Source organism: Nocardia elegans NBRC 108235, from assembly GCF_001612845.1.
Taxonomy (GTDB): Bacteria; Actinomycetota; Actinomycetes; order Mycobacteriales; family Mycobacteriaceae; genus Nocardia; species Nocardia nova.
In genome coordinates this window covers 1-56,451 of sequence record NZ_BDBF01000029.1, presented here as the reverse complement: position 1 = coordinate 56,451, position 56,451 = coordinate 1, and the positions used below count along the sequence as shown (strand labels likewise).

General features: G+C 69.2%; 54 protein-coding genes (1 of these 54 only partly in view). 27 read left to right on the top strand and 27 right to left on the bottom strand.

Going from position 1 to position 56,451, the window contains the following annotated elements; genetic code table 11:
* Positions 1-356, top strand: the 3' portion of a protein-coding gene (locus NE2_RS20865; protein WP_063028628.1) for an ankyrin repeat domain-containing protein. It extends 40 nt beyond the left edge of the window; the window shows 356 of its 396 coding nt (coding positions 41-396); its start codon lies off the left edge, out of view; the stop codon is at positions 354-356.
* Between the two features lie 22 nt (positions 357-378).
* On the opposite strand, the gene NE2_RS20860 is transcribed toward NE2_RS20865, so the two are convergent.
* The 4 genes from NE2_RS20860 to NE2_RS20845 form a co-directional block, all read right to left on the bottom strand.
* Positions 379-1,839: an MFS transporter gene (locus NE2_RS20860; RefSeq protein ID WP_063028626.1), complete on the bottom strand. Its 1,461-nt coding sequence runs from the start codon at positions 1,837-1,839 to the stop codon at positions 379-381.
* A 132-nt stretch (positions 1,840-1,971) separates the two neighbouring features.
* Complete coding sequence (gene cobA, locus NE2_RS20855) at positions 1,972-3,231, bottom strand: uroporphyrinogen-III C-methyltransferase (RefSeq protein ID WP_063014885.1); 1,260 nt, start codon at positions 3,229-3,231, stop codon at positions 1,972-1,974.
* Between the two features lie 70 nt (positions 3,232-3,301).
* On the bottom strand, positions 3,302-3,856 hold the full coding sequence (locus tag NE2_RS20850) for an LGFP repeat-containing protein (RefSeq protein ID WP_063028624.1): 555 nt from the start codon (positions 3,854-3,856) through the stop codon (positions 3,302-3,304).
* 194 nt (positions 3,857-4,050) lie between these two features.
* A complete protein-coding gene (locus tag NE2_RS20845) occupies positions 4,051-4,458 on the bottom strand; it encodes a PPOX class F420-dependent oxidoreductase (protein ID WP_063014887.1) in 408 nt (135 codons plus the stop codon).
* 88 nt (positions 4,459-4,546) lie between these two features.
* On the opposite strand from NE2_RS20845, the gene NE2_RS20840 reads away from it, so the two are divergent.
* Entirely contained in the window at positions 4,547-5,515 is a 969-nt protein-coding gene (locus tag NE2_RS20840) for a poly(ethylene terephthalate) hydrolase family protein (RefSeq protein ID WP_063909448.1), read from the top strand.
* Positions 5,516-5,517: 2 nt separating this feature from the next.
* Here the strand turns inward: NE2_RS20840 and NE2_RS20835 are convergent, their stop codons facing one another.
* Positions 5,518-6,858 carry a DoxX family protein gene (locus NE2_RS20835; protein ID WP_084494205.1) on the bottom strand — a complete coding sequence of 447 codons (1,341 nt, stop codon included), beginning with the start codon at positions 6,856-6,858 and terminating at the stop codon, positions 5,518-5,520.
* Between the two features lie 392 nt (positions 6,859-7,250).
* Here NE2_RS20835 and NE2_RS20830 point away from each other — a divergent pair, with 392 nt between their 5' ends.
* The 3 genes from NE2_RS20830 to NE2_RS20820 all read left to right on the top strand — a co-directional run bounded on the left by NE2_RS20830 (position 7,251) and on the right by NE2_RS20820 (position 10,171).
* Positions 7,251-8,399 (top strand): phosphotransferase family protein, encoded by a 1,149-nt coding sequence (locus NE2_RS20830; RefSeq protein WP_063028620.1) that lies wholly within the window; start codon positions 7,251-7,253, stop codon positions 8,397-8,399.
* Complete coding sequence (locus tag NE2_RS20825; RefSeq protein ID WP_063028618.1) at positions 8,396-9,526, top strand: Rv3169 family protein; 1,131 nt, start codon at positions 8,396-8,398, stop codon at positions 9,524-9,526. The genes NE2_RS20830 and NE2_RS20825 overlap by 4 nt, the downstream gene beginning before the upstream one ends.
* A 135-nt stretch (positions 9,527-9,661) precedes the next feature.
* Positions 9,662-10,171 carry a hypothetical protein gene (locus NE2_RS20820; RefSeq protein WP_146165265.1) on the top strand — a complete coding sequence of 170 codons (510 nt, stop codon included), beginning with the start codon at positions 9,662-9,664 and terminating at the stop codon, positions 10,169-10,171.
* Positions 10,172-10,206: 35 nt separating this feature from the next.
* Here NE2_RS20820 and NE2_RS20815 read toward each other — a convergent pair whose 3' ends face one another.
* The 5 genes from NE2_RS20815 to purN form a co-directional block, all read right to left on the bottom strand.
* On the bottom strand, positions 10,207-10,689 hold the full coding sequence (locus tag NE2_RS20815) for a cobalamin biosynthesis protein (protein ID WP_228817815.1): 483 nt from the start codon (positions 10,687-10,689) through the stop codon (positions 10,207-10,209).
* A 5-nt stretch (positions 10,690-10,694) separates the two neighbouring features.
* Entirely contained in the window at positions 10,695-12,323 is a 1,629-nt protein-coding gene (locus NE2_RS20810; protein ID WP_063028613.1) for a cobyrinic acid a,c-diamide synthase CobB, read from the bottom strand.
* 13 nt (positions 12,324-12,336) lie between these two features.
* Entirely contained in the window at positions 12,337-12,951 is a 615-nt protein-coding gene (gene cobO, locus NE2_RS20805; RefSeq protein WP_063028611.1) for a cob(I)yrinic acid a,c-diamide adenosyltransferase, read from the bottom strand.
* Positions 12,952-13,068: 117 nt separating this feature from the next.
* A complete protein-coding gene (locus tag NE2_RS20800) occupies positions 13,069-15,105 on the bottom strand; it encodes a magnesium chelatase subunit D family protein (RefSeq protein ID WP_233429842.1) in 2,037 nt (678 codons plus the stop codon).
* 54 nt (positions 15,106-15,159) lie between these two features.
* Positions 15,160-15,756, bottom strand: coding sequence for a phosphoribosylglycinamide formyltransferase (gene purN / locus NE2_RS20795; RefSeq protein ID WP_063028607.1), 597 nt, complete (start codon positions 15,754-15,756; stop codon positions 15,160-15,162).
* 69 nt (positions 15,757-15,825) lie between these two features.
* Between purN and NE2_RS20790 the strand changes: the two genes are divergently transcribed.
* Positions 15,826-16,602, top strand: coding sequence for an EI24 domain-containing protein (locus tag NE2_RS20790; RefSeq protein WP_063028605.1), 777 nt, complete (start codon positions 15,826-15,828; stop codon positions 16,600-16,602).
* Positions 16,603-16,678: 76 nt separating this feature from the next.
* On the opposite strand, the gene NE2_RS20785 is transcribed toward NE2_RS20790, so the two are convergent.
* Both NE2_RS20785 and mqo read right to left on the bottom strand, forming a co-directional pair.
* Complete coding sequence (locus NE2_RS20785) at positions 16,679-17,128, bottom strand: GNAT family N-acetyltransferase (protein ID WP_030513138.1); 450 nt, start codon at positions 17,126-17,128, stop codon at positions 16,679-16,681.
* Positions 17,129-17,149: 21 nt separating this feature from the next.
* Positions 17,150-18,667: a malate dehydrogenase (quinone) gene (gene mqo / locus NE2_RS20780; RefSeq protein WP_084494209.1), complete on the bottom strand. Its 1,518-nt coding sequence runs from the start codon at positions 18,665-18,667 to the stop codon at positions 17,150-17,152.
* Positions 18,668-18,858: 191 nt separating this feature from the next.
* Between mqo and NE2_RS20775 the strand changes: the two genes are divergently transcribed.
* A complete protein-coding gene (locus NE2_RS20775) occupies positions 18,859-19,872 on the top strand; it encodes an alpha/beta hydrolase (protein ID WP_063028603.1) in 1,014 nt (337 codons plus the stop codon).
* An 80-nt stretch (positions 19,873-19,952) separates the two neighbouring features.
* Here NE2_RS20775 and NE2_RS20770 read toward each other — a convergent pair whose 3' ends face one another.
* The 5 genes from NE2_RS20770 to NE2_RS20750 all read right to left on the bottom strand — a co-directional run bounded on the left by NE2_RS20770 (position 19,953) and on the right by NE2_RS20750 (position 24,500).
* Positions 19,953-20,513 carry a hypothetical protein gene (locus NE2_RS20770; protein ID WP_063014910.1) on the bottom strand — a complete coding sequence of 187 codons (561 nt, stop codon included), beginning with the start codon at positions 20,511-20,513 and terminating at the stop codon, positions 19,953-19,955.
* Between the two features lie 143 nt (positions 20,514-20,656).
* Positions 20,657-22,249: a cobyric acid synthase gene (locus NE2_RS20765; protein WP_063028601.1), complete on the bottom strand. Its 1,593-nt coding sequence runs from the start codon at positions 22,247-22,249 to the stop codon at positions 20,657-20,659.
* Between the two features lies 1 nt (position 22,250).
* On the bottom strand, positions 22,251-23,114 hold the full coding sequence (gene map, locus NE2_RS20760) for a type I methionyl aminopeptidase (protein WP_063028599.1): 864 nt from the start codon (positions 23,112-23,114) through the stop codon (positions 22,251-22,253).
* A 60-nt stretch (positions 23,115-23,174) separates the two neighbouring features.
* On the bottom strand, positions 23,175-23,606 hold the full coding sequence (locus NE2_RS20755; protein WP_030513131.1) for a hypothetical protein: 432 nt from the start codon (positions 23,604-23,606) through the stop codon (positions 23,175-23,177).
* Between the two features lie 279 nt (positions 23,607-23,885).
* Positions 23,886-24,500 (bottom strand): TetR/AcrR family transcriptional regulator, encoded by a 615-nt coding sequence (locus NE2_RS20750; protein WP_063028597.1) that lies wholly within the window; start codon positions 24,498-24,500, stop codon positions 23,886-23,888.
* 74 nt (positions 24,501-24,574) lie between these two features.
* Here NE2_RS20750 and NE2_RS20745 point away from each other — a divergent pair, with 74 nt between their 5' ends.
* Positions 24,575-25,129, top strand: a complete 555-nt coding sequence (locus tag NE2_RS20745) for a peroxiredoxin-like family protein (RefSeq protein WP_063028595.1) — start codon at positions 24,575-24,577, stop codon at positions 25,127-25,129.
* Positions 25,126-25,746, top strand: a complete 621-nt coding sequence (locus tag NE2_RS20740; RefSeq protein ID WP_063028593.1) for a YHS domain-containing protein — start codon at positions 25,126-25,128, stop codon at positions 25,744-25,746. Before NE2_RS20745 ends, NE2_RS20740 begins: the two co-directional genes overlap by 4 nt.
* 15 nt (positions 25,747-25,761) lie before the next feature.
* Here NE2_RS20740 and NE2_RS20735 read toward each other — a convergent pair whose 3' ends face one another.
* A complete protein-coding gene (locus NE2_RS20735) occupies positions 25,762-26,520 on the bottom strand; it encodes a pirin family protein (protein WP_063028591.1) in 759 nt (252 codons plus the stop codon).
* 178 nt (positions 26,521-26,698) lie between these two features.
* Here NE2_RS20735 and NE2_RS20730 point away from each other — a divergent pair, with 178 nt between their 5' ends.
* Positions 26,699-27,562: a helix-turn-helix domain-containing protein gene (locus tag NE2_RS20730; RefSeq protein ID WP_062962471.1), complete on the top strand. Its 864-nt coding sequence runs from the start codon at positions 26,699-26,701 to the stop codon at positions 27,560-27,562.
* Positions 27,563-27,583: 21 nt separating this feature from the next.
* Here the strand turns inward: NE2_RS20730 and NE2_RS20725 are convergent, their stop codons facing one another.
* Complete coding sequence (locus tag NE2_RS20725) at positions 27,584-28,405, bottom strand: ABC transporter permease (RefSeq protein ID WP_084494202.1); 822 nt, start codon at positions 28,403-28,405, stop codon at positions 27,584-27,586.
* Positions 28,402-29,235, bottom strand: coding sequence for an ABC transporter permease (locus NE2_RS20720; protein ID WP_084494201.1), 834 nt, complete (start codon positions 29,233-29,235; stop codon positions 28,402-28,404). The genes NE2_RS20725 and NE2_RS20720 overlap by 4 nt, the downstream gene beginning before the upstream one ends.
* Before the next feature lie 180 nt (positions 29,236-29,415).
* Between NE2_RS20720 and NE2_RS20715 the strand changes: the two genes are divergently transcribed.
* The gene (locus NE2_RS20715; RefSeq protein ID WP_063028589.1) at positions 29,416-29,934 is read left to right on the top strand and encodes a peroxynitrite isomerase; all 519 of its coding nucleotides are present in this window, start codon (positions 29,416-29,418) and stop codon (positions 29,932-29,934) included.
* A 166-nt stretch (positions 29,935-30,100) separates the two neighbouring features.
* On the top strand, positions 30,101-30,256 hold the full coding sequence (locus NE2_RS35825; protein ID WP_157110953.1) for a hypothetical protein: 156 nt from the start codon (positions 30,101-30,103) through the stop codon (positions 30,254-30,256).
* Positions 30,257-30,373: 117 nt separating this feature from the next.
* On the opposite strand, the gene NE2_RS20710 is transcribed toward NE2_RS35825, so the two are convergent.
* The 3 genes from NE2_RS20710 to ispG all read right to left on the bottom strand — a co-directional run bounded on the left by NE2_RS20710 (position 30,374) and on the right by ispG (position 34,363).
* The gene (locus NE2_RS20710) at positions 30,374-32,179 is read right to left on the bottom strand and encodes a penicillin-binding transpeptidase domain-containing protein (RefSeq protein WP_063028587.1); all 1,806 of its coding nucleotides are present in this window, start codon (positions 32,177-32,179) and stop codon (positions 30,374-30,376) included.
* Between the two features lie 81 nt (positions 32,180-32,260).
* On the bottom strand, positions 32,261-33,121 hold the full coding sequence (locus tag NE2_RS20705; RefSeq protein WP_084494200.1) for a GNAT family N-acetyltransferase: 861 nt from the start codon (positions 33,119-33,121) through the stop codon (positions 32,261-32,263).
* A 108-nt stretch (positions 33,122-33,229) separates the two neighbouring features.
* Positions 33,230-34,363 carry a flavodoxin-dependent (E)-4-hydroxy-3-methylbut-2-enyl-diphosphate synthase gene (gene ispG, locus NE2_RS20700; RefSeq protein ID WP_193615572.1) on the bottom strand — a complete coding sequence of 378 codons (1,134 nt, stop codon included), beginning with the start codon at positions 34,361-34,363 and terminating at the stop codon, positions 33,230-33,232.
* 263 nt (positions 34,364-34,626) lie between these two features.
* Here ispG and nfi point away from each other — a divergent pair, with 263 nt between their 5' ends.
* From nfi to NE2_RS20670, 6 genes are all read left to right on the top strand, one after another.
* Positions 34,627-35,400: a deoxyribonuclease V gene (gene nfi / locus NE2_RS20695; RefSeq protein ID WP_233429841.1), complete on the top strand. Its 774-nt coding sequence runs from the start codon at positions 34,627-34,629 to the stop codon at positions 35,398-35,400.
* A gap of 515 nt (positions 35,401-35,915) precedes the next feature.
* On the top strand, positions 35,916-36,176 hold the full coding sequence (locus NE2_RS35105; protein WP_084494199.1) for a three-helix bundle dimerization domain-containing protein: 261 nt from the start codon (positions 35,916-35,918) through the stop codon (positions 36,174-36,176).
* A 12-nt stretch (positions 36,177-36,188) separates the two neighbouring features.
* Positions 36,189-37,091, top strand: a complete 903-nt coding sequence (gene ppk2 / locus NE2_RS20685; RefSeq protein WP_174553962.1) for a polyphosphate kinase 2 — start codon at positions 36,189-36,191, stop codon at positions 37,089-37,091.
* Positions 37,092-37,122: 31 nt separating this feature from the next.
* A complete protein-coding gene (locus tag NE2_RS20680) occupies positions 37,123-39,918 on the top strand; it encodes a cation-translocating P-type ATPase (RefSeq protein WP_084494198.1) in 2,796 nt (931 codons plus the stop codon).
* Between the two features lie 9 nt (positions 39,919-39,927).
* Positions 39,928-41,634 (top strand): SulP family inorganic anion transporter, encoded by a 1,707-nt coding sequence (locus NE2_RS20675; protein ID WP_063028583.1) that lies wholly within the window; start codon positions 39,928-39,930, stop codon positions 41,632-41,634.
* A gap of 21 nt (positions 41,635-41,655) precedes the next feature.
* On the top strand, positions 41,656-43,044 hold the full coding sequence (locus NE2_RS20670) for a diacylglycerol/lipid kinase family protein (RefSeq protein WP_084494197.1): 1,389 nt from the start codon (positions 41,656-41,658) through the stop codon (positions 43,042-43,044).
* Here the strand turns inward: NE2_RS20670 and NE2_RS20665 are convergent.
* The gene (locus tag NE2_RS20665) at positions 43,028-44,251 is read right to left on the bottom strand and encodes a M50 family metallopeptidase (protein WP_063028581.1); all 1,224 of its coding nucleotides are present in this window, start codon (positions 44,249-44,251) and stop codon (positions 43,028-43,030) included. The two genes, NE2_RS20670 and NE2_RS20665, sit on opposite strands and share 17 nt — an antisense overlap.
* Positions 44,252-44,272: 21 nt before the next feature.
* Positions 44,273-45,412: a 1-deoxy-D-xylulose-5-phosphate reductoisomerase gene (dxr, locus tag NE2_RS20660; protein WP_063028705.1), complete on the bottom strand. Its 1,140-nt coding sequence runs from the start codon at positions 45,410-45,412 to the stop codon at positions 44,273-44,275.
* A gap of 162 nt (positions 45,413-45,574) precedes the next feature.
* Here dxr and NE2_RS20655 point away from each other — a divergent pair, with 162 nt between their 5' ends.
* Entirely contained in the window at positions 45,575-45,859 is a 285-nt protein-coding gene (locus NE2_RS20655) for a DUF2631 domain-containing protein (RefSeq protein WP_106958570.1), read from the top strand.
* A 48-nt stretch (positions 45,860-45,907) separates the two neighbouring features.
* Here the strand turns inward: NE2_RS20655 and NE2_RS20650 are convergent, their stop codons facing one another.
* Positions 45,908-46,642 (bottom strand): LysR substrate-binding domain-containing protein, encoded by a 735-nt coding sequence (locus NE2_RS20650; protein WP_063028701.1) that lies wholly within the window; start codon positions 46,640-46,642, stop codon positions 45,908-45,910.
* Between the two features lie 184 nt (positions 46,643-46,826).
* Between NE2_RS20650 and NE2_RS20645 the strand changes: the two genes are divergently transcribed.
* From NE2_RS20645 to crcB (NE2_RS20635), 3 genes are all read left to right on the top strand, one after another.
* Complete coding sequence (locus tag NE2_RS20645) at positions 46,827-47,474, top strand: phosphatase PAP2 family protein (protein WP_063028579.1); 648 nt, start codon at positions 46,827-46,829, stop codon at positions 47,472-47,474.
* 191 nt (positions 47,475-47,665) lie between these two features.
* Positions 47,666-48,184 carry a fluoride efflux transporter CrcB gene (gene crcB / locus NE2_RS20640; RefSeq protein WP_063028577.1) on the top strand — a complete coding sequence of 173 codons (519 nt, stop codon included), beginning with the start codon at positions 47,666-47,668 and terminating at the stop codon, positions 48,182-48,184.
* The gene (gene crcB, locus NE2_RS20635; RefSeq protein ID WP_063028575.1) at positions 48,181-48,543 is read left to right on the top strand and encodes a fluoride efflux transporter CrcB; all 363 of its coding nucleotides are present in this window, start codon (positions 48,181-48,183) and stop codon (positions 48,541-48,543) included. The genes crcB (NE2_RS20640) and crcB (NE2_RS20635) overlap by 4 nt, the downstream gene beginning before the upstream one ends.
* A 30-nt stretch (positions 48,544-48,573) precedes the next feature.
* Here crcB (NE2_RS20635) and NE2_RS20630 read toward each other — a convergent pair whose 3' ends face one another.
* On the bottom strand, positions 48,574-49,791 hold the full coding sequence (locus NE2_RS20630; RefSeq protein ID WP_063909444.1) for a PucR family transcriptional regulator: 1,218 nt from the start codon (positions 49,789-49,791) through the stop codon (positions 48,574-48,576).
* Positions 49,792-49,895: 104 nt separating this feature from the next.
* Here NE2_RS20630 and hpnC point away from each other — a divergent pair, with 104 nt between their 5' ends.
* Genes hpnC through shc form a run of 5 tightly spaced genes read left to right on the top strand, consistent with a single transcriptional unit; the run spans position 49,896 to position 56,338 of the window.
* Complete coding sequence (hpnC, locus tag NE2_RS37215; protein ID WP_063028571.1) at positions 49,896-50,750, top strand: squalene synthase HpnC; 855 nt, start codon at positions 49,896-49,898, stop codon at positions 50,748-50,750.
* Between the two features lie 2 nt (positions 50,751-50,752).
* Positions 50,753-51,655 (top strand): presqualene diphosphate synthase HpnD, encoded by a 903-nt coding sequence (hpnD, locus tag NE2_RS20620; protein WP_307617865.1) that lies wholly within the window; start codon positions 50,753-50,755, stop codon positions 51,653-51,655.
* Positions 51,652-53,163 (top strand): hydroxysqualene dehydroxylase HpnE, encoded by a 1,512-nt coding sequence (gene hpnE, locus NE2_RS20615; RefSeq protein ID WP_063028697.1) that lies wholly within the window; start codon positions 51,652-51,654, stop codon positions 53,161-53,163. The genes hpnD and hpnE overlap by 4 nt, the downstream gene beginning before the upstream one ends.
* Positions 53,160-54,176, top strand: a complete 1,017-nt coding sequence (locus tag NE2_RS20610) for a polyprenyl synthetase family protein (protein ID WP_063028569.1) — start codon at positions 53,160-53,162, stop codon at positions 54,174-54,176. The genes hpnE and NE2_RS20610 overlap by 4 nt, the downstream gene beginning before the upstream one ends.
* Positions 54,177-54,178: 2 nt before the next feature.
* Positions 54,179-56,338 (top strand): squalene--hopene cyclase, encoded by a 2,160-nt coding sequence (gene shc, locus NE2_RS20605; RefSeq protein WP_084494195.1) that lies wholly within the window; start codon positions 54,179-54,181, stop codon positions 56,336-56,338.
* Positions 56,339-56,451: the final 113 nt, after the last annotated feature.

The following is a 56,451-nucleotide window of genomic DNA, read 5'->3' as shown; positions in this document are numbered from 1 at the left end:
CGACCAAGCTCTTCGAGCTGGCCCGCACGGGCGAAGCCGCGACGCTCGCGGCGTATATCGACGCGGGCGTCCCGGTGAATCTGTGCAACGACAAGGGCGACACCTTGCTGATGCTGGCCGCCTACCACGGGCAGCAGACGGCCGTGACCGCACTGCTCGAACGCGGCGCGGATCCCGATCGCGCCAACGACCGCGGCCAGACCCCGGCCGCGGGAGCGGTGTTCAAAGGCGAGGACGACATCCTGAAGGCCCTGCTGGCGGCCGGAGCCGATCCGGATGCGGGCACACCGTCGGCTCGGGAATCGGCGACCGTCTTCGGCAGGACCGAATTACTGGAACTGTTCGATCGCCGCTGAGACGCGCGCGCCGCCGAGACGGCTATACCTGCTGCGCTTCCTCCTGCGCGTGCTGGGCTTGGGCGAGTTGCTGCGGGGTGTAACGCAGAGTGAGCACCAGCAGCCCGATGATCACGGCGCCGATAGCGCAGATGAGCAACACGAAGGTGTAACCGCTGGACAGCGCCGCCACCTCGGTGGGCGTCAGATTCGAGGTTCGATCGGTCCGGCCGCCGAGTGAGAGCGTGCGCGAGGCCGCCAGCGGCGTCAGCAGGCCGACCGCGAACGGGGTGCCGAGGGTGAGGATCATCTGGCCGATCGCCGACAGCGGGCCGACCTCGTTCACCGGTACGCCTACCAGCAGGCACAGCGGCCCGACCACGATCACGAAACCGATCGCCATACCGACCACCGCCAGCAGCACCAGCAGCGTCGGCAGATATTCGACGTAGCGATCCAGGGTGGAGCCGAAGAACAGGGCCCCGGCCAGCACGGCCGCCGCACCGGCGAGCAGCCACCGCGGCCGGATCATCAACGCGGCCTTGGACGCCACGCCGGTGCCGATGCCGGCGCCGATCGTGAACGGGATCGAGGCCAGACCGGCGACGAGCGGGCTGTAGCCGACGACGTTCTGCAGGAACTGCGCGACGAAATAGGTCATCGCGCCGAGGACGCCGGAGCCCAGCAGCAGGGCGATGAACGTGATCGAGCGGTCACGATCGCGGAAGAGAGTGAGCGGCAGCAGCGGATTGACGGCGGACCGTTCGGCCAGCACGAACGCCACCAGCAGCAGCAATCCGGCGATCAGCGCGCCGATGACATACGGGCTGGTCCAGCCGAGATCGGGCCCCTCGGTCGCGCCGAACACCACACCGACGCAGCCCAGGGTGCCGAGGAAGGCGCCGCGCACGTCCAGGGGCAGTCGATGGTGGGCCGAATCGTGCAGCTGGAACGCCGCGCCCAGGATGATCAACAGTCCGATCGGCACGTTGATCAGGAAGATCAGCCGCCAGTTCCATTCGGCGAGGGCGCCACCGACGACGAGACCGCCGACCGAACCCACGCCCATCATCGACCCGAAGATGGCGATCGCCTGATTGCGCGGCGGTCCGGGCGCGAAGGTACTGACCACCAGCGCCATCGCCACGGGTGCGGCGATCGCGGCGCCGGTGCCCTGCAGGGCCCGCGCGCCGATCAACATGGCCTCGTTCTGCGCCAGCCCACACAGCAGTGAGGCGAGGGTGAAGAACGACACACCGAGCAGCAGCATCTTTTTGCGACCGAACGAGTCGCCGAGGCGCCCGCCGAGCAGCATCAGCCCGCCGTAGGTGAGGCCGTAGGCGGTCACCGTCCACGCACTGCCCGAACTGGTCAGGCCCAGATGGCGTTGCAGGGCCGGCAGCGCCAGGATCACGACCGTGCCGTCCAGCACGACCATCAACTGCAGGCCGGACAGGACCAGGATCGGCAGCCCGAAGGCCCGCTTCGTCACCGGATATTGCATCGTCGCAGCGGGGTTATCGAGCACAGTGACTCACTGTAACGGATATCGGCACCGGCCAGCCCAACGCGTACTCGCGCTTTCCGCGGGTCGCTCGAGCGGGCTGTGCCCCTGTCCCGGGCACGCACCGCGGGCCTAACCGGCCTGCTCGACGGCATCCGGCGCGCCCGCGGTGAAGCCCGCGGTCGGGCCGACGACGATGATCGCCGGCGGCCGGATGCCCTCGGCGCGGACGCGTTCGGCGACCGTGGACAGATCCGCGCGCACGATCCGCTGCGTGCGCAGGCTGCCCTCCTGCACGACGGTGACGGGCGTATCGGCGGCGCGGCCACCGTCGACGAGTGCGGCGGCGAACTTCTCGATGCGTTCCACCCCCATCAGCAGCACGAGAGTGCCGCGCAACCGGGCCAGGGCCGGCCAGTCCACCAGCGAATCCGGGTGATCGGGCGGAATGTGCCCGCTCACCACCACGAATTCGTGGGTGACACCGCGGTGGGTCACCGGAATGCCGGCCAGCGCCGGCACCGAGATCGCGGAGGTGACACCGGGAACCACGGTCACCGGGACCCCGGCGTCCACGCACGCCTCGAGTTCCTCGTAGCCGCGGCCGAATACGTACGGGTCGCCGCCCTTGAGCCGGACGACGAATTTGCCCGCCTTGGCGCCCTCGACGAGGGCGGTGTTGATCGCCTCCTGCGCCATCGCCCGGCCGTACGGGATCTTCGCCGCGTCGACGACCTCCACATGCGGTCCGAGTTCGGCCAGCAGTTCCGGCGGCGCCAGCCGGTCCGCGACGACCAGATCGGCGCGGGCCAGCAGCCGACGGCCGCGCACGGTGATCAGATCGGGGTCGCCCGGACCGCCACCGACCAGCGCGACACCGGGCGCCACGGGCTCGGAGTCGTCGATGACCACGCCCGATTGCAGGGCTTCCAGCAGCGCGGTCCGCACCGCGGCCGAACGACGGTGCCGTCCACTGGCCAGCACCGCGAGCGTCAGCCCGTCGTAACGGGCGCTGGCCGGAGTCACGGCGGTGCCGAGCCGGGCATTGTCGGCGCGCACGCAGAAGATGCGGCGGCGGGTGGCTTCCTCGACCACGGCAGCGTTGGTCTCGGGCTCGTCGGTGCAGGCGATCGCGTACCAGGCGCCGTCGAGATCGCCATCGGCGTAGGCCCGCTGGGAGATGCGCAATTGACCGGAGGTGGCCATCGCCTCCACCGCGGGAGTGACCGTCCGGCTGATCACCTCGATATCGGCTCCGCTCGCGATGAGCAGTCCGAGCCGGCGCTGGGCTACCGAGCCGCCACCCACGACGACGACGCGGCGGCCGGCCAGATCGAGCCCGACGACATAGTTCGGGTCACCGGATTGCTGGTCGTCTGTCGTATTCGGCACAAGGTTTCAGCCTACGGCGTGGCCGGGGGAACTCCGCAATCACCCGTCGCGACGCCGCATGCCCGGAAGATCAGGGCTTCCAGGTGATCCGGCCGCCCTGGAAATCCTGGGCCTTGCCGCCGTTGTAGTCGTATTCGTCGCTGGTGGGCAGGCCGTATCGGCCGCGGTCGGCGTTGTTGCCGTTCCAGATGCCGAGGATCGAACCCCAGACCGGGTGCGCGCCGGTACTCGCCGACCAGAAGATCACGCCGCCGGGGAACTGGTTGAAGCGGGCCTTGCCGTCCTTGCCGGCCTGGGCCTCGTCGGTGAGCGGGAAGCCGAGGGCGCTGTTCTCCCAGCCCATCGAACCCCATTTGTCGCGGATCAGACCGCAGATCGCATGGGCGTCGGTACCCACGGACCAGTAGATCGAGCAGCCGCGGTCGAAGACCTGGAATTTGCCGCCGTTCGCGTCGGATTCCGGTCCGGTCGGGTTGCCGAAGAAGGCGCCGCCGCCGGCGCGGTCGTATTCCTTCTCGATCGCCCCGCCGACGTCGAACGCGCCGACCGGCCGGGCGGCGGCGACACCGGTACCCGTGCCGGTGAGCAACGCCAGTGCGGCGGCACCCGCGGCTGCCGCGCGCATCCCGGACCGGCGCGTCGTGCGTCTACTCTGTCTGCGACCTGACGAAGCCAAGAGAAACTCCCTCTACCTGCGAAGTTGGCGCGACGGAAGCTGCCGCTCCCGCCATCCTGCAGGGGTTACACCGGCTCTGCAACGCTCGCCGTATCACAGTCGAGACTCATCTCACAAAATCACACGAGGTGAATTCGGTCGCATCAGAGCCGGCCGTTGATCCGTTCCGGGGTCACCCGCACGACCACTCGCTCGGCGTCGTCGACGGAGGCGGGATTGAATTCGATATAGGGCAGGCCGGTGTATTTCACCGACAGCCGATCGGGCAGAGCCTTCTCCGGATCGGGGACGACGGTGGCGGTGCCGCGGATCTCGGCGTAGACGTACGGATTGTCCGGCGGGTTGATCATGATCGTCACCCGCGGGTCGCGCACCACGTTCTTGTACTGCTGACGCGACACGGTGGTGGAGTACACCAACTCCTCCCCCTCCCGCAGCAGCCAGGTGACGGTCAGGTGCGGCTGCCCGTCGCGGCCGATCGTCGCGAGCGTGGCGAAAACCTTTGTGTCGTCGAGGATCTTCTTCAGGTCGTCGGAGAGTTCTACACCCATGCCACGGCACAACCCGCTGCCACGCACACTCATTCCCACCGGCCGTCGTTCCGTCACGGTGTGTCCGGCCCGGTTCTATGCTGCGAACATGCGACGAGCCGTGCTGCAGGTTCTGACCGTGCTGGTGACGGTCGCGGTCGCCGCCGCGGTGGCCGCCACCGCGTACGCGGCCGACCCCTACCGCGCGAGCGGCCCGACCGAGGCCCGCTACCTGGAGCCCGGCCCGTGGCAGGTCACCGAGCACTACGAATTCGGCTGCTGCGACAGCACCGGCGCCGCCTACGACATCTGGTATCCCACCGATGTCGCCGCGCGCGGCCCCCGCCATCCGATCATCACCTGGGGTAACGGCACGGCCGCCCAACCTCGCCAATACGCCTATCTGCTGCGGCATCTGGCTTCGTGGGGATTCGTGGTGATCGCGACCGAGAATCGCAGTACCGGCACGGGCGTCGACATCGCCGGGGCGGCGCGATACCTCGTCGAGCGGGCCGCCGATCCGGCGAGCGTGTTCCACGATCGGCTCGACACCGCGGCGATCGGCGCCGTCGGTCATTCCCAAGGCGCCACCGGGGTGCTCAACGCGATGATCGATTCCGGCGGGCTGATTCGCACCGCCGTGCCGATCGAGTTGCCCGCCCAGTCGTTCTGCTCGAACAGATTGAGCTGCACCGACACTCGCCGCCTGGGCGGCGGTTCGGTGTTCTTCGTCAACGGCTCCGACGACGCGCTGATCTCCCCCTCGCAGAAGCTGTGGGCACTTCCGGGACTGCAGTCCAACCAGGACTACTACGAGGCCACCCCGGGATCGGTGACGAAGGTGTGGGGCACCTTGGTCGGCCCCAATCACAACGACGTTCAAGGGCAACCGGACTGCGCCCGGGCCTCGTCGCCGTGTACCGCGGGCGTGTACGGCTACCTCGGCTATCCGACCGCTTGGCTGGTGGCGCGGCTGTGGGGATGCGCCGGGGCGGCGGCCGCCTTCGCCCCCGGCACCGGGGAGTTCTACGCCCCGAATCCGCACTGGGCCAACCAGATCGGCGCGGCGGCCGGCTGACCTCACTCCCCGGGCGCGTCCTGGATCCAGTGGAAGCCGCGGCTGCGCTGTGGGAAGGCGTCCGGGTCCTGACGCCGGAAGGTCACCGTCACCGGATGTCCGTCCAGATCTCCGGTGAACCGCAGCCGGTCCGGGCCCTGCTGGTCGTACGCGAAGCCGCCGGCGGTCACGGAGTGTCCCGCGGTGGCGGGCACGGCATGCAGGTCCAGGCGATGTGCGCCGGTGTCTACTCGCACCTGCATGGGCACCAGCGTCCCGTCCATTCGCTGATACTGCATGACGCCGGCGACGTCGAATACCGCGCGCTGCCACCGGTCCGGGTCCGTGAGCAGCGGCGGAACCGGCTGCCCGTCGCGACTGAATTCGTCGACCTGCCAGATGCCGTACAGCGGCGGTTTCGTCCGGCCCGGACCCTCGTCCCACAACTGCAGGCTCACGTGGGTCAGAGCCACCGCCACCCAGACCCCGATGCCGACCTGCACCAGCGCCGCGATCCATCGTGCCCTCCGGGTGCGGAACGGGTACGGCGCCGTCGAGCTCGCAACCGGGCGATCGAGCACCAGCACATCCAGTAGCCGCCGCGCCTGCGGCGCGAGCAATACCATCGACATCAGCATCAGATGTCCGGACAGGATCTTGACCGGCACGTCGAAGGTCATGTTGAGCACGAAGACCTGCGCCATGCTCACCAGCGTCAGCATCGCGCCCACCGTCGCCGTGCGCGGAACGAACAGCAGTATCCCGGCCAGCAATTCCGCGGAGCCGAGCAGGATCTCGTAGGCCGGGCTCATCCCGACCTGATTCCACAGCACCCCCATCGGGGTCAGATTGCCGTACGGCTCGAGCAACGTCGACAGCATCGGTTCGGGCATCTGGGTGGGGATGACCTTGGCGAACCCGTAGTTGAGCATCTGACCGGCCACACACAACCGGAGGAACAGCAGGAACCACCCGGCCAGGCGCCGGTAATCGGTGCGACGGCGGTCCAGCAACGTCCAGATCAGCGTGCCCGCGAGGGCGACGACCAGGATGCAGAACACCAGCACCCACAGAATCGTCTGATCACCGCTGCCGTTGGGACTCAGCACCGGATGCACTCCGAAGACCGTGCGCCCCACCCACTCCAGCACCGGGCGCAGCAAGCGCGGTTGCCACAACACCGCGTCGGCGTCGAGCCAGCGGCCGAACCAGCCGGTGAAGGCGAAGACGATCTGCGGATAGATCAGACAGAACAACCCGAAGTACAGGAACGTGAACCGAAAGGCCACCCGGGTGAGCGGTTTCCAGCCCGCCGCCGTCTCGGATTCGTGCTCCAGCCGCGGCGGTTCGGCCTGCGCCACCATGACACTCACTACCCACTCCTCTCCCCGAATGCTCCGGCGCACAGGCAGTGCCGCCGGCGCCGAAGCGACCGGGGTGCGCGGATCGGTGCACGACGTTACGAGGGCCTGCGGCGAAAGTCCTCAGGGCCGGACCCCGATTCGCCGGTACTCCGCGCGGCGTACGTGGCAGCACGAATGTCAGGGTCGGTGGTCCCCGCACCGTTCGCGCGCACCGCCGGCAAACCGGATCCCGGTCAGTGGAACGGCGAAAAATTCGCCGCCGATTTCGCGCCACCGCGCATTAGAACGCGTTACATTTCATCCACACGCCGCCCCTCACCGGGCCGGATATCGCCGTGCCGGTGCGTAAAGAGTTGGCGCACAGACATTTTCATCCCATCAGGAGGTCCGCAATGTCGGGCGAATCCGATACCGACCCCGGGCAGCGGCGGCAACTGACCACCAGCGCTCGCGATCTCGACGAACTCGCCGAGCGACTCACCCGATGGCTGGCCGGCAAGCTCACCGGCGCCACGGCGCCGGTGCTCACGGGGCTGTCGCGGCCGCAGGCGGGCGGCATGTCCAGCTCCTCGGTGATGTTCGAGGCGAGCTGGGAGCGCGACGGCCGCACGGAGACCGGCTCCTACGTCGCACGGATGCCACCCGAGGAGGGCTCGTTCCCGGTCTTCGAGACCTACGACCTCGACACCCAGTACGCGGTGATGGCCGGTGTCGGCGCGCACAGCGATGTGCCGGTGCCGCGACTGTGCTGGTTCGAACCGGACGAATCCGTGCTCGGCACACCATTTTTCGTGATGGAGCGGATCAACGGGCGGATTCCGGAGGACAATCCGCCGTACGTGTTCGTCGGCTGGGTCTTCGACGCCACCCCACAGCAGCGGATGCGGATCACCCACGCCACGGTCGACATCATCGCGAGGGTCCACGCCATCGCCGACCCGGCCGCGACATTCCCCGCCCTGGCCGGCGCCGGCTCGTCGCTGCGCCGGCATTTCGACGCCCAGCGCCACTGGTACCGGTGGGCGCTCGCCGACGACGGCTATCGAATCCCGTTGCTGGAGCGCAGTTTCGACTGGCTCGAGCAGCACTGGCCCGCCGATCCGGGGCCCGACGTGCTGAACTGGGGCGATGCCCGGCCGGGCAACATCATCTTCGACGAATTCGACCCGGTCGCGGTCCTGGACTGGGAGATGGCCACGCTCGGCCCGCGGGAACTCGACGTGGCGTGGCTGATCTTCATCCATCGCTTCTTCCAGGACATCGCCACCCGCTTCGACCAGCCCGGCCTGCCGGACTATCTGCGCCGCGACGACGTGGTCGCGCGCTACGAGGGGCTCACCGGCCACCGCCTGCGGGATCTGGAGTGGTACCTGGTCTACGCCGCGCTGCGGCACGGCATCGTGATGGCGCGCATCAAACGGCGGATGATCCACTTCGGCGAGGACACCGACACCGACGACCGGGACGACTACGTGATGCACCGAGCGGCCCTCGAGGCCCTGCTCGACGGCACCTACCAGTGGGATCGAGGAGACCGATGACAGGCATCGACGGACATCCGGCTCAGCAGGCGCCGGTTCCGCTGGACGAATATCCGGTGCACCAGACGCCGCTGTCACTGGCGCGCGCGGCCACCACCGACCGAAACTTCTACGACCGCAGCTACTTCAACGCTCACGACCGCAGCGGCGGCACGATGCTGGTCACCGGCTTCGGCGTCTATCCGAACCTCGGCGTGATCGACGCGTACGCCGCGGTGCGCCGTGGCGATACCCTGCGGACGGTGCGGTTCTCGGACGCACTGCCGCCGCGGGACCTGAACATGAGCGTCGGCGGCTATCGCATCGAGGTGATCGAACCGCTGCGGCGCGTCCGGGTGATCTGCGAGCACGACGACCTGTCCCTCGACCTCACCTGGGAAGGTTCGTTCCCCGCCGTCCAGGAGCAGCCGCATCTCATCCACACCGGCAGCCGGCCGATCATCGACGCCTCCCGGTTCGCCCAGGTCGGCTCCTGGTCGGGGACACTGCACGTCGACGGCGACGACATCGCCGTGGACCCCGACGTCTGGATGGGGACCCGCGACCGGTCCTGGGGTATCCGGCCGGTCGGTGAGACCGAACCACCCGGGCGCGATGCGAGCGAACCGGCGGCCGGATTCTGGTGGCTGTATGTGCCGCTGCGCTTCGACGACTTCGCGATCGTGGTGATCGTGCAGGAGAATCCGGACGGCTTCCGCACCCTCAACGATGCCGTGCGGGTGTGGCCGGACGGGCGGGTCGAACAGCTCGGCTGGCCCCGCATGCACATCGAATACCGTTCCGGCACACGCATTCCGGTGTCCGCGCGGCTCGATATGACCGCCGGCGACGGCTCGCCGCTCACCGTGGAAGTGCGAGCCCACACCTGCATTCCGCTGCATATCGGCTGCGGCTACGGCGGCGATCCGGATTGGCTGCACGGCCAGTGGAAGGGCCGCGACTGGTCGTCGAGCAGCAGCTACGACCTGACGGATCCGGCGGTGGCCGGGCGCATCCCGTGGGGTGTGATCGACCACGTCGGACAGGCACGGTGCGGCGACGCCGAGGGCTGGGGACTGTTCGAACACGGCAGCCTCGGCCGCCACGACCCCACCGGCTTCGCCGATTGGACCTCGGTCGCGCCGTAACTCGCGCCCGCTCCGCGTACCGCAATGTCGGGGCGGCTCCGCGTGGCGTATCCGATGTGATCTGGATCTCAGGTACCCTCCGACGGATCGACGCCGGGCCGTCGGCCCGGGACGGCACAGCGAGAGGCAGGCACGATGAGCGGATTCCGTGTTTCGCGTGGTTCCTCCCAGGTTTTCCCGGGCCCGGCGCTGTCTTCCGGGCGGGCGTGGCGCGCACGTACGCGTGCCGGGTTGGTCCTGGCCGCCGGTGCGCTGATGGGCGCGCTGCTTCCGGTCGTGGGAGCGGCCCCGGCCGGTGCGACGGTGGCGCCCACGATCGCGGTATCGATGTCCGGGTCGGCGCTGAGCCCGGTCAGTGGGGCGCTGGTGGGCTGCGCCCAGAACGCGGTGGCCACGGTGCGCAACCCCGACGGCAGCCCCGTCACCCACGGCAACGTCGACTTCTTCAGTCACCTTTCCGGGATCAGCGGCAATATCGTGGGCACCGCGCCGGTGGTCAACGGGGTCGCCAGCATCGGCTGGGTGCCCGACCGGCCGGGCGAGCACGTCGTCAGCGCGGTGTACTACGACGGCCTGCCGGAACTGTCACCGGTCGCCGGATACACCATCGTCACGACCGCGACCCTCGGCGGCGCCTGCGTGTAACGCACAGCCGGACAACAGGTTTCGCACCACCGTGTTCACGCTTGCTCGGCGACAGCGACCGTGATCGTGCCGACGACCGTCTTGGGCACGATCAGCCGCCCGCGCTGTCCCCAGCGCCGCCAGGCGAGAAGCGCGGCCGCTTCGGCGACACTGGGCGTGCCGATCGCGACCGCCGCGTGGTGGCCCGGATGGGGGACGTCGACCCGGGCCAGTTCGTCCGCACCGAATCCGATCACCGGCACCCCGAATGCGGCGGCGGCCGCGACGGTTCCCGACTCCTCCGCCCGCCGATCGATCGTCGCAAGACATCGAATCGTGCTGTTCCCCAAAACTTCCCGCACGGCGGCCACAACGGCTTCCGCCGCGGGATCCGGTCGCGCCCCCAAGCCCACGACCACCGCCTCGCTCATCGGGGCCTCCTCGCCCGGCCGCCGCAGATGATCGTCGACCCGCTCGGCACGCCGCGACGCCGGATACAGCGGTCCGCCGGCGGCTCGTTCCGACGGGAGCTCGCCCATCGCCGTCACACGCCGGCGTGCGCGGTGGCGAACTGTTCGCACATCGCGACGAAACGAACTGTGGCCGTGGGGTTCCCGGCGGGATGAGTGTGCAGATAGGACGCATGCACCTGACGTGCCACCGCACCTTCCCGGACCGCGGCGTCGTCGGTGCGCCATCCCCAGGCGGGTGGGTGCGATCCCGTGCTGACCAAGCGGGTGCGGTGGAATTCGTGGCCGCGCACGCGTTCTCCCGCGCGCCACAGCACCGAATCGGCCAATGCCACCGCATCCCGGTAGCCGAGGGTCAGGCGCGGTCCGAATTCGGCGGTGGCATCGAGGACTCCGGCCATGCGGTGCCCGTCCAGCGAGCGGGTCAGATAGAGCAGGCCCGCGCATTCGGCATGAATCGGCATGCCTCGGGCGGCGGCCTCGGCGACCGCGGTCAGCAGTGGCGTATTCGCGGCCAGATCGGCGGCATGCTCCTCCGGGAAGCCACCGGGCAGGACCAAACCGGCTGTCCCCGGGGGCAATTGCTCGTGCAACGGATCGAAGACCGCCACCCGCGCTCCGGCCGCCATCAGCAGTTCCCGATGTTCGGCGTAGCCGAAGGTGAACGCCGGACCGCCGGCCATCGCGATGATCGGCGCGGGCTCTCGCACTCCGCTGCCCGAGGCGGACATCGGTATCGGCGTCTCCGGCTCGCCGGACTGTTGTTGCCCCGCCGTCTCCGCCGAGATCCGCGACGTGCCGATCGCAGGCGCCGAGCTGTCGGACCTGCCGACGGTAGGCGCCGTGCTGTCCAGGAGCAGCGCGGCACCGGCGGGGCCGGGGTCTTCGCCCGGCTCGGGGCCGTCGAGGGCGGTCCGGCTCACGCCGGGGCCCCGCCACTGTAGGTGCGGGGCCGCCGCCGCGACTTCGCCGATCGGATCCCACGCGGGCCCGTTCACGTCGGCGGCGGCCAGTCGCGCGACCGCGCCCACATCGATGTGCGCGCCGACCAGTTCGGTCATGGCCTCGACCGCCGTATGCGCCGCGGAGCCGTGCTCGACCGCAGGGACGAGCCCGAGATGCCTTGCGGGAACAGATAATTCGTCCATTCGCGGCAGTGCGCCCAGCACCGGAAGGCCGACCCGGGCGCAGGCGCCGCGCAGCACCTGTTCGTGGCGCGGACTGCCGACACGGTTGAGGATCACGCCGCCGAGCCGGATACCGCTGTCGTAGGTCGCGAAGCCGTGCAGCAGGGCGGCAAGGCTCTGGCTGTGGCCGCGCGCGTCGACGACCAGCAGCACCGGGGCGCCGAGCAGCGCGGCGACCTGCGCGGTCGAGCCCTCGGCGATGGGGGCGGGGTTCTCGGCGTCGATCCGGCCGTCGAACAGGCCCATCACGCCCTCGACCACGGCCACATCGCAACCCGCGCTGCCGTGCCGGTACAGCGGCACCACCCGCTCGGCACCGACGAGCACCGGATCCAGGTTGCGTCCCGGCCGCCCGGCCGCCAGACCGTGATAGCCCGGATCGATGTAGTCGGGCCCCACCTTGAACGGCGCGACGCGATGTCCGGCGCGGCGCAGCGCTCCGATCAAACCGGTTGCCAGCGTGGTCTTTCCGCTGCCCGACGCGGGCGCGGCGATCACCACGGCCGGAGTGGTCATCGGCCGGCCGCCGTCACCACTCGATACCTCGCTGGCCCTTGCGCCCGGCGTCCATCGGATGTTTCACCTTGCTCATCTCCGTGACCAGATCCGCCGCGTCGACCAGCGCCTGCGGTGCGTCGCGGCCGGTGATCACCACGTGCTGATTGCCGGGCCGGTTCCGCAGCGTCTCGACCACCTCGCCGACGTCCACCCACCCCCATTTCAGCGGATAGGTGAACTCGTCGAGCACGTAGAAGCGGTGCTGTTCGGCGGCCAGCCGGCGCGCGATCTCCCGCCAACCGGCCAGGGCCGCCGCGGCATGGTCGTCCTCGCTGCCCTGTTTGCGGGTCCACGACCAGCCCTCGCCCATCTTGTGCCATTCCACCGGGCCGCCGGTGCCGGTCTCCTCGTGCAGCCGGCCCAGGGTGCGGAAGGCGGCCTCCTCGCCGACCTTCCACTTCGCGCTCTTGACGAACTGGAAGACCGCGATATCGAAACCCTGGTTCCAGGCCCGCAGCGCCATCCCGAACGCCGCGGTCGACTTCCCCTTACCGGGCCCGGTGTGCACGGCGAGCACCGGCTGATTGCGCCGCTGGCGAGTGGTCAGCCCGTCGTCGGGAATCGTCTCCGGAACGCCCTTCGGCATCGCTGCATCCTCCTGGTCGAGCACCTACGCATCACATTCCCACATCCGCGCACCCGCCCGGCCGTGCGGGTCCGGCCGTGCCACGATCAGAACGGTCGCGGATGGTGGCACGAACGTTCACGCCGCCAGATGATGCGGCAATCCGGACTTCACCGCGGCGGCGACCGAATCGCCGGTGAGCTCGCCGAGGCGCAGGTAGGTGGCGCGCAGCTCCCTGGCGAACTCGGCGGCCAGACCCAGCCGAACCATGCCGCGTTCACAGTCCACGACCACGCCGGCCACGCCGTCGCGGGCCAGCAGGCGGGCGGCCGCACGGGCCCGCGGGATCGGGTCGACACCGCCGGTGGCGCGGCCGTCGGTGAGCAGCACGACCATCGCGCGGCGCTGCGGATCGCGGACATGTTCGCGGGCCACCACCTCGCGCGCCTTCAGCAATCCTTGTGCCAGTGGGGTTTTGCCGCCGGTGCGCAGGCCGGCGAGGCGGCGCACCGCGATATCCACCGAGGAGGTCGGCGGCAGCACCAGTTCGGCCTCGCTGCCGCGCACGGTGATCACGGCGACCTTGTCCCGGCGCTGATAGGCGTCGCGCAGCAGAGCGACCACCGCTCCGGTGACGGCCGAGAGCCGGTCGCGGGCGGCCATCGATCCGGAGGCGTCGACGACGAACACCACCAGATTGCCTTCGCGCCCTTCGCGATACGCGCCACGCAGATCGGTGGCCTCCAGTGTCAGCGGGCCCTCGACGCGGCCGCGGGCATGCTGATGCGGCGCGGCGGCGAACAGCGTGCCCAGCAGATGCAGGCCCGCGGAGGTGTCGGTGACCGATCGCACCACCCGGCCGTGCCGGGTGCGGGCGCGTGATCGGCGCCCGGGAGCACCCTCCCCGACTCCCGGTATCTCCCAGTGGGGCGGGCGGGCAGCGGATTTCGCCGGCGCCCCCGCACTGCCCTCGCGGGCGCCGCCGCGCGGGCCGCCGCCCGGTGGGGCGGGGCCGTCGTCGTCGGGGCCCTGGTCGTCGGGGCCGCCGTCGGAACCGTTGTTCTCGGGGCCTCCGTCGGTGTCCGCATCGCCCTCGAACCCACGCTCGAGGTCGTTCTCCGAATCGGCTGCGCCGCTCGCAGATTCGTTCTCCGCACGGCTCTGCTCGGAGCGGGCCCGCTCGGCCTCCTGTTCGGCTTCCCGCATGGCGTCGTCGAGTTGTTCGTCGGTGATGCCCGGTTCGTCGAACGGATCGCGCCGGCGGCGGTGCGGCAGCGCCAGTTCCGCGGCGATCCGCACGTCTTCGGCTGTCACGCAGTCACTTCCGCGCCAGGCGGCGTGGGCCGTCGCGGTCCGCGCCACCACCAGATCCGCGCGCATGCCGTCGACGTCGAAGGAGGCGCACAGCGCGGCGATCCGGCGCAGTTCGATATCGTCGAGCGCCACCTCGGCGAGGCGTTCGCGGGCGGCGAGAATGCGCTCGGCGACATCGCGATCGGCCGCGGCGTAGGCGGCGGCGAAGCCGTCGGGATCGGCCTCGTAGTCGAGCCGGCGGCGCACCACCGCCATCCGCACGTCCACATCGCGCGAGGCCGCGACGTCGACGGTGAGGCCGAACCGGTCCAGCAGCTGCGGGCGGAGTTCGCCTTCCTCCGGATTCATGGTGCCGACCAGGACGAACCGGGCCGGATGCGAATGCGACACGCCGTCACGTTCGATATGCACCCGACCCATCGCCGCCGCGTCGAGCAGGACGTCGACCAGATGGTCGTGCAGGAGGTTCACTTCGTCGACGTACAGCACACCGTGATGGGCCGCCGCCAGCAGTCCCGGCCGGAACGCCTGCTCCCCGTCGCGCAGCACCCGCTCCAGATCCAGCGATCCCACGACCCGGTCCTCGGTCGCACCCACCGGCAACTCCACCAGCCGGGCCGGCCGCTGCCCACCCTCGTCGGTCACCGGCGGCAACAACTGCGCCAGCGCCCGCACCACGGTCGATTTCGCGGTCCCCTTCTCTCCGCGCACCAGCACCCCGCCGATCCCCGGATGCACGGCGCACAGAATCAGCGCCAGCTGCAGCTGCTCCTGCCCCACCACCGCCGAGAACGGAAACCCCGCCTCACCGTCACGATGCGCGGACACGGCCGATGCGGATTCACCTCGGAAATCGGACACGCCCCCACTGTATGCGCGCCCCATTCCGCCCCCGCACCGGGCTGCCCTGTCGCGCTACGGCCGCCGCCCCGCCGCGATCTGCCGCACCACCAGTGGCAACACCACATGCTCAGCCTCGAGCACCCGCGCGGCCAAAGTCTGGGCGGTGTCGTCCGCGAGCACCGGAACCTCCCGCTGCGCGATCACCCGCCCGGTGTCGTAGTCGCCGTCGACCAGATGCACCGTCGGCCCGGTGACCCCGACGCCCGACGCCAGCACCGCTTCGTGCACGCGCAGGCCGAACATGCCGATGCCACCGAACCGTGGTAAGGGCGCCGGGTGGATGTTGAGGATGCGGGAATCGAATTGCCGGCGCGTGCGCGGTCCGAGTTTCTTCATATAACCCGCGGTCACCACCCACTCGGTCGCGTGCTCGACCAGAGCGGCACGGATGGCATCGTCCAATGCGTCGGGGTCGGGATGGGTCGCACCCGAGAGATGCCGGGTCGGAATGCGATTCGCGCGGGCGTAGGCCAGACCCGCGGCTTCGCTGTTGTTGCCGATGACGACTGCGATCTCGAAGCGCGCGCCGGGCTCGAGGGAGGACCGGTGGAGGGCGCGCAGATTCGAGCCGTTGTGTGAGACGAGCACGCCGACTCGAAGATTGCGCACACCTCGCAGTTTCCCACAGCCGCACGAGGGGTTTCGGCGAGCTGCCCACCCGCCGAATACGCTGGGCGGGTGCGGGATGTGGTGCGGGGCTTCGGATATCTGGTGCGGGGGCAGCGGTGGGCTGCGGCGCATCGGCGGGAGCTGGGGCTGGGGTTGCTGCCGGGGGTGATCTCGATGGCGCTGTATCTGGGATTGCTGGTGGCGCTGGTGTGGTTCGCGGGGGATCTGGTGGCGTGGGCGACGCCGTTCGCGGCGCACTGGACGTCGCCATGGCCCGGACTGCTGCGCGGCGGCCTCGCCGTGCTGCTGGTGCTGCTCGGGATGTTCCTGGCGGTGATCACCTTCACCGCGGTGACGCTGGTGATCGGCCAGCCGTTCTACGAGGCCCTGTCGGAACGGGTGGATCGGTCGCTGTCGGCCGACGGCCGGGCGCCGGAATCGGGACTGCCGCTGTGGCGCGAGGTGTGGATCGGGGTCCGCGACGGGGTGCGCATTCTGATCCGGGCGGCGGTGTGGGGCGTGATGCTGTTCTGCGCCGGATTCCTGCCGGTCGTGGGACAGACGGTGATCCCGGTACTCGGAGTCTGCGTGGCCGGGTTCTTCCTGGCCCAGGAACTGACCGCGGTCGCGATGCTGCGCCGCGGAATCGAGCTGCGCGAACATCTCACGATGCTGCGGTCACATCGAATGCTCGTGTGGGGCTTCGGCATTCCGCTGGCGGCCGCATTCCTCGTACCGTTCGTGGCCGTCGTCCTCATGCCGGGCGCGGTCGCCGGCGCCACGATGCTCGCCCGCGAATTGTGTGGTGCGGACAGCGATCCGGCGCCGAATCCTCTGCACGACTGACTTTTCCCGCAACACGAGAGGGCCCCGCACCCGACGAAGGGGTACGGGGCCGAAATCTCCGTGGTGGATTCGCCACTCAGCCCCGGCGCATGGGGATGTGCGCGATCCCGTCCTCCTCGTACTCCTCGCCGTCGGGCTTGAACCCGTGCTTGGTGTAGAGGTCGACCAGATAGGTCTGGGCGTTCAAACGCACTGTCGCCGAACCGGCTTCGGCGATGGCGGCCTGCAGGACCCGGGTGGTGTAGCCGTGACCGCGCGCCTCGGGAGTGGTGCACAACCGGCCGATGCGGAACGACTTCACGCCGTTGTTGTGCTCCTCCAGCAGCCGCAGGGTGCAGATGATCTCACCCTCGTCGTCGAGCCAGAAGTGGCGTGTCTCGGGGAGCAGATCGAGCCCGTCCAGTTCCGGATAAGCGCATTTCTGCTCCACGACGAACACTTCGACGCGCAGTTTCAACAGCTTGTACAGCGTCGCGGTATCGAGATCCGCGGCCCACGACCGTTTGAGCGCAACCGTTGACATCATCGCGTCTTGCTATCACATGATTCAGCTGTGCGCGACCCCTGCGGCGATCGGCGTGTTGTCGACCCGGCCGCTGCCGTTGAGATGCAGCGCCTTGGTCGACCAGTCCCACACCTCATGGAACAGCGCTTGGTTCTCCGACAGCTTCACACCCAGCGACGGCACCATTTCCTTGAGTTTCGGTGTCCAGTCGGCGTATTCGCTCGGGAAGCAGCGCTGCAACACGTCGATCATCGCGCTGACACAGGTGGAGGCGCCGGGCGAGGCGCCGAGCAGTCCGGCGATGGAGCCGTCACCGGCGGCGATCACCGCGGTGCCGAGCTCCAGCACGCCGCCGACGCCCTTGCGCCGGATGATCTGCACGCGCTGACCGGCGGTGATCAGCTCCCAGTCGTGGCCGTCGGCGCGCGGGATGAACTCCTCCATGGTGTTCACCTTGCCCGACGGCGACTTCAGCAGTTCGCTGACCAGGTACTTGACCAGGCCGAGTTCGGTGACGCCGACACCCAGCATCGGGGTGACGTTGCCGGCCCGCACCGACTTGAGCAGGTCGCTGAACTTGCCGTCCTTGAGGAACTTCGGGGTCCAGCCGGCATAGGGGCCGAACAGCAGGCCCGGCTTGCCGTTGATGACCCGAGTGTCCAAGTGCGGCACCGACATCGGCGGCGCGCCGACGGCGGCCTTGCCGTAGACCTTGGCGTCGTGCTGGGCGATGAGCTCGGGGTTGGTGCAGCGCAGGAACTGACCGCTGACCGGGAACCCGGCGAAGCCCTGGATCTCCTTGATGCCGGCCTTCTGCAGCAGCGGCAGCGCATACCCGCCCGCGCCGACGAAAACGAATTTGGCGTTGATCGTGCGCGAGGTGCGGGTGCGGGTGTTGCGGACCTTGACCGTCCAGCTGCCGTCGGACTGCTTGGACAGGTTGCGCACCTCGTTGCCGAACGCGATCTCCACGCCCGAGGAACCGAGGTAGGCCAGCAGCTGCTTGGTCAGCGATCCGAAGTCGATATCGGTACCGGTCTGGGTCCAGTTCAGCGCGACCGGCTCGGAGAAGTCGCGCCCTCGGGCCATCAGCGGCAGGCGGCGGGTGAACTCGTCCGGGCTGTCGATGAATTCCATGCCCTCGAACAGCGGGTGCCGGGCCAGCGCCGCGTGGCGCTTGCGCAGATACTCCACGCCGTCGGCGCCGTGGCAGAAGCTCACGTGCGGAATGGGATTGATGAAGCCCGAGGGGTCGGCGAGCACGCCGTTCTCGGCGCCATAGGCCCAGAACTGGCGCGACACCTGGAAGCGCTCGTTGATATCGATCGCCTTGGTGATGTCGACCGAACCGTCGGCGGCCTGCGGCGTGTAGTTCAGCTCGCACAGCGCCGAGTGGCCGGTGCCCGCGTTGTTCCACGGGTCGCTGCTCTCGGGCGCGGCCGCGTCCAGCCGCTCGAACATGGTGATCGACCAGTCGGGCTGCAACTGGCGAAGCAGTGCACCCAGGGTGGCACTCATGATGCCGGCACCGATGAGGACTACATCGGTCTTTTCAGTCATCGCAGCGTTCGGCACGGGGTGATCGACTTCCTTGTCCAGCGCGGGCACTTGGTGGGCGGGTAATGAGGTTACCCGCCGTTCACTTCAACTTGATTCTGCCCCTCACCATGCCCGTTTCCGAAACCATCACACACGCACCTTCGGCACGGCTCGCCGTGCAGGCCCCTGAGCGGGTCGAATATCGTGAAGCTGTGACGAACGAGACGCCGCTGGCCCCGTCGACCACCCAGGCCTGGCAGCCCGATGTCCTGGGCGAGGGATATCGGCAGCTGACCATCCCACTCGGCCCCGATCCCGATGGTGAGGGGGTCGTCGAGGCCACCCTGGTCCGCCACGAGCCCGACATCGCCGAGCCGGCCGCCGGCGCCGTGCTGTACGTGCACGGTTTCACCGACTACTTCTTCCAGAAGCACCTCGCCGAGCACATGAGTGCGCGCGGCTACCGCTTCTACGCCCTCGACCTGCGCAAGTGCGGGCGGTCCCGGCGCCCCGGGCAGACCGCGCACTACGTCAGCGACCTGCGGCTCTACGACGCGGAACTGGACCGCGCGGTCGAGATCGTGCGCGAGGAGACCGGGTTGCCGGTGCTGCTGATGGCTCACTCCACCGGCGGTCTGGTGCTGCCGCTGTGGCTGAACCGCCGCGACGCCGCCGCCCAGGACATCACCGGCCTCGTGCTCAACAGCCCGTGGTTCGATCTGCAGGGCCCGGCCTACTACCGCCACATCGGCACCGCCGTGATCGGCGGTGTCGGCCGGTTGCGCGCGATGACGCGCCTGCCCGGCGGTGAGCTGAGCACCTACGGCGACAGCCTGCACACCAGCGTCTCCGGCGAATGGGACTACAACCTGGATTGGAAACCGCTGGGCGGGTTCCCGGTCCATCTGGGCTGGTTGCGCGCCATCCGCAGGGGTCACGCGGAGCTGCATCGCGGGCTCGACGTCGGCGTTCCGGCGCTGATCCTGCGTTCGAAGGTGACGAAGTTCATGCGCGAGTACGGCCCCGCCGCCGATGTGTCGGATGTGGTGCTCGACGTTCGCCAGATTCAGCGCTGGTCGGGATGTCTCGGCGGCCGCACCAACATCGTGCCGATCGAGGGCGCCCGCCACGACGTGTTCCTGTCGGCGCCGGAGGTGCGCGCGCACGCGTTCACCGAACTGGACGCCTGGCTGGGCTGGTTGCGGGATTTCCGCGGCGCGCACTGAATCACGTTGCCGCGCACGGTGTTCGCCGATGCGCGCCGTACCGGCGGCGTCGCCGCGGGGGTGCTATCGCGAGCCGGCGCTCACCACAGACCGGAGCGCAGCACGATCTCGGTGGCGAATTCGTGATCGGCCTTGATCGGCACATCGGCGGTGTCGACCTGGGTGACGCGGAATTCGCCGAAGACGTGGCGACCGCAGGAATCGGCGACCGCGCGCGGCAGGTCCTCGGTGGCGATGACGGTGGTGGGCAGCTCCACGGCCGGGCAGGTGGCATCGGCGGCGGTCCCGTCCACGGCGACGGCCGGATGCGGCCGCCCGGCCACCACCAGTCCGACGAAGCGGCCGAAGCCGCGCGCGCCCAGCTGCCAGGCCAGTTCCGCACCCGCGCCGTACCCGGCCAGGTTGGCCCAGGCCACGCCGAGATCGTCGAGGATCGCATACACCGCGGCCTTGTCCAGGCCGTCGATCGACTCCACCGTGATGGTGCGCAGATCGGAATTGTGCAGTCGCTCGCACACCTGGTCGTAGACGTCGGCCGGAGCTCCGGCGTCGGGCAGCAGCAGCACCGTATGCCTGGACTCCGGCCCGCCGACTCGTACGGTCCAGGCGCGGTCACCGACCGCGATTTGCCGGGTCTCCATGCCGATCCACGCTACACGGGAGCGGGCGGGCGCACGCCATGTCCTCGGCCACGTTCCCGGCCGGTGATGACTCGGATCGCAGCGCTGTGAGGTGGGTGGCGCGGGCCCCGGATCCGGCCAACGGGCACACCCGGCGGCCGTGCTCAGCGGCCCACGGTCACCGAGGGCAGACCCGCGGGCGCCCCGCCGCTGATCAGCCGCTCGAGGGCCGCGACGTCGAGGTGTTTCTCGATGAGGTCGGCGAGCAGGTCCAATTGCGCGGTCCGCACCGCCTCCACACTCGTGTCCGGCGCGACGACGAATCCGGTGCGCCCGGCCTGCCCGGCGGCCTCGCGCAGCCAGGCGCGGCGGAACTCGTCGGATTCGAGCAGTCCGTGCAGGTGAGTGCCCCGTACGGCACCGCGCACACTGCCTTCGGCGACGCCGCCGCGGTCGTCGTCCGAGGCGGCCCCGGCTACCTCGACCCACGCCGGATCGCCGCTGCGCCGGACCCGGCCGTGGTGAATCTCGTAGCCCGACAAGGACATTCCGGCCACCGCGCCGCCGGTCGTCGCGCCTCGGCCGGCGCTGCGGCGCAGTACCTTGGGTTCGGCGAACTCGATATCGAGGTCGAGCAGCCCGAGGCCCGCGACCTGCCCGGCCGAGGACTCGACCTCGTCGTCGATGCGGCGACCCAGCATCTGGTATCCGCCGCAGATCCCGAGGACCGGCTTGCCCGCCGCGGCGTGGGCGCACACGGCATCGGCGATTCCAGTGCGGCGCAACCAGTTCAGGTCCGAGACCGTGGATTTGCTGCCGGGCACGACGACGAGGTCGATTCCGGCCAAGCGCGACGGATCGCTCACCCAGCGCACCGAAACCCCCGGCTCACACGCCAGGGCCTCGATATCGGTGGAATTGGAGATGCGCGGTAGCCGGATCGCGCCGACGGTCAGCCATTCGGTGCCCACCGGCGGGCGAGGCCGGCCGACCGGGGCGTCGGCGACGGTGCCCAGAGAGTCCTCCGCGTCGATCCACAGCTCGTCGCTGAAGGGCAGGACACCGAGCGTCGGGCGGCCGGTGAGCGCGGTCAGCTGCTCCAGGCCCGGGCGCAGCAACTCTACGTCGCCGCGGAACTTGTTGACGATGTAGCCCGAGATCAGCCGCTGATCCTCGGGGTCGAGAATCGCCACGGTGCCGAACAGATGTGCCAGCACCCCGCCGCGGTCGATATCGCCCACCAGCAGCACCGGCAGCTCCGCCGCGCGCGCGAGACCCATATTCGCCAGATCCGTTGCGCGCAAATTGATCTCGGCGGGCGAGCCGGCGCCCTCGCAGATCACGACATCGAAGTCGGCGCGCAGGGCGGCCAGTTCCCCGGCGACGACCTCACGCAACCGACGCCGGTGCCGGAAATAGTCGCGGGCCCCCACGGTGTCGACGGCGAGGCCCCGCACCACCAGCTGCGAGCGGCGATCGCTGCCGGGTTTGAGCAGGACCGGATTGAACCGCACGCTGGGTTCGAGTCCGCAGGCGCGCGCCTGCAATGCCTGTGCCCGGCCGATCTCGCCCCCGTCCAGGGTGACGACCGAATTGTTGGACATGTTCTGCGCCTTGAACGGCGCCACCCGCACGCCGCGCCGCGCCAGCATGCGGCAGATCCCGGCCACCACCACGCTTTTGCCGGCATCGGAGGTGGTGCCGGCGACCAACAGCGCGCCGTTCACCGCATCACCGCGACGGCCAGACCCGCGCATCTCATGGGAGCGTGAGGATTTCGGCGCCTTCCTCGGTCACGACCAGCGTGTGCTCGAATTGCGCGGTCCACTTGCGGTCCTTGGTGACCACGGTCCAGCCGTCGTCCCAGATCTCGTAATCGATGCCGCCGAGGTTGATCATCGGCTCGACGGTGAAGGTCATGCCCGGCTCGATGACCGACTCGATGGCGGGCTGGTCGTAGTGCAGGATCACCAGGCCACTGTGGAAGGTGGGGCCCACGCCGTGGCCGGTGAAGTCGCGGACCACGCCGTAGCCGAAACGGTTCGCATACGACTCGATGACGCGCCCGATCACGTTCAGCGCCCGCCCCGGTCGCACCGCCTTGATCGCCCGCATGGTGGCCTCGTGGGTGCGCTCCACCAGCAGCCGGGCCTCCTCGTCGACGTCACCGGCGAGGAAGGTGGCGTTGGTATCGCCGTGCACACCGTTGATGTAGGCCGTGACGTCGATATTGACGATGTCGCCGTCCTCGATCACGGTGGAGTCCGGAATGCCGTGGCAGATCACCTCGTTCAGCGAGGTGCAGCAGGATTTGGGGAAGCCCTTGTAACCCAGCGTCGACGGGTAGGCGCCGTGGTCGCAGAGATATTCGTGCACGACCGCGTCGAGGTGATCGGTGGTGACGCCCGGGGCGACGGCTTTACCGGCCTCCTGCAGCGCCTGGGCGGCCAGTTTGCTCGCCAGCCGCATCTTCTCGATGGTCTCCGGCGTCTGCACCCACGGCTCGCGCCCCTCGTTGACGGTCTTCTTCCAGGCGTACTCCGGCCGCTCGATCGAGCGCGGCACCTCGCGGACGGGCGAGAGCGTTCCGGGGACGAGTGGCTTGCGGGTGCGCACAGACATGCATTCAGACTATCCGCCCCCGGAGGCGGCCAGGGCGGTGACGCCCGCTGTGCGCTGCGGTTACCGGGCGGGCGGCGTGGCGACGCCGCTGACGAGGTCGGTGTAGCCGTCGACCAGTTCGGCGAGGTGGTACCAGTGCTTGTGAGTGGTGTCGCTGCGGGCGCCGTCGCGGTCGATGGCGCGGTTGGCGGCGACCCAGCTGCCGGCCATGCGGTCGACCATCGGCCCGAGGACATCGGTGCGCAGCGCGACGCCGGTGCGATAGCCCGGCAGTTCGCGTTCGACCCATTCGTTGATGTCGTCGATGAGTTCACCGCGGCGGCAGTCGATTTCCGCGATGAGAATCGGGTCGGCGATCTGCGCGCGCCGGGTGTGCAGCTCGGCCAGCGCCCGAGCGGATCGCAACAGTTCGCGGTCCTGGAATCGCCGACCTTGGAAGGCGCACAACAATTGCGGGGCTGCTGGTAACGCACTGGCAATCGAAGTCGTCATCGTCGCACCGTCATCACTGATCTCCGGATTTCGCTCGTCCGTAGTTCGGATCGAATGTGGCGAATCTAAGGGTAGATCGGATTCTGCTCTTGCATATGCAAGAACGCAAGATTGCGTCTGCATTGCCGGAATCACGGTGTGGTCACAGTCTTCCCGAACAAGGATACGCCTGCGACGTGCGGTGATGTCTCGAGAACGACTGTGCCGGCAATCATTTCACGGGACTGCCGTGCGTGGCCGGAACCCGCGACGGCGCGTCGGCGAGCTCCCGCGGCCCGCTCAGTGCGGCGCCAAACCACGCAAAACGATCTCCATACCTTCTCGAAATTCCTCCTCGGCCGAGATTTCCCGGGCCTGCGTAGCGGTTTCGATGAGGTAGGGATAGTCGGCCGAGGGCAGCGTCGCGATCGCCGCGGTACCGGCCCCGCCGATCGCCGCATAGTGTTCGTTCTCCAGACAGCCGAGCAGGAAGGCCACCAGCGTCCGCTGAGCTATCACTCGCTCCCGCCCCGTGAAGCCGCCGGCGGTGAGGGCGGCGAGGGTGGCGTCCATCCAGCGCAGCGCGGCCGGACTCGCGTGCCGATGCCGCGGCACCAGCGGAGCCGTCGCCGGGTGCGCCGCGACCGCCGCCCGCATCCGCTCGAGCAGTAACGCCAGTTGTGCCCGCCACGGCGCGTCGACCGGGGTGGACACGTCGACCTCACCGAGCACCCGATCGACGATCAGCACTTCGAGGGCCTCACGGTCGGAGACGTAGCGGTACAGCGCCATGGTGGCCATGCCCAATTCGGCGGCCACCGCACGCATGGTCAGCCCGGGCAGACCCGCGCGGTCGATGACCGCCAGGGCCGCCGCCGACAGGTCCGCGGTGGTCAGCGAGCGAGGACGGGGCACGGATTGACAGCGTACAAGATACGCGCATACTGGTCGTAGGCGTACGAGGTACACCTACATAGCGAGGAGCATTCATGTCGGCACCCACCACCGTCGCGAGCCGGACCCTGACCGCGGTCACCGGCACCGAGATTCCCGTCCCGGATCCCGACCGCCTGATCCACCTGCAATTCCGCCGGTTCGCCGGATGTCCCATCTGTCACCGGCATCTGCGCACCTTCATCACCCGGCACGCCGAGATCGCCGCCGCCGCCATCCGCGAGGTCGCCGTATTCCATTCCCCGGCGGACGAATTGACCGACTACGCCGCCGATATCCCGCTGGAGCTGATCGCCGATCCGGACAAGGCGCTGTATCGCGAATTCGGTGTGGAATCCGCACCTCGCGCACTGCTGCATCCGCGGGCGTGGCCGGGTATCGCGCTGGCGGTCGGCAGCGCCGTCGGCCCGATGGCACGCGGCGAACAACCGACGCCCCGCGGCACACCGCAGGGCGGTCGCCTCGGCCTGCCCGGCGACTTCCTCATCGCCTCCGACGGCTCCATCGCCGCCGCCCATTACGGCTCACACGCCGACGACCAGTGGTCGGTCGACGAATTGCTCTCCTACGCAAAGGAATTCCGCTCATGATGACCATCGAACTGTTCGTCTCCGGGGCCACACCGACGCGCGAGCGCCGCGCCGCCCTGGCCGAACGCATCCTGCACGCCCTGACCACCGGCGAATCCGCACCCGAGCAGGTCCTCGCTCGCGCCCGGGAGTTGACCCACGTGCTGATCCACACGCCGGAGGTGTGGGCGACCGGCGGTCCCGATCCCTCGACCGCACAGCGCTATCTGGCCCGCGTGACGGTGCCCGGGTCCTGGAGCAACACGGAAGGATTCGGCGCGCACCTGATCGCGGCGATCACCGAGGCCGTCGCTGCGACCGAACCGGATCCGGACCGGCTGTCCCGGGACCCGCATTGCCTGGTGCAGATCATCGGCCTGCGCGAGGGCAATGTCGGCACGCTGGGACATGCGACCTCCGGAACCGAGATCACCCGGCTGATCACCCAGGACTACCACCCGGCCGAGGATCACCGGGACGTGCCCGACGGCCATGTGATCGATCCGGTGTGCGGTATGACCGTGGAGTGGGCGACCGCGCGCTTCACCCTGACGCACGACGGTGTCGACTACGCCTTCTGCGCGCCGGGCTGCCGGAAGGCCTTCGCCGAGCAGCATTCGATCACCGCAGGCGGCTGAGCCGGTCCGGCCGGATCAGCTCGTACTCGCGTGCATCTCCCAGATCAGCACCTCACTCGGCGCCACGGCCGTGATGCGTTGCCCGCCGGTGCCCGTGGTGCGTACCGCGTCACCGGCGGACAGGGCGGTCTGCTCGTCCGGGCCCTCGAAGGCGAGGGTTCCGCGGGCCACGAAGACATGACCGAACGGCGCCTCCGGCACCAGCACCGAACGGCCCGGGTCCAGCCGTGCGACATGGAAGGCCGCGTAGCGGTTGCCGAGGGTGATCGCCGTCTCCGCGCGATGGCGAGGTATTCCGGATGCGACGGTGACCAGCTCGTTGCGTGACAGGTCGGCCTCGACGTCGGATTCCTGATAGCCCGGCGCGCGGCCGGCCTCGTCCGGCGGTATCCACATCTGCACCACGTGCAGGTTCGCCCGCTCGCCGTACCCCGCGCCGTTGCGTTCGGAATGCAGGATTCCGGTTCCCGCGCTCATGCGCTGGGCCAGGCCCGGACGGATCAGGCCCGAGTGTCCCTCCGAATCCTGGTGCACCACAGTGCCTTCCAGCACCCAGGTCACGATCTCGGTATTCAGATGCTGATGGGTGTCGAAACCGGCACCGGCCTCGACGACATCCTCGTTGTGCACCAGCAACATTCCGTGCGCATGGGCGGCGAGATCGAAATTCCCGGTCGCGGGAAACGACTGCCGGGAATCGAGCCATTCGTTCCGCCAGCCGTATCGCTGGTCGGACCGTACGATCCGCACCGCCTCCACTGCCGTCGGCACCATGGCGATCGACCTCCGTTCCACCCGTGTTCTCCTGCTGCAATCCCCGGGCAATCGTGGATATTCCCGGGTGGGAACGACCGCGCCGGAACCCGCGGAACGGGCGGTATGCTCGCCCGACCGTTCCCGAATCCGTGGAACGTGCTCGAGCGTCCCGAATCTCACAAGGAGTACGCGCGCGATGGCAGGTAAACGCACGGTGCTGACGGTTCAGTTGCGGCGGTTGGCCGCACTGCTGTCGGAGATGCGTGAGCAGGCGGGGATCAGCAAGGAGGTGGTCAGCGCCCGCACCGGCATCAACGTCACCACGCTCTACCGGATCGAGACCGCGCAGGCGCGCCCGCAGCGGCGCACCCTCACCGCGATGCTCGACCTGTACGGCATCGGCGAACCGCAACGCTCCGACGCGGTGCAGTTGCTCATGGAAGCGCAGAAACCGGGCATGTCGCGTCCGTTCGAGGCGGCTGTCTCGGAGGTCTACGCCGCCTACATCAATTTCGAGACCGAGGCGCTGTCGGCGCGATTGTTCCAGACCTCGTTCATCCCCGGCCTGTTGCAGACCGAGCGCTACGCGTGGGCGGTCCTGGATACCGCGATGCCCAAGGTCGAGACGTCGGTGATCGAACAGCGCCTGCGGGCCCGGGTGGAGCGCTCGAAGGTGCTGACCCGCGACGGAAATCCCCTGGAGTTGTGGGTGGTCCTCGACGAGGCCGCGATCCGGCGGGTGGTCGGCGGGCCCGAGGTGATGCGCGAACAGTTGCTGCGGCTCACCGAGGACACCGACAAGCGCAATGTCATCCTGCAGGTGCTGCCGTTCGGCGCGGGTGCGCACCCGGCGATGGTCGGCTCCTTCGTCGTCCTCGACTTCCCCGATCCGGCCGACCCCGAACTGGTCTACGTCGAGGGGATCGCCGGCGACGATATCGTGGAGGGCCACAACGAGATTCGCCGCTTCGGCGTGATGTTCGACCAGCTGCGCGCGATGGCCCTGAGTCCGCGCGACTCCGCGGAGATGATCAACGAGATCGCCGAGGGCCTGCGCTGAGCGATGCCGGCGCGGCGCCGGTCACTGCCGGCTGGCGCGCCGGAATCCGACCGCCGCCGGCACGGCGAAGACGACCATCGCACCGACCGACCATCCCACCGTCGCCCACAGTGGCCCGCGCGCGGGCTCGCCGAGCGACAGCGCGCGCATCGAGTCGATCGCCGTGGACATCGGCTGATGTGCCACGATCGGCTGCGCCCAGCCGGGATAGGCCTCCAGCGGAACGAATCCGGTGCTGAAGAACATCAGCAGCGACGAGCCGAGCGAAATGGCCTCCACCACGAACGTCTTCGCCGAATACACCGCCACCGCCGTCACCATGGTGGCGAATCCGAGTCCGTAGAGCAGCGGCACGCCGAGCACCGCGAGCGCGGCGGCGGGACGATGGAACCGGAAACCGAGCGCCATACCCACCGCGAACAGCACCACCGTGCACAGCACGATCCGGGCGACCTCGGCGAGCAGCCGCGACAGCAGTCCCGAGGCGCGATGGACCGGCAGCGCCCAGAACCGGCCCAGCAGACCCGCATCGCGTTCGCGGCCCAGCGTCACCGCCCCGGCCAACGATCCCGACATCACCGACACCACGGTCACCATCGGCACCGAACCGTAGAGCGCGTCGACGCCGGAGAACGCGGAGATCTGCCGTCCGAGCACCGTATTCAGCATCACCAGCAGCAGCGCCGGGAACACCAGGATCTGTGCCGTCGTGAGCGGATCGCGGCGCCAGCGCCGCAACAGCCGGCCGGTCTGCACCAGGGTCTGCGGCAGCAGATATCGCCAGCGCTCGGTATCCGCCTGCACGGTCGCCAGCTCGCGCACCGCGGTGTCCGCCCGCGTCATCGCTGCCGCCGCACGGCCAGCACCACCGAACCGCCGCCGAAGACCAGCAGCCCGGCGACCGTCCACACCACACCCGGTCCGATCGTCGATCGGTCCACCGCTGTCGCGAAACCCGGCTGGTCACCCGCGAGCGCCCGCATCGCGTCGACGAATTGCGACACCGGCTGATTCCGCGCGAAACCCTGGATCCACGGCGGGAATTGGGAGGCCGGCGCGAACCCGGTGGACACCATGCCGAGGATCAACTGCGGCAACATCAGCACCTGGGTGGTGGCCTCCGGCGATTTCGACAACGCCCCCAGCAGATCGCCGAACAGTCCCAGCATCAGCCCGACCGACACCGCGAACAGGACGAAGCCGACTGTTTCCCAGAAACTTCCGCCGAACCGGAAGCCGATCACGTGCGCGGCCAGCAGCGCCGCCACCAAGGCGATCGTGATGCGGTATCCGGTGGCGGCGGTGCGGGCGACCAGCGGCGCGATCGGCGGAATCGGCATGGTCCCCAGACGGGCGTCGAGGCCGTCGCGGGCGTCGACCGCCGCGCGCAACGCGGCCGCGGTCGCGCAGAACGACACCGCCTGCATGACGATCATCGGCATCAGGAACTGGGCGTAGCTGCTCGCGCCGTGCCCGGCGAAGCTCATCACCCGATTCAGCGGTACGTAGAAGCCGAGGGTGAACACCGTCGGCGCCAGCACCGCGGTGAGTACCTCGCCGTTGCGCAGCGAGGGCCGGATCTGGCGGCGGGTCAGCACCCAGCACGGCAGCCACCAGCCGCGCAGCACGGCATGCGTGCCCCGCCGCGGCACCGGCTGGATTCGCACTGTCATCGCCCGCTCCGTTCGCACGCGGTCGGCATCCGTCCATCACACCAGACGCCGGGCCGCCGCGGCGCGATCTCGGCGCGAGCGGGGCCCGATTCGCGGTGTATGTCGTGGCTTACCCCGTCTCGTCCCGGACGAACCGGACTCTGCCGCGTGGTCGTCCCACCCTCGGCGCCGCAGGGAACTATGCTGTGCGCCGTGCTCGAACCCCAACCCGCCGTCGCGCCCCATCCGGATATCGCCCATCTGGCTCCGCTGCTGGGCACCTGGCGGGGCTCCGGCCACGGGGAGTATCCGACCATCGAGCCGTTCGACTATCACGAGGAGATCCGGTTCGGCCACGTCGGCCGGCCGTTCCTCACCTATCGGCAGCGCACCCGCCACGCCGGCGACGGCCGCTCGCTCCACGCCGAAACCGGCTACCTGCGCTCGACCGGCGCGGACCGGGTGGAGCTGATCCTCGCTCACCCCACCGGCATCACCGAGATCTGCGAGGGGCGCATCGCGGTCGTCGAGGACGGACTGCGGCTCGAGCTCGATTCCACTCATATCGGCACCTCGAGTACGGCGAAATCGGTCACCGCGCTGGGCCGCTCGATTCATCTGTCCGGGGACACGATCGACTACAAGCTGCGAATGGCGGCCGTCGGGCAACCGATGCAACATCATTTGTCGGCCAGCTTGCGCCGAGCTGAACAGAATTAGAAATTGACGGTATAACCAGGCTTTCATGCCCTTTTCCGCTGCGCGTTCCGGCGCAGGGGGTTGTCGGCGCGCGGTTCTCCGGTTTACGGTTTTCCGGGTCGGCTAATAGTCGGCGAACCGATGGCTCGATGCCAGTGGCTCTGACTCACCGATAAGGGAGAAGACCATGAAGCGTTCGACGCTCACGCTGATCACCGCGGGGATGATCCTCGCCGGGACTGGGGCCGTGGAGATTCTGGGAGACGGTTCGGCCGGGTCGTCACCCCCGACCGAGCACGCGACCTCGGCCACCGTCGGTGGAACGGAGGTGCAGGGACAATAAACGGCTCACGAACGTCACCGCTTTCACCCCCGTGACCGGACGCCACCGCGCGTCCGGTCACGTGTATTCGGGGACTCCCCAAGAATCTTCGTCCGCACGGCGCGCACACGCCCCGGCTCAGGCACTCCCCGGCGGCAGAGCCGCCAGCATATCCCTGGTCACCGCGACCGCATTGTCGGAACTCCCGCCGCGGACCAGCAGCGTCGCCCACGCGAGATCGCCGCGATAGCCGATGAACCACGAATGCGATCCGCCGTCGACCTCCGCCTCACCGGTCTTGCCGAACACCTCGCCCTGGTCGGCGATCCGCTCGGCGGTACCGCCGGTGACCACCTTGCGCATCATCGCCTGCAGGCCCTCCACCACCTGCGGCGACAGGCTCGGCCGGTCGCCGTGGACGGCCGTCTCGTGCCCGGAGATCAGATACGGCGTCGGCGCCGACCCGTGTGCGACCGTCGCCGCCACCAGCGCCATGCCGAACGGACTGACCACCACCCTGCCCTGGCCGATCCCGTCCTCGGTGCGAACCACCTCGTCGTCGGCGCGCGGCACCGAACCCGATACGGTCGGCAACCCGGCCACGGTGTAGTCCGGGCCCACCCCCATCCGCGCCGCCGCGTCGGTCAGGGCCGCACCGGGCAGTTCGCTGGCCAACTTCGCGAAGGCCGTATTGCAGGACCGCTCGTACGCCGTCGACATCGGCACATCGCCGAGGGAGAACAGATCGTAGTTGGGAATTGTGCGCTCCCCCACCACTATTCGGCTCGGACACGGCACGACGGTATCCGGATTCGCGATGTCCGCGGTCATCGCGGCGGCGGCGGTGACGGTCTTGAAGGTGGAGCCGGGCGGATACAGCCCGGTCGTCGCGACCGGCCCGTCGGTGTCGGCGGCCTCGTTCTGCGCCACCGCGAGGATCGCCCCGGTGGAGGGCTGGATCACCACCATCATGGTCTGCTCACGGCGCGGGTCGACGGCCCGCTGCGCGGCATTCTGCACGGTGCGGTCGATACTCAGCGAGAACGACGGGGCCGGTTGCGGCGCAACCTCTTTCAGCACATCGGTATCGACGCCGTCGGCGTTGACGGTGACCACACTCCAGCCCGCCTTGCCGTCGACCTCGTCGATGACGGTCTTGCGGATCTGCGTCATCAGGTCGGGCGCGAAATGCCGGTCGGTGGGGAGCAGATCCCACTGCCGGTCGGTGATCACTCCGGGCAGGCCCAGCAACTGTCCGCTGACCTGGTCGAATTCCCAATCGCTGAGGCCCAGGACGAGAGTGGGACCGTGTTGTTTCCGGGCGGCGGCCAGGATCGCGTCGGTGGTCAGGGTGTCGTCGAACTGTTTCAGCGCGGCCGACAGCGCTCCGGCCACATAGTCCGGATCCGGGGCGTCGGACACCGCGAACGAAATCCGGTGCACCACACCCGGAACCAGGACGTCGCTACCGGATCGTTCGTTGACCCGGGCCCGCGGAGCCGGAGTGGTGCGCAGGTGCAGGCTCTGGGTGTCACCCAGTTTCGGATGGATGTCCGAGGCGCTCCAGCGCACCTTCCACTGCCCGCCGCTGCGCCCCATCTGCAACTGGCCGGAGTAGCTCCAGGCGCGGTCCTTCGGCAGGGTCCACTCGTAGGTGTAGTCGACGGTGGCGGTGTCGCCGGTGACGCGCGCGGATCCGGTGTGCGCGGTCAGGTGCTGCGCCTGCAGGTTCTGCCACGCCGAAGCCAATGCCGCCGAGGCCTTCTCGGGCTGCGTGGTCAGATCGGCGGCGTGCGCCGCGTCCTGCCGGGCGAAGGCGGAAAGGAAGGAGTCGGCGGCGGCTACCGGACCCTGCGGTCCGGACGAACACGCGCTCGCCGTCACCACGACAGCGGCGGCCGCACCCAGCACCAGTGCGCGCGGCGCACATCTCGACTTCCACATCGCCACCGATGGTAGCCAGCCGGTCGCTGGTAAACGTTGCGACACACTCGTTTTGCACGGTGGGCGAGAAAACCCGCGCGCTCAGTCCACGAGAATCGTCGCGAATGTCGCGACCTGATGGAAGCCGACCTTGGCGTACGCGCGGCGGGCGACCTCATTGTAGGAGTTCACGTACAGGCTCGCGGTGCGCCCGGCCGCGACCACCGCGTCGGCGACCGCGGCCGTCCCGGCGGTGCCGAGACCGCGACCGCGCCACTGCGGATGGACCCACACGCCCTGGATCTGACCGGTCCGCCGCGACATCGCCCCGACCTCGGCCTTGTAGACGACCTGACCGTCCTCGAAGCGCGCCCACGCGCGGCCCGCCTCGATGAGGCTCGCCACCCGGCGCCGGTATCCGCGCCCGCCGTCGCCGGCCCGCGGATCGACGCCGATCTCCTCGGTGAACATCGCGACCGCGGCGACCAGATACCGTTCCAGCTCGTCGCTGCGCACGCGACGCACCTTCGGATCGGGGATGGCGTGGGCCCGGCCGTCGAGGGCCAGCAGCGGCTGATCGGCGCGGATCTCACGCGGCGGACCCCACCGCTGTTCCAGCGTCTCCCACAGCGGCAGCGCCAGTTCCTGGCGGCCCACCACCGAGGAGCACACCCGCGGCCAGCGGGCCGCGCGGTCGGCGAAGGCGCGCATATCGTCGGTCGTTCCGCGCAACGGCACCAGATTGGCGCCGGAGAAACACAGCGAATCCGCCGGGGTACCCCGCGTCCACAGTTCCCCGCCGCCGCGGTTGTCCAGGCCGTATTCCTGCAGGCGCGCGGCAACCATGCACCCGGCCACCGGATCGGTGTCCAGCACTTCCAGCACCTGCGCCAGATCGCGATCCGCGAGCTGACGAGCACCGGAAATCCGTGACCGGCGCGACGGTTCCAGCACACTCCGCACGCTCCCAGCCTGCCATGAACGACGCCTGCGTGCGGGGGCTTTGCTCGGCTCCAAGGGCAGAATGCGCCCGGCGCGCAACACGCCCGCTCCCCTGTCCGCGTCCGGCGGTCAGCCGACGGTCACGACGGGCTCGCCGTTCTCGGCGTCGGTACCCATCTCGTCGGCGATGCGCATGGCCTCTTCGATCAGTGTCTCCACGATCTGGTGTTCCGGCACGGTCTTGATGACCTCGCCCTTCACGAAGATCTGGCCCTTGCCGTTACCGGAGGCGACACCCAGATCGGCCTCACGAGCCTCACCCGGACCGTTGACCACACAGCCCATGACCGCCACCCGCAGCGGCACCTCGAGGCCCTCCAGACCCGCGGTGACCGCGTTGGCGAGGGAGTAGACGTCGACCTGCGCACGTCCGCAGGACGGGCAGGACACGATCTCGAGTTTGCGCGGACGCAGGTTCAGCGACTGCAGGATCTGCCCGCCGACCTTGACCTCCTCGGCGGGCGGCGCGGACAGCGAGACCCGGATGGTGTCGCCGATGCCCTCGCTGAGCAGGGCGCCGAAGGCCACCGCCGATTTGATCGTGCCCTGGAAGGCCGGCCCGGCCTCGGTGACGCCCAGGTGCAGCGGGTAGTCGCACTGTGCGGCCAGCTGCCGGTACGCCTCGACCATGACCACCGGATCGTTGTGCTTGACCGAGATCTTGATATCGCCGAAGCCGTGCTCCTCGAACAGGCTCGCCTCCCACAGCGCCGACTCCACCAGCGCCTCGGGGGTGGCCTTGCCGTATTTCTCGAGCATGCGCTTGTCCAGCGAGCCCGCGTTCACGCCGATCCGGATCGGGATCCCGGCGGCGCCGGCGGCCTTGGCGACCTCCTTGACCCGGCCGTCGAACTCCTTGATGTTGCCCGGATTGACGCGCACGGCGGCACAGCCGGCGTCGATCGCGGCGAAGATGTAGCGGGGCTGGAAGTGGATGTCCGCGATCACCGGGATCTGCGACTTCTTCGCGATCATCGGCAGCGCGTCGGCGTCCTCCTGCCGCGGGCAGGCCACGCGCACGATGTCACAGCCCGAGGCGGTCAGTTCCGCGATCTGCTGCAGCGTGGCGTTCACGTCGTGGGTCTTGGTCGTGGTCATCGACTGGACGGAGATGGGGTGATCACTGCCCACTCCCACCGTGCCCACCATCAGCTGGCGCGTCTTACGCCGCGGTGCGAGGACCGCCGCCGGTGCGGCCGGCATCCCCAGGGTGATGGCTGTGCTCACGTTCGGCTGCCTACTTTCGTCTGCGTCTGGTGCACCCGTTCGTTGCCGAGTCTAGTGCGGGCGGTATGAGAGCGACCTGTGAGAGCACCGACACCCCGCCCGGTGAACGACGCACTCAGGTCCGCCACCACCGCCGAACGACTGTGACCAGGACCGTACCGTCGCCGGGCCGAGCTGCCCGGCCCACCCGGTATGCCCGGTCATCCGCATCTTTCCGCTCGGATGCCGAGGTGGTTACCGTGGACGAGCCGAAGACCGGCCAGCACCGCCGCGTTCAGGAGGATTCACCGGATGTACATCCCGCGACCACGTGTCGGGCGGCGCTGACCGTGCGCCTGGCGATGACTCCCGAACTGCCCGCCGACCCGGAAGCGGCTGCGGCACTGCAGGAACGATTGCGCGATTCGGTGCTCACCCACGACCCGCGGCCGCCGCGATTTCGCACCGTCGCGGGCCTGGATTCGGCATACGCCGAGTCCGGCGCGGTCGTCGCCGCCGTCGTGGTCCTCGATATCGACACGTTGGCGACCGTCGACACCGCCGTCGCCCGCGGCACGACGCGGTTTCCGTACGTGCCCGGCCTGCTCGCGTTCCGGGAACTGCCGACCACCCTGGCCGCGCTGGAACGCCTCGAGACCACGCCCGACCTGCTGGTCTGCGACGGCCAGGGCATCGCCCACCCGCGACGCTTCGGGCTGGCGTGCCATCTGGGGGTGCTGACCGGCCTGCCGTCGATCGGCGTCGCCAAGACGGTGTGGGGTCGATGCGACGAGCCCGATGCCGCGCGGGGTTCGGTATCCGACATCACGGTGGACGGCGAGGTGGTCGGCCGGGCGCTGCGCACCCAGCCCGGGATCAAACCGGTGTACGTGTCGGTGGGCCATCGCATCTCCCTCGACACCGCATGCGCCCAGGTTCTCGCGCTCGCACCGAAGTACCGCCAGCCGGAAACCACCCGCCGCGCCGACCATCTGTGCCGAACACTGTTGCGCGACACCGTCGCTCGCGGCTAGGGAAGCGCCCGGGCACAGCGGGCGAGCAGCGCCGGGTGGCAGCATCGAACCAGCCCACGAAGACGAGCATCGGCAACTTCATCGCTAATTGACGATTCGCGTTGCGCGGACCCCGCGAGATTCGCCGAACGCCACCGCCACCCGAAGCGGCGGAACATCCGTGTCCGAGCGGTGCCAGAGGCGAATGTCACCTCGTTTCAGATATTCGTTCTCGAATTGCGATTGCACCTGATGCGGTCGATTGTTTTCCGTTTCGTCGTACCCGATCGAAGTAGCCGAAATCCGATCAAGTTTCGCCGATCGCCACCGGACGCGACCCCTTTACTCCGATCCGCGTCGGCCGCGTCCGATCGCCACGAACTCTGCGTATAAAGACGAACACCGCAGATCAGACGGCACGACAGGGAACCGCCACTGGAGGTGGATATGACGAATCACGAAAGAGCAAGGCGCGGTCGAATTTCGCGCCCGATTCGTGCCTTGACGACCATCGCCGCCGGGCAGACGATAGACCGATGACCGGCGATGAGGAATTGATTCAGGTCGAACAAGTCATCGAGCGACTGATCGCGCGTCACCCGTCCGTCCCGCCCGGGGACATAGAACTCATCGTGCGCGACATCCATAAGCGCTTCTCCGATGCGCGAGTACACGACTTCGTCCCTCTGCTCGTCGAGAAGGCAGCTCGGCAATCGATCAGCATCCGGGCCGCAGGAACACCGGCACCTGCGTCTCGCACCCGTCCGCGCGGCACGCGCGCAGTGACGGTCATCTGAGGAGACGAGTACGTGGGGAAGAAGTCCCGCCACGGCAAGCGCCGGGCCGACAACCCGGGGAACACGCTCACCGAGCGTTCCCACCGTCCGCCGCGACGCCCGGCGGAGCTGTCCGGCGCGCGAGAACCCACAGCGGCGAACGAGCCGATATCGAACAAGGAATACCGGCGCCTACTGCGGCCGTTGCAGGCCGAACTGGTCGCACTGCAGGAGTGGGCGAAGGCCTCCGGCGCGCGGATCTGCCTCGTCTTCGAGGGCCGCGACACGGCCGGTAAGGGCGGAGTCATCAAGGCCATCACCGCACGAGTGAGCCCACGGGTGTTCCGGGTCGTCGCCCTGTCTGCTCCCACCGAGCGGGAGAAGTCGCAGATGTACATCCAGCGTTATCTGCCGCATCTGCCGGCTGCCGGCGAGGTCGTCATCTTCGACCGCAGCTGGTACAACCGGGCCGGAGTCGAACGGGTGATGGGTTTCTGCACCGACGAGCAGGCCCGGCACTTCCTCGAGCTGATTCCGACGGTGGAACGCGAGATCGTCGACTCGGGCGTCATCATGCTGAAGTACTGGCTGGAGGTCGGTCAGGACGAGCAGACGCGGCGGCTGCAGAGCCGCATCGACGACCCCCGCAAGATCTGGAAACTGTCGGATCTGGATCTGCGCTCCTACAACCGCTGGTACGACTATTCGCGGGCACGGGACGAGATGTTCCACTTCACCGACACCGGCTGGGCGCCCTGGTATATCGCGAACACCGACGACAAGAAGCGCGGCCGGCTCAACATCATAAGCCACCTCCTCGGCCGGATCGACTACGAGCCGCTCGATCGGCCGCAGGTCGTGCTACCGGATCGGCAGAGCGCGAACGGCTATCGCGTCCCACCGCAGCCGCTGCACTGGATTCCGACGCCGTACTGAGAGTTGCGAGCCGAGGGAGAGGACGAGCGTTATGGCGGACACACAAGCGGTGCCCCGGAATCCGTCGGCCGGTGCACCGGCATCCCAACCTGCCGATTGGCACGCCCGCGACGCCGACGCGGTGGTGACCGCGCTGTCCTCTGACCGGCACGCCGGACTCACCACCGCCTCGGCCGAGCAGCGGCGTAAACGCTACGGCCCCAACGAGATAGCAGCCGAGCCCGCACCGGCGCCGTGGGCCGTCGCGCTGCGACAGCTCCGGGATCCGATGAACCTGATGCTGGTCGCGGTGGTGGTGGTCAGCGTCGTCATCGGCGAGATTCCGACGGCCGTCGTGGTCGCGGTGCTGGTCGTGCTCAACGTCGTACTCGGCACGCGGCAGGAACTCGTGGCGCGCGCGAGCGTGGACGCGCTGGCGAAGATGCAGTCGCCGCAGGCGCGGGTGGTGCGCGACGGAGTGCTGGCCCAGCTCGACGCGCTCGAGCTGGTGCCCGGCGATATCGTCCAGCTCGAAGCGGGCGATATCGTCCCCGCCGACGGCCGGCTCGTCACGTCCGCGACGCTGGAGACCCAGGAGGCCGCGCTCACCGGTGAAAGCGCCCCCGTGGCCAAGGATCCCGGCACTCTAGCCGCGGCGGACGTGCCGCTCGGCGACCGCGGGGACATGGTTTATCAGAACACCTCGGTCACCCGGGGGACCGCCACCATGGTGGTCACCGACACCGGGATGAACACCGAGATGGGCCGGATCGCGTCCATGCTGTCGGCGGTCCCCCCGTCGAGATCACCGCTGCAGCGGGAGCTGGATTCGCTGACGAAACTGCTCGGGGTGATCGCGTGGACGGCGGTGGCGATCATCGTGGTGATCGGCGCGCTGCGCGGTCAGGATGTGACAGCGGTACTGCTGCTGGGCATTTCGATGGGCGTCTCCGCGATTCCCACCGGGCTGCCGACCTTCGTCCAGGCGATGCTGGCCTACGGCGCCCGCCGCCTCGCCGACGCCAAGGCCGTGGTCAAGAACCTCACCGATGTCGAGACGCTGGGCGCGACCAGCGCGATCAACTCGGACAAGACCGGCACCCTGACCATGAACCAGATGACGGTGCGATCGCTGTTCTTCCACTGCCGCTGGTACGGCGTGACCGGAGAGGGCTACAGCACATCCGGAACGGTCACCGAGGCCGCCGGTGCGGGCGTCCCGGATTTCACCCTGCTCGCCTATGGTCTGTGCCTGGACAGCGACGCCACCGTGTCCGACACCGGAGAGGTGGTCGGCGATCCGACCGAGGCCGCCCTGGTGGTGCTGGCGGCCAAGCTGGGCGTCGACGCTCCCCTCACCCGCCGCGCCTACCCGCGCGTCGCCGCGGTGCCCTTCGACTCGGCCTACAAATTCATGGCCACCTTCCACCATCTGCGCGTCGACGATCGGACTCGATTCGTCGAATTGGTCAAGGGCGCACCGGATATGGTCCTGGCCCGCTGCGCGAGCGCCTACCGCCCGGGCCGCACCGAGGTGCCGATCGACGAGGCGCGCGCCGAGATCACCGCCGCGATGCGCAGCATGTCGGAGCAGGGACTGCGCGTTCTCGCCTTCGCCGTCCGGATCCTCGACGGCCAGGAGGACCCCGCGCGGGCCGATCCCATGTCGCTGGTCGAAGATCTCACCTTCGTCGGCATGGTCGGCATCATCGACCCGTTGCGGCCCGAGGCGGTCGAATCGGTGCGCATCGCCCACGAGGCAGGGATCGACGTGCGCATGATCACCGGCGACCACGCGATCACCGCCGCCGCGATCGGAGCCGAACTCGGGCTGGGGCCGGGGGCGGTCGGCGGCGCGGAACTGCAAGCCATGACCGATGAGCAGTTGGCCGAGGCGTTGCCGAATCTGCACGTGTTCGGCCGCGTGACCCCCGAGGACAAGCTGCGGCTGGCCGGCGTGATGCAGCGCGGCGGCGCGGTGGTGGCGATGACCGGTGACGCGGTCAACGATGCCGCCGCGCTGAAGAAGGCCGATATCGGCGTCGCGATGGGTTCGGGCAGCGAGGTCACCAAACAGGCCGGCAAGATGGTACTCACCGACGACAACTTCGGGACGCTGATCACCGCGATCCGCCTCGGCCGCGCCATCTACGACAAAATCGTGTCCTACATCCGGTATCAGATGTCGAAACTGTTCTCCCTGGTGTTGCTGTTCTTGGTGGCCAGCATCTTCGACATCAACCACGGCGTCGCGCTGACCCCGCTGATGGTGCTGTTCCAGCACTTCTTCATCACGCTGTTCCCGGTCGCCGTCATCATGACCGACCCGCCGCCGGCGAATCTGATGAACAAGCCGCCGCGCGATCCGGCGATGCCGATCGCCAACCGGACCGCGTTCGCGCAGTGGCTGGCCTACGGTGTGCTGCAGTTCGCGGTCGCCCTTGCCGCCATGCTGCTGGCTCCCGGCGAGATGAGTACGGACACCGCCTCGGTGCCGATGACGACGACCTTCGTGGTGCTGTCGCTGGGTTCGGCCCTCGCCGGGCTGGCGATGCGCCGCGATCCCGAATCCGGTTTCACCGCACCGATTCTCGGTGCGCTGAAGATCTTGTCGATCCCGGTCGTCGTCACCGTGCTTGCCGTGGAATTGGGTTTCCTGCAGGATCTGCTGATGACGACATCGCTGACGGGTGGCCAGTGGCTGGCCTGTCTCGGCTGGTCGGTGCTGATCCCGATCGCGATCGAGGCGGAGAAGGCGCTGCGGCGCAGGCGCATCCGCCACAGCGCACCGCAAATTCCGCTCGACACTGCGGCCGCGGTGACGCCGCTGCGCGCCCGGGCTCACTGAGGCGCGGCCGTGGGCTGGCGAGACAGTATCGGCCGGCTGCCCGGAATCGCGACCGCGCGTGGATATCACCGCGACTGGCTGCGCGCGGATGTGACCGCGGGCCTCGTCCTGACCGCGCTCCTGATCCCCGCGGGCATGGGCTACGCCGAAGCCGCCGGGCTGCCCGCCTACGCCGGCCTGTACGCGACCATCGTTCCGCTGCTCGCCTACGCCGTGGTCGGCCCGTCGCGAATCCTCGTTCTCGGCCCCGACTCGTCGCTGGCGCCGCTGATCGCGGCGGCGGTGCTGCCGCTGGCGGCCGCCGGTGATCCCGGCAGCGCCCTCGCGCTGGCGGGCGTACTGGCCGTACTCGTCGGCCTCATCCTGCTCGTCGGCGGTTTCCTGCACCTCGGATTCGTCACCGAACTGCTGTCCAAACCCATCCGGCTGGGATATCTGAATGCCATCGCGCTGATCGTCGTCGTCGGGCAGGTGCCCAAACTGCTGGGATTCTCGGTCGAGGAGACCGGTCTGCTCGCCGAGATCGCGGCCATCGTCCGGACGGTCGTCCACTCCGGCATCGACCCGGTCGCAGCGGCCGTCGGTATCGGATCACTCGCCGTCATCGTGATCTTCCGGATGTGGCTGCCGATCGTGCCCGGTGTGCTCGTCGCGGTCGTCGCCGGCATCGTGATCTCCGCGGCCGCCGGGCTCACCGACGAGATCGGGATGGTCGGCGCGTTGCCCGAGGGTCTGCCGCTGCCCTCGCTCGGCGGGGTCGGCTGGCACGAGGTCGCTCGCCTGATCGGGCCCGCGGCGGGTATCGCGCTGATCGCCTTCGCCGACAGCGGCGTCCTGTCGCGCACGTTCGCCTCGCGCCACGGCGAGGACGTCGACGGCAGTACGGAAATGAAAGCGATCGGCGTCGCCAACGTGGCCGGCGGGCTGTTCGGTGGATTTCCCGTGTCCGCCAGCGGCTCTCGCACTCCCGTCGCCGAACAGAACGGTGCGCATACGCAATTGGCAGGTGTGGTCGGAGCGGCCGCGGTGTTGCTGTTCGTCCTCATCGCCCCCGGACTCACGGCCTACCTTCCCGACGCGACGCTCGCGGCGGTGGTGATCGTCGCGGCCACCGCGTTGATCGATGTTCGCGGCCTGGTTCGGATGTGGCGGATGAGCACGGTCGAATTCGGCCTCGCCGTGGCCGCGTTCCTGGGCGTCGCGCTGGTGGGCGTCCTGCAGGGCATTCTGGTCGCGATCGGGCTGTCGTTCGTCGCGGTGGTCGCGCGGGCCTGGCAGCCGTACCGCACCGAACTCGTCGCCACCGCGGACCGGCCGGGTTTCCACGACATCGAACGCCACCCCGAGGGACACCGCTTCCCCGGCCTGGTCCTGGTCCGTTTCGACGCGCCCCTGTTCTTCGCCAACGGCCAGATCTTCGACGACTACGTGCGCTCGCTCGTCGCGCGGGCTCCGTACCCGGTCGAATGGGTGGTCGTCGCCGCCGAACCGATCACCGGCCTCGACACCACGGCCGTCGACGAACTCGTCGATCTCGACCGGTACCTCGAGGGCCGCGGGATCCGGCTGGCCTTCGCGGAGATGAAAGGGCCGATCAAGGACACGATCATCCGCTTCGGCGTCGGCGACCGGTTCGACGCGACGCACTTCTACCCCACCGTCGACGCCGCGGTCGATGCCTTCCAGCACCGATCCGATCACACGACCGATACCTGAGCGCCCGGGACGAGGCCTGCCATGAACCACATCTACGCCGAAGAGCCACCCTCGCACCGCCGATCCGGCGACGCCGCGAACGACGGCGGTCGCACGCTGCGCGGCCGATCACGCTGGGCGCGAACAGCCTTCGTCTTCGCCGGTGCGGCCGTCGTGGTGCCGGTCGTGTTCGCCGACGTGCTGGGTACCCTCGCGCTGCTGATCGTCGGTGCGGGCGGGGTGGTGGTGACGGTGGCCGCGCTGTACTGGTTCGTGAGCGACCGTGGGGCCATTCGGTGGGTGTCGGCGATCGTGGCGGTGGCGGCGCCGATCGTGGTTCTCGTCATGTTCGTGCGCACCGGCCTGCTGTGGGTCGTGCTGGTGGCGGGCGCGCTGGCCTTCGCGTCCATGTTCTGTGCTCGCGCCGCGCTGCGGCCGGGTGACTCCCACACGACGGCGATCGAATACGCCGCGCCGCCACCGCGACGACCGTTCCTGATCATGAATCCCCGCTCCGGGGGAGGGAAAGTCGCGAAGTTCGATCTGCGGCGCCGAGCCGAGGAGCTGGGCGCAGAGGTTGTGCTGATGGAGGGCCGCGTCGATGTCGCCGCCCTGGCTCGAGAGGCCGTCGAACGAGGTGCGGACCTGCTGGGCGTCGCGGGCGGCGACGGGACCCAAGCGCTCGTGGCCGGGGTCGCCGCCGCGCACGACCTGCCGTTCCTCGTGCTCAGCGCGGGCACGCGCAATCATTTCGCGCTGGACCTCGGGCTCGACCGCACCGATCCGGCGACCGGACTCGACGCCTTGCGCGACGGCGTGGAGATGCGCGTCGACCTCGGCCGGATCAACGGCCGGCCGTTCGTCAACAACGCCTCGTTCGGCGTCTACGCCGAGATCGTGCGCAGCCCCGCCTATCGCGACGACAAGACCGCGACCGTCCTGCGCCTGCTCCCCGATCTGCTCGCCGGCCACAGCGGGACCCCGCTGGTGGCGCGTATCGGCGCCACCACGGTCACCGGCCCGCAGGCGGTGCTGGTGAGCAATAACCCCTACGGCACCAGCGATCTCGCCGGGCTGAGCCGCCGCGACCGCCTCGACCGCGGCGTGCTCGGGGCGGTCACGGTCTCGGTCTCCGATACCCGCGCGGCTCTGGGGCTGATCCGTCGCAAACACGGCCACGGACTGACCCAGCAGACCGCGTCCGAAGTCGTCGTCGAGGCCGAGAGCTCACCAATCCCCGTCGGCGTCGACGGGGAATCGCTGCTGCTCGACACACCGGTGCGATGCGTCGTGGAACCCGGCGCGCTGCGCGTGCGCGTACCGCGCAACCGCCCCGGAACCCGCCCTGCCGCCGCCGCTCTGGACTGGCTGCGCCTGCGCGATCTGGCGCTCGGCCGCGCGAGCGCCGAATCCGCTACGGGAACAGCTTGATCGGGTTCACGATGTCGGCGACCAGGGTGAGGATCATGTACGCCCCGCCGATCACCACCACCACATAGGTAGCGGGCAGCAGTTTCATGTAGTCGACGGGAGCGCCGTTGGGCAGGCCCTTGCGGTTGCGCCACATGTTGCGCAGCTTCTCGAAGATCACCACCGCGATGTGGCCGCCGTCCAGCGGGAGCAGGGGCAGCAGGTTGAACGCGCCGAGGAAGAAGTTCAGGCTGGCCAGCACCAGCACGAACATGTTCCAGTATCCGTGTTCGGCCGTCTCACCGCCGATCTTGCTGGCGCCGTAGACGCTCACCGGTGTGTCGGCGTCGCGCTGGCCGCCGGTCACGGCGTGCCACAGACTGACCACCTTGCCCGGCATCTGCGCGAGCGAAGCGAACGTACGGCCGAACATATCGCCGGTGAAGGCCGCTGACGCCGGAACCGCCGCGATCAGGTTGTATTTGACCGGGCTGTACACATCCTGTGCCACACCGACTTTACTCACGTACACCGGCGTGGTGACGCGCTCGGAACTGTCGGTGGACTTCAGCGGATAGGTCGCCACACGCTCCGGGGTCACCGGAATTTGCAGGGTCTGATCGTCGCGTTTCACCGTGTAGACGACCGGGCCGTTGGCCTTCTCGGTGATCGAGCGGAAGTCGTTCCAGGTCTTGACGGGCTTGCCGTCGATCGCGGTCACCAGATCGCCGCGCTTCAGACCGGCGCGTTCGGCCGGGCCGGGGCCGGTGCACTTCTGCATCGAGCCGTCGGGGTTCTGCGCGGGCACGCAGCCGGCCGGGTAGATCTGGGTGGCCGGCGGCGAATCCAGCCGCGGCAGCCCCCAGGCCACCGCGAGCAGCATGATCAGCAGGAAGCCCAGGATGAAGTTCATCGCGATGCCGCCGAACATCACCACCAGCCGCTTCCAGGTGGCCTGCCGGTACATCGCGCGATGCAGGTCCTCGGGTGGGACCTCGTCCAGCGCGGTCATCCCCGCGATATCGCAGAAACCGCCCAGCGGCAGCGCCTTGAGGCCGTATTCGGTCTCACCGCGGCGGAACGAGAACACCTTCGGCCCGAAGCCGACGAAGTAGCGGCGCACCTGCATGCCGGTGGCCTGCGCCGCCCACATGTGGCCACATTCGTGTAGCGCCACCGATACCGTGATGCCGAGGGCGAACAGCACGAATCCGATCGCGAAGCCCATGCGGTATGGAACCCTCCTGAATCAGTTGCTCACGAGCGTGCGCGCACGCTGTCGCGCCCACGCATCCGCCGCGAGCACCTCGTCCAAGGTACTGGGTTCTGCGGCCCAGCGGTCGGCCGACTCGACCACCCGCGCGACCGTGCGCACGATATCCGGGAATCGCAGCGCACCGTCGAGGAATGCCTGCACCGCGATCTCGTTGGCGGCGTTGTACACCGCGGTGACGCTGCCACCGGCCTTACCCGCCGCGCGAGCCAGTTCGACCGCGGGGAAGACCTCGTTGTCGACCGGTTCGAATTCCCAGGTGAACGCGGTGCCGAAGTCGATCGGGGCGAGGGTGCCCGGAACCCGGTCGGGCCAGCCCAGGGCCAGTGCGATCGGCAGCTTCATATCGGGCGGGCTGGCCTGGGCGAGGGTGGAGCCGTCGGTGAAGGTCGCCATCGAATGCACGATCGACTGCGGATGCACCGTGACGTCGATCTTGTCGTAGTCGATGCCGAACAGCATGTGCGCCTCGATCAGTTCGAGGCCCTTGTTCACCAGCGTGGCCGAATTGAGGGTGTTCATCAAACCCATCGACCAGGTGGGATGCGCCTTGGCCGCGTCGGGGCCCACCGATTCCAGCATCTCGGCGGTCCAGCCCCGGAACGGGCCGCCGGAGGCGGTGAGCACCAGCCGCGCGACCTCGTCGGCGCGCCCGCCACGCAGGCACTGCGCCATCGCCGAGTGTTCGGAGTCGACCGGGACGATCTGCCCGGGGGTGGCGGCCCGCGTCACCAGACAGCCGCCCGCCACCAGTGATTCCTTGTTGGCCAAGGCCAGGCGCCGCCCCGATTCCAGAGTCGCGAGCGTCGGCCGCAGCCCGAGCGCGCCGACCAGGGCGTTGAGCACCACATCGGCGTCGGTGCGGCGCACGAGTTCGGTTACCGCGTCCGGACCGGCCAGGGCCACACCGAGTTTCGCGGCGGCGGCCGGATCGGCGACGGCCACATTGCCGGTACCGGTGGCGCGGATCTGCTCGGCCAGCAGGTCGGTATTGCCGCCGCGCGCGGCCAGTCCCACCACCTGGAACCGGTCCGGATTGGCGGCGACGACCTCCAATGCCTGGGTGCCGATGGAGCCGGTGCTGCCCAGCAGCAGAACTTTCACGATGTCGGACACGCACTCATTGTCCACGGTGAATCGCCGCGGACGTCACCCCGCTGGCTACGACGCCCGGTCGTATGCAAACATATTCTCGACAGTCACCTTCACGACCTGCGGACCTCACGGTGCACCCCGCGCACCCGAACCGCAGCGAACACGGAAATGATGGGAGCGAACGTGGCCGCCACGGAACTGGAACCCGCCAAGAGCGCCGGCGTCGTCACCAAGGTCGATCCCGCCGAGGTTCCCTCCGCCGCCTGGGGCTGGAGTGGTGAATCGCGGCGCACCTTCCGTATCGCCGGATGGGTCGTCGTCCTGATCCTGCTGGCCATGCTGTTCGAGAACCAGCAGGGCCATACCTCGGGCACCGGCTACACCGGATACATCTTCCTGATCGGTTTCGCCGTCGCGCTGGCGGGCGTCCTGATCCGCGATTCGATCATCCGGCGCAAGCCGCGCTGAATCACCGTCGCGTAGCGCATCATTCGACCGGCCGCTGAGGTGCTGACCTCAGCGGCCGCGTCGTTTCCGCGGGCCGCCGGCCTTGCCCGCCCGTCCCGGCTTCGCCGCGCCGCCCCGGCGCGCGGCCGGTTTCGCACCACCGTCGCCCCGGCCCCTACCGCGCTGTGCCGCAACGCCTTCGGCGCGCGCACCGGAATCCTGCCGGCCGCGCCGATCGCGTTCACCGGCGGTCCGGGAACTGCGTGCCGTGCGGCCGCGCACGACGCCGATGAATTCCTCGGCGAGTTCGACCGCGTCCTCGATCGGCCACGACAGCGCGACCTGGGTCGGATCGACATCGGTGAGCGGACGATAGATCAGGTCGCGGCGGTGATGCAGCCGTGCCAGCGACTGCGGCACCACCGCCGCCCCGCCGACCGCGGCCACCAATTCGACGGTGTCGCCCACCGCGTCGAGATCGGTCGCGTCCTGCATCCGCTCACCCTCCAGATCGGCCAGGCTCACCTCGTCGAACAGCCCGATCGGATGATCCTTCTGCACCACCGCCACGGCGACCTCGTGATAGAGCGGAATCGCGTGCAGCCCGTCCCGATCGATCGGTAACCGGACGAAGCACATGTCGACCCGTCCCTGCGCCAGGGCGTCGCGCTGCTGCGCCTGCGGCACGGCGATCAACTCGAGCGGGACATCGGGGAACCGTTCGGCCCACACCCGCGCCCACTTGGCGACGGTGACGCCCGGGACGTAGCCGATGCGCAGCGCGGCGGGAGCAGACTCGGTCATGCGGTCAGCGTATGGCACCGGGCGGGCCGGTCCGGCATCCACGGCGCCCCGTTACGCGATCCAGGTGACGCGGAGTTCGACGGCAGTGGTCGAAACCGTGCCCACCGGGCGAACACGGTAGAAATGATCGCAGTACGTTTCCCATCCTCCCCCGGCGTCCCGGGCAGACCAGATCGGATATGCGTTGACGACCCCCTCCCCGGCCCCGATGGCATCCGGCGGCCCCGGATTCGATCGGCCGCTGTTCACCACCATCACCGATTTCGCCGACCACACCCGGTGGCTCAACGACGCGATGCTCTGGTGGACCGATGCCGGTTTGGCGGTGTTCGCGGTGCTGATGGTGATCGGCTGGTGGCAGGCGCGGCGCCGTGACGACCGGTCGATGGCGCTGGCATTGCTGGCTCCGGTCAGCGTGGTGGTCGCCTATCTGGCCGCCGAGGTGGTGAAGGTGATCGTCGCCGAACCGCGCCCGTGCCGGGGCGTGCCGACCGCCTACATCATCGAAACCTGTCCGGTGCCGAGCGACTACTCGTTTCCCAGCGGTCACACCACCACCGCCGCGGCGACCGTCGCGGCGCTGTATCTGCTGAATCGGCGGCTGGGCTGGATCACGGCCGTCTTCGCGATCGTGCTGGCCTTCAGCCGGGTCTATGTCGGCGGTCATTACCCGCACGACGTCGTGGCGTCGGCGATCCTGGCCATTCCGGTCGCCGCTGCCGTCAGTCTGCTGCTGGCACGCCCCGCCACGGCGGTGGTGACACGCATGCGGTCCTCCGCACTGGCGCCGCTGGTCGCCGACACCTCGACGGCACCGGCATCCCGGGTGTGAGCATCGCGAAGGAAGTTCTCGGTGAGGCCGCGCACAGCGCCCGGAACCGTCGGCCGGCATTCGCTATTCTGTCCGACGTGGCGGTGGGGCTCGCCACTTCGGCGCAGCGGCCGGAGCAACCGTGATCGGACGATCGCCAACAGTCCCTACTCGAGGTACCACCATGTTCGTGTTCGAGTAGGAGTCCGTCGTTGACCGAGCTACGCCGTGAGGAGCCCCGGCCCGGCGAATCCGCCGACCGGCCCGTCGATCCCGATATCGATCTGCACGTCCCGTCGCAACGCCGCGAACTGCTGCGCGAACACGGCGCGGTGCTGGCGGTGATCGGGCTGGGTGGCGGATTGGGCGGTCTGTCCCGCTACGGCCTCACCCAGCTCCTGCCGACACGCCCTGGGCAGTTCCCGTGGGGCACCTTCACCGAGAATGTGCTCGGCTGCCTCGCGATCGGCGTGCTGATGGTGCTGATCACCGAGGTGTGGTCGGCGCATCGACTGGTGCGGCCGTTCCTCGGGGTCGGATTTCTGGGCGGGTTCACCACCTTCTCCACCTACGCCGTCGAAATCCGTAATCTGCTGCAACCCGGTTCGGCCGTGACGGCGTTCGTCTATCTGGCCGCGACCCTGCTGAGCGCGCTGCTCGCAGTCCTCGCCGGGGTGACGCTGGCGCGAATGACGCTGCTCCGCAAGGTGATTCGAGGAGAGGCACGATGACCGTCGTCCTGGTCTTCGCCGGTGCGGTGCTCGGCGCCCCGGCCCGCTACCTCACCGATCGGTTCGTCCAGAGACGCCACGACAGTCTGTTTCCCTGGGGCACGCTGACGGTCAACATCGTCGGCTGCCTGATCCTGGGCGGGCTCACCGGCGGTGCGGCCGGCAGTCCGGTGCTGGCGTTCGCCGGCACCGGATTCTGCGGGGCGCTCACCACCTACAGCACCTTCGGTTACGAGACCATCCGGCTGCTCGAACAGCGCTCCGTGTTCTACGCCGCGATGAACGTGGTGATCAGCGTGATCGCCGGACTCGGCGCCGCGCTGCTCGGCTATGCCGTGACGCACGCGCTGGTCGGCTGAGATCTCGCGGATACCGCCGGTATCGCGGACTCAACCGGCGCGTCCGTGCGGCTGATCCCAGACCAGCGCCAGATACATCCGGGCCCGCTCGCGCGGCGAATCCAGGCGCTCGCCGAGCAGGTCGTGCAGCCGGTCCATGCGGTAGCGCACGGTCTGCGGGTGAATGTGCAGATCGTCGGCGACCGCGTGCCGGTCGCCCATGTTCCAGAGCCAGCTGCGCAGCGTTTCGACCAGCCGGTCGCGCTTACCATCGGGCAGTTCCCGAAGTGGTTGCAGCACTTGGGCACGCAGCGTTTCCAGCAGCCATTCGTCGCGGTTGGCGATGATGGTGTCGAGTTCGTCGGCGACCACCACCGGCGACCCGGACAGCACGCCGGCCTTGCGCAACCGCAGCGCGGTGCGGGCGATCCGCATACCGGTCGGCAGCAGGTCCAAGGTGAGCGGATGACCGATCACCGCGTCACAGCCCCGCAGCGCGGCGATCAGCCGGGTGATCCGCCCACCCAGCATCGGACTGGGCACGATCGCCCCGACCGCGTCGTCACGCCGGATCGGCAGGCAGTGACCGCCCAGATGTTCCACCACGCCGCAGGACCGCGCGTCGGCCGGATCGGCGAGCACCACCGCGACCTCGGGGGGCAACTGCCAGCCCGCGCGTTCGGCGGCCAGCCGGATTCCGACCGTGTCGGAACGGCCGGAAAGCAACATTTCCGCCAATTCCTCGCGGTGCCGTTCCCGGGCCGCACTGGAGGCGGACTGTTCGAGCACATAACCGTGCGCGGAGGCCGCGGAGAATTCGTCGACGAAGGCGAAAACGGCCTCCGCCAGCACCGCGAGCACCTCCGGTCCGAGATCGAGTTTCAGCGCCGTTTCCGCGACGTGATGCCAGGCCGCGCGGGCGCCGACCTGGTAGGCGCCGAGCAGATCGGACAGGTCCGCGCCGTCGTGCAGTTGCTGGCGGCCCACCTGTTCGAAGACCAGCTGCGTCGGCGGCGGGACGCCCTCACCAGCGGAATCGCCTGTGCGGGGGCCGTGTTCAGCCAGGTCCAGGAGCCGATGAACGAACAACACCCCGACCTCGGCGACCTCCGGGCGATGGTCGTCGAGATAGCGCGCGTAGTCGGGCCACTCCGCGGCGAGCAGATCACGGACCTCGTCCAGGAGATCGGGCATCCTAGCGTCGAGTTCCTCCGAAAGCTGCTCCAATGCCTCCGGTGTTATCGGAATTTCATTATGGGAATCGCTCATTCGAGTCCTTTCCGACTCGATTATCTTCCGGATACAAAAAACACCAACCGGAATCACCTCGACGGTTGAAGATTTGAGCCCTGTGTTGCGTTCACCATCGAATCATGGACGCAGCGACAGCCCCGGCCCGCTGGCTGCGGGCCCGTGAAAAGGAAGAGAACTTTCCCGTCGCGCTGCGGTGGTTGCCGCGCGAACCACGCCGACACCTGCACGCGGTCTACGCAGCCACCAGGTTAATCGACCAGGTCGGCGACGAAGCCCCCGGCGATCGTGTGTCGCAACTGCTGACGCTGCGTGCCGACCTCGCCTGTCTCTACCAGGGTCGCACGCCCGACGATCCGGTGCTCCAGATGCTCGCCCCCACCGTGGCGGCGTGCGATCTGCCGCAGCAGGCGTTCCAGGAGTTGATCGAGGCCAATCTGCTCGATCAACGCGTCGGCCGCTACGCCACCTTCGAGGATCTGCTGGGCTACTGCCGGCTGTCGGCGAATCCGGTGGGCCGCCTGGTCCTGGCGGTCTTCGACCAGTCCACGCCGGACACGCTGGCACTGTCGGATCGGGTGTGTTCGGCACTGCAGGTGCTCGAGCACTGCCAGGACGTCGCCGAGGACCACGCGGCCGGACGCATCTACCTGCCGCAGGACGATCTGGCCGCGGCCGGGGTGCCGGAAGCGGCGTTGGCCACCGGCGGACCGGGTGATCCGGCATGCCGGGCGGTGGTCCTGACCCAGGTCGAACGCTGCGAAGCGATGCTCGGCGAAGGAGCTCCGCTGGTCGCCCGGCTCACCGGGTGGGCCCGGCTCGCGGTCGCGGGATATCTCGCGGGCGGATGCGCGACCGCGCGGGCGCTGCGCGCGGCCGAGGGCGACGTGTGGACCCAGCCGGTGCGGCCCCGCCACGTCGACACCGTGGCCTCGATGGTCACGCTGCTCGGCAAGGCCACGGTGGTGCCGCAGTGAGCATCATCGCGACCGGGCCGACCACCGCGGCGGCCTACGAAACCTGTGAACGGATCACCCGCACCGAGGCCAAGAACTTCTACTACGGCATCCGGCTGCTGCCCCCGGAGAAGCGCACGGCGCTGTGCGCGCTCTACGCGCTGGCCCGCCGCATCGACGATATCGGTGACGAGCAGGGCGAACCGGCCGCCAAAACCGAGGCGCTGACCCTGTTGCGCAAGGAATTGGACAAGGTCACCGGCGGCTCCGGCACCGATGATCCGGTGCTGTTCGCCGTCGCCGACACCGCGCGGCGCTATCCGGTGCCGCTGGGCGCGTTCGGCGAACTGATCGACGGCGTGCAGGCCGATGTCGACGGCGTCACCTACACCGACTTCGACGAGTTGACCCACTACTGCCGGTGCGTGGCCGGGGCGGTGGGCCGCCTGTGCCTGTCGATCTTCGGCTCCGGCGGTGATCCGTGCGCGCCGCTGTATGCCGATCAGCTGGGAATCGCGTTGCAGCAGACCAACATTCTGCGTGATATCCGCGAGGACCTCGGCAACGGCCGGGTCTATCTGCCCCGGGACGAGCTGCTGCGCTTCGGCGTCCGGCTCGAACTCGACGCCGGTGGGGCGCTCGACGATCCCAACGGCGGACTGGCCGCGCTGATCCGCACCGGCGCCGAACGCGCCGAGAACTGGTATTGCCTGGGACTGCGGCTGATTCCGCATCTGGACGGCCGCAGTGCCGCCTGCTGCGCGGCGATGGCGGGCATCTACCGGCGGCTCAACGAGCGCATCCGCGCCAATCCGGTGGCCGTCTACGACCGGCGGCTGTCGTTGAGCGCACGGGAGAAGACCCGCGTCGCCTCCGGCGCCCTGCTGCAGTACTCGATGACGGCATTCGGGTGGGGCCCGCGATGACGGCGCGGGTGGCCGTGGTGGGCGGCGGGCTCGCGGGGATCACCGCGGCCCTGCGCTGCGCGGACGCCGGATATGCGGTGCGGCTGTATGAATCCCGGCCCTGGCTGGGCGGGCTGACGCATTCGTTTCCCCGTGGCGATCTGTGGATCGACAACGGACAACACGTCTTCCTGCGGTGCTGCGACCGCTATCTCGCACTACTGGATCGGCTCGGCATGCGGGATGCGGTGCACCTGCAACCGCGCTTGGACATCCCCGTCTCCGGCGGTGGCCGCGCGAGCAGGTTGCGGCGGCTGCCGTTGCCGGCACCGTTGCATCTGAGCTGGGCGCTGCTGCGCTATCCGTGGTTGTCGCAGGGCGCGCGCGTGCGGTTCGTCCGGGCCGCATCGGCTCTGCGGGCGGTCGATCCCGCCGATCCACGGACGGACGCCACCAGTTTCGGGGACTGGTTGCGTGCGCACGGCCAGGATCGCGACGCCGTGGACAGTCTGTGGGATCTGGTCGGCATCGCCACGCTCAACGCGCGCGCCGACGACGTATCGCTGGCGCTGGCCGCGACCGTCTTCCGGATCGGCCTGCTCACCGATGCCGATGCTGCCGATATCGGGTGGTCGCGGATCCCGTTGCGGCAGTTGCACGGTGAGGCCGCGCGGACCGCCCTCACCGCAGCCGGCGTCACGGTCGTCCACGAGCGAGTCACGGCCGTCCGGCGAGTAGCGAACGGGTGGGCGGTGTCCACCCGGGACGGCGACTGCGCCGCCGACGCCGTCGTCTCGGCCGTGCCCCCTGCCGCGGCTCAGGCGCTGTTGCCCGCCGACGCGGTGGATCTGCCCGCGAATTGGGCTGCGGGCCTGGGCAGTTCGCCGATCGTCAACATCCACGTGGTCTACGACCGGCCGGTAATGAACGAGCCGCTGCGAGCGGGGGTCGGCTCGGTCGTGCAGTGGGTTTTCGACCGCACCGACGCCTCGGGCTTGCGCGCGACGGCGGGTCGCCGGAGCGCGGACGTCACGGACGGGCCACAAGACAGTTCGGCGCCGGTCGAGACCGCGGCGGCCGCACCGAGCACATCGGTGGCACCTGCCCGGTTCCCCGCCGGCGCGCAGTATCTGGCCGTCTCCGTCTCGGCCGCCGACGCCTTCGTCGATCGCCCCGTCGCCGAGCTGCGCCGGGAATTCCTGCCCGCCCTCGAACAGCTGCTGCCCGCCGCCCGCACGGCGCAGGTGGTCGACTTCTTCGTCACTCGCGAACGCCATGCGACGTTCCGGCCCGCACCGGGCAGCGCGCGGCTGCGTCCGCCCGCGGCCACCGCGTTACCCGGCCTGGCGCTGGCCGGGGCATGGACCGACACCGGCTGGCCCGCGACCATGGAGGGCGCCGTGCGCAGCGGGGAATCCGCTGCGGCCGAGATCATTTCGCATCCGTCGGGGCTTCGGCCCCGCGCCGGTGCCGCCGAGCGCACCGGTCTGCCCGAACCCAGCACGCGGATATCGGAGGTGATCAGATGACGGTAACCATCCTGTCCACGGTCGACGCCGACGGCCAGGCCGTCCGGGCGGCGCTGTCCGACGCCGTCGGACGGCTCGACGACGCGATCCGGCCGGTGGTCGCCTATCACCTCGGTTTCTGCGACGAACGCGGCCGTCCGGCCGTCGCCGACAGCGGCAAATCGGTGCGGTCGCGGCTGACCATGCTCGCCGCTCACGCCACCGGCGGCGACGAGCTGTGCGGGATTCCTGGCGCGGTGGCGGTCGAACTCGTGCACAACTTCTCACTCGTGCACGACGACCTGATGGATCGCGACGCCACCCGCCGGCATCGGCCTACGGTCTGGGCGGTGTGGGGCGATCCGGTCGCCGTGCTGGCCGGCGACGCGATGCTCTCGCTGTCGCACGAGGTGCTGCTCGATTCCGGCTCACCGCACGCCGTGGCGGCGGCCCGGCTGGTCGGGAAGGCGACCCAGGATCTGATCATCGGCCAGGCCGCCGACGTCGACTTCGAACACCGCAACGACGTGACCCTCGCCGAATGTATCCGCATGGCCATGGGCAAGACCGCGGCGCTGCTCTCGGCGAGTGCCGCGGTCGGCGGGGTGCTGGCCGGGGCGCCGCCGGCGACGGTCGCGGCGCTGCGCACCTACGGCGACAACATCGGTCTCGCCTTCCAGCTCGTCGACGATCTGCTCGGCATCTGGGGCGATCCGGCGGTGACCGGCAAACCGGTGTTCTCGGATCTGCGTTCGCGCAAGAAGTCGCTGCCGGTCACCTGGAGCGTGGAATCCGGCCGCCCGGCCGGTCAGGCGCTGGCGCAGTGGCTCGCCCAATCGGGCGAACCCAGCGAGAACGATCTGCGGGCCGCCGCCGACATGGTCGAGACCGCCGGTGGCCGGCGCTGGGCCCGCGCGGAGGCCCGGCGGCGGGTGCGCACCGCCCAGCAGGCTCTCGCCGCGGTCACCATCACCCCCGAGTACCGCCGGGAGCTCTGTGACCTGGCGGATTTCATCGTGGAACGGAGTGCATAGGAATGACAGTCACCCAAACCGGCAATGCGGCAGCAAACCGGCGGGCAGCGGTCGATCCGGCGCGCGGCGCCGACGAACTGAGCGCGGTCCGCGCGGCCACCGACGCGGCGGTGCGGCTGCTGCGCTCGTCCCAGCACGAACAGGGCTGGTGGAAGGGCGAATTGGCGACCAACGTGACGATGGACGCCGAAGATCTGCTGCTGCGGGAGTTCCTCGGCATCTCCACCCCGGAGGTGACCGAGCCGGCGGCACGCTGGATACGATCACAGCAGCGCGCCGACGGAACCTGGGCGACCTTCCACGGCGGCCCCGGCGATCTGTCGACCACCGCCGAGGCGTGGGTGGCGTTGCGACTCGCCGGTGACGACCCGGCCGCGCCGCATATGCGCGCCGCGGCCGCATTCGTGCGTGCCGAAGGCGGGATCGAGGCGTCGCGAGTCTTCACTCGAATCTGGTTGGCGCTGTTCGGCTTGTGGTCCTGGGACGATCTGCCGAATCTGCCACCCGAACTCGTGCTGTTCCCGTCCTGGTTCCCGCTCAACATCTACGACTGGGGATGCTGGGCCCGCCAGACCGTGGTGCCGTTGACCGTGGTCGCCACGCTGCGGCCGCGCCGCCCGCTGCCGTTCGGTATCGACGAATTGCGTACCGGCGCGCCCCCGGCCCGCCGCGCGCCGATCACCTCCCTCGCCGGAGTGTTCCAGCGCGTGGACACGGTGCTGCACACCTACGCTCGGCTGCCGCTGAATCCGCTGCGCGATGTGGCGATGCGGCACGCCGCGGAGTGGATTCTGGCCCGCCAGGAGGCCGACGGCGGCTGGGGCGGAATTCAGCCGCCGTGGGTGTATTCGCTGCTGGCACTGCACCTGCTGGGCTATCCGCTCGATCATCCGGCGATGCGGGCGGGCATCGCGGGCCTGGACGGATTCGTCGTCCGCGAACAAACCCCGGACGGTGAGGTACGGCGGCTCGAGGCCTGCCAGTCACCGGTGTGGGATACCGCGCTGGCGACGGCCGCGCTGCTGGACGGCGGGGTGGCGCCCGACGATCCGGCGGTGCTGCGGGCCACCGACTGGCTGCTGGGTGAGCAGATCACCGCCGGCGGCGACTGGCAGGTGCGCCGGCCACATCTGGAACCCGGGGGCTGGGCCTTCGAATTCGCCAACGACGTCTACCCCGACACCGACGACACCGCCGAGATCGTCATCGCGCTGCACCAGGTTTCGCATCCGGATCGCACGCGGCTGGATGCGGCGATAGAGCGCGCGGTGCGCTGGACGGTCGGCATGCAGTCCGCCGACGGCGGGTGGGGCGCCTTCGACGCCGACAACACCTCGATCCTGCCGACGAAACTGCCGTTCTGCGATTTCGGCGCCGTCACCGATCCGCCTTCGGCCGATGTGACCGCGCACGTGGTGGAGATGCTGGCGGTCCTCGGCCGCGGCGATGATCGCGCATGCCGCCGCGGTGTGCGCTGGCTGCTCGACCATCAGGAGCCCGATGGTTCCTGGTTCGGACGCTGGGGCGCCAACCACGTCTACGGCACGGGCGCGGCGGTTCCGGCGCTGGTCGCGGCGGGTACGAGTCCGCGGTCGACGGCGATCCGCGCGGCGGTGCGCTGGCTGGAGGCCCATCAGAACGACGACGGCGGATGGGGTGAGGATCTGCGCTCCTATCGGGACCCGGAATGGGTCGGCCGCGGCGACTCCACCGCCTCGCAGACCGCGTGGGCCCTGCTGGCCCTGCTGGCCGCCGAGGAACACGACTCCCCCGCCGTGCGCCGCGGCATCGACTGGCTGGTGCGCACACAGCGACCCGACGGCGGCTGGGACGAGGACCTGTTCACCGGCACCGGCTTCCCCGGCGATTTCTACATCAACTACCACCTGTACCGCTTGGTGTTCCCGGTCTGGGCGTTGGGGCGGTACCTGCGGCGACAGTCCACATCGGGTGCGAAGGTGGCCGCGGCTGCGGTATCCGCACCGGTCATGTCCGCGGCAACCGGCGGAGCGGCCGTCCAGCGGCGCCCGCGCGCAGACGCATTCGGTGAGGACGGCGCCGACTCGCTCCGCGGCAGCACCTCGACCGGCTCGCACGGCGGCCGCAGCGTCGACACCCCGCGCTCGAACGGGACCGGTACTGCCGGTCGGGACGGGAGCTGACCGTATGGCTCGGCCTGGTACCGTCTGCGCCCCTTTGCTTTCGGAGTGGGCGGCACTGCGCGGCGCCGCCGCGGCGCCCGTGGTGCACACCGGACGCGGTCCGCGGCGGCGCT

What these genes read in the sequence shown, in the direction of transcription:
- NE2_RS20770 (WP_063014910.1), bottom strand. Translation starts at nt 20,513, where the DNA reads ATGGAGACCCGGCAAATCGCGGTCGGTGACCGCGCCTGGACCGTACGA.
- NE2_RS20755 (WP_030513131.1), bottom strand. Translation starts at nt 23,606, where the DNA reads ATGACGACTTCGATTGCCAGTGCGTTACCAGCAGCCCCGCAATTGTTG.
- NE2_RS20715 (WP_063028589.1), top strand. Translation starts at nt 29,416, where the DNA reads ATGCTGTGCGCCGTGCTCGAACCCCAACCCGCCGTCGCGCCCCATCCG.
- NE2_RS20815 (WP_228817815.1), bottom strand. Translation starts at nt 10,689, where the DNA reads ATGGGCGAGCTCCCGTCGGAACGAGCCGCCGGCGGACCGCTGTATCCG.
- NE2_RS35105 (WP_084494199.1), top strand. Translation starts at nt 35,916, where the DNA reads ATGACCGGCGATGAGGAATTGATTCAGGTCGAACAAGTCATCGAGCGA.
- hpnC (WP_063028571.1), top strand. Translation starts at nt 49,896, where the DNA reads ATGGACGCAGCGACAGCCCCGGCCCGCTGGCTGCGGGCCCGTGAAAAG.
- NE2_RS20830 (WP_063028620.1), top strand. Translation starts at nt 7,251, where the DNA reads ATGTCGGGCGAATCCGATACCGACCCCGGGCAGCGGCGGCAACTGACC.
- NE2_RS20820 (WP_146165265.1), top strand. Translation starts at nt 9,662, where the DNA reads ATGAGCGGATTCCGTGTTTCGCGTGGTTCCTCCCAGGTTTTCCCGGGC.
- NE2_RS35825 (WP_157110953.1), top strand. Translation starts at nt 30,101, where the DNA reads ATGAAGCGTTCGACGCTCACGCTGATCACCGCGGGGATGATCCTCGCC.
- NE2_RS20670 (WP_084494197.1), top strand. Translation starts at nt 41,656, where the DNA reads ATGAACCACATCTACGCCGAAGAGCCACCCTCGCACCGCCGATCCGGC.
- NE2_RS20810 (WP_063028613.1), bottom strand. Translation starts at nt 12,323, where the DNA reads ATGACCACTCCGGCCGTGGTGATCGCCGCGCCCGCGTCGGGCAGCGGA.
- NE2_RS20765 (WP_063028601.1), bottom strand. Translation starts at nt 22,249, where the DNA reads ATGCGCGGGTCTGGCCGTCGCGGTGATGCGGTGAACGGCGCGCTGTTG.
- NE2_RS20610 (WP_063028569.1), top strand. Translation starts at nt 53,160, where the DNA reads ATGACGGTAACCATCCTGTCCACGGTCGACGCCGACGGCCAGGCCGTC.
- NE2_RS20740 (WP_063028593.1), top strand. Translation starts at nt 25,126, where the DNA reads ATGATGACCATCGAACTGTTCGTCTCCGGGGCCACACCGACGCGCGAG.
- NE2_RS20720 (WP_084494201.1), bottom strand. Translation starts at nt 29,235, where the DNA reads ATGACAGTGCGAATCCAGCCGGTGCCGCGGCGGGGCACGCATGCCGTG.
- NE2_RS20665 (WP_063028581.1), bottom strand. Translation starts at nt 44,251, where the DNA reads ATGGGCTTCGCGATCGGATTCGTGCTGTTCGCCCTCGGCATCACGGTA.
- NE2_RS20650 (WP_063028701.1), bottom strand. Translation starts at nt 46,642, where the DNA reads ATGACCGAGTCTGCTCCCGCCGCGCTGCGCATCGGCTACGTCCCGGGC.
- NE2_RS20845 (WP_063014887.1), bottom strand. Translation starts at nt 4,458, where the DNA reads ATGGGTGTAGAACTCTCCGACGACCTGAAGAAGATCCTCGACGACACA.
- NE2_RS20710 (WP_063028587.1), bottom strand. Translation starts at nt 32,179, where the DNA reads ATGTGGAAGTCGAGATGTGCGCCGCGCGCACTGGTGCTGGGTGCGGCC.
- shc (WP_084494195.1), top strand. Translation starts at nt 54,179, where the DNA reads ATGACAGTCACCCAAACCGGCAATGCGGCAGCAAACCGGCGGGCAGCG.
- NE2_RS20840 (WP_063909448.1), top strand. Translation starts at nt 4,547, where the DNA reads ATGCGACGAGCCGTGCTGCAGGTTCTGACCGTGCTGGTGACGGTCGCG.
- NE2_RS20860 (WP_063028626.1), bottom strand. Translation starts at nt 1,839, where the DNA reads ATGCAATATCCGGTGACGAAGCGGGCCTTCGGGCTGCCGATCCTGGTC.
- NE2_RS20785 (WP_030513138.1), bottom strand. Translation starts at nt 17,128, where the DNA reads ATGATGTCAACGGTTGCGCTCAAACGGTCGTGGGCCGCGGATCTCGAT.
- cobO (WP_063028611.1), bottom strand. Translation starts at nt 12,951, where the DNA reads ATGCCGAAGGGCGTTCCGGAGACGATTCCCGACGACGGGCTGACCACT.
- NE2_RS20835 (WP_084494205.1), bottom strand. Translation starts at nt 6,858, where the DNA reads ATGGTGGCGCAGGCCGAACCGCCGCGGCTGGAGCACGAATCCGAGACG.
- NE2_RS20850 (WP_063028624.1), bottom strand. Translation starts at nt 3,856, where the DNA reads ATGCGCGCGGCAGCCGCGGGTGCCGCCGCACTGGCGTTGCTCACCGGC.
- ispG (WP_193615572.1), bottom strand. Translation starts at nt 34,363, where the DNA reads ATGCCGGCCGCACCGGCGGCGGTCCTCGCACCGCGGCGTAAGACGCGC.
- map (WP_063028599.1), bottom strand. Translation starts at nt 23,114, where the DNA reads ATGTCTGTGCGCACCCGCAAGCCACTCGTCCCCGGAACGCTCTCGCCC.
- NE2_RS20745 (WP_063028595.1), top strand. Translation starts at nt 24,575, where the DNA reads ATGTCGGCACCCACCACCGTCGCGAGCCGGACCCTGACCGCGGTCACC.
- NE2_RS20825 (WP_063028618.1), top strand. Translation starts at nt 8,396, where the DNA reads ATGACAGGCATCGACGGACATCCGGCTCAGCAGGCGCCGGTTCCGCTG.
- NE2_RS20730 (WP_062962471.1), top strand. Translation starts at nt 26,699, where the DNA reads ATGGCAGGTAAACGCACGGTGCTGACGGTTCAGTTGCGGCGGTTGGCC.
- mqo (WP_084494209.1), bottom strand. Translation starts at nt 18,667, where the DNA reads ATGACTGAAAAGACCGATGTAGTCCTCATCGGTGCCGGCATCATGAGT.
- NE2_RS20735 (WP_063028591.1), bottom strand. Translation starts at nt 26,520, where the DNA reads ATGGTGCCGACGGCAGTGGAGGCGGTGCGGATCGTACGGTCCGACCAG.
- NE2_RS20725 (WP_084494202.1), bottom strand. Translation starts at nt 28,405, where the DNA reads ATGACGCGGGCGGACACCGCGGTGCGCGAGCTGGCGACCGTGCAGGCG.
- crcB (WP_063028575.1), top strand. Translation starts at nt 48,181, where the DNA reads ATGACCGTCGTCCTGGTCTTCGCCGGTGCGGTGCTCGGCGCCCCGGCC.
- NE2_RS20680 (WP_084494198.1), top strand. Translation starts at nt 37,123, where the DNA reads ATGGCGGACACACAAGCGGTGCCCCGGAATCCGTCGGCCGGTGCACCG.
- NE2_RS20630 (WP_063909444.1), bottom strand. Translation starts at nt 49,791, where the DNA reads ATGAGCGATTCCCATAATGAAATTCCGATAACACCGGAGGCATTGGAG.
- hpnE (WP_063028697.1), top strand. Translation starts at nt 51,652, where the DNA reads ATGACGGCGCGGGTGGCCGTGGTGGGCGGCGGGCTCGCGGGGATCACC.